49 protein-coding genes (1 of these 49 cut by a window edge) are annotated in these 56731 nt (G+C 69.3%); 35 read left to right on the forward strand and 14 right to left on the reverse strand.

The window, feature by feature from the left end; genetic code table 11:
• The first annotated feature begins 83 nt into the window (after positions 1-83).
• The 9 genes from bcsB to ACT2FV_RS23595 are packed head-to-tail and all read left to right on the forward strand — an operon-like array spanning position 84 to position 14790.
• A complete protein-coding gene (bcsB, locus tag ACT2FV_RS23555) occupies positions 84-2411 on the forward strand; it encodes a cellulose biosynthesis cyclic di-GMP-binding regulatory protein BcsB (RefSeq protein ID WP_174919705.1) in 2328 nt (775 codons plus the stop codon).
• 3 nt (positions 2412-2414) lie between these two features.
• Entirely contained in the window at positions 2415-3635 is a 1221-nt protein-coding gene (bcsZ, locus tag ACT2FV_RS23560; RefSeq protein WP_444504911.1) for a cellulose synthase complex periplasmic endoglucanase BcsZ, read from the forward strand.
• A complete protein-coding gene (locus tag ACT2FV_RS23565) occupies positions 3620-7543 on the forward strand; it encodes a cellulose synthase subunit BcsC-related outer membrane protein (RefSeq protein ID WP_444504912.1) in 3924 nt (1307 codons plus the stop codon). Before bcsZ ends, ACT2FV_RS23565 begins: the two co-directional genes overlap by 16 nt.
• Positions 7544-7552: 9 nt before the next feature.
• Complete coding sequence (gene bcsE / locus ACT2FV_RS23570) at positions 7553-9508, forward strand: cellulose biosynthesis protein BcsE (RefSeq protein ID WP_444504913.1); 1956 nt, start codon at positions 7553-7555, stop codon at positions 9506-9508.
• A complete protein-coding gene (locus ACT2FV_RS23575) occupies positions 9505-9714 on the forward strand; it encodes a hypothetical protein (protein WP_059606456.1) in 210 nt (69 codons plus the stop codon). The genes bcsE and ACT2FV_RS23575 overlap by 4 nt, the downstream gene beginning before the upstream one ends.
• Entirely contained in the window at positions 9711-10499 is a 789-nt protein-coding gene (gene bcsQ / locus ACT2FV_RS23580; RefSeq protein WP_444504914.1) for a cellulose biosynthesis protein BcsQ, read from the forward strand. Before ACT2FV_RS23575 ends, bcsQ begins: the two co-directional genes overlap by 4 nt.
• Positions 10496-13033 (forward strand): UDP-forming cellulose synthase catalytic subunit, encoded by a 2538-nt coding sequence (bcsA, locus tag ACT2FV_RS23585; protein WP_444504915.1) that lies wholly within the window; start codon positions 10496-10498, stop codon positions 13031-13033. Before bcsQ ends, bcsA begins: the two co-directional genes overlap by 4 nt.
• 27 nt (positions 13034-13060) lie before the next feature.
• Positions 13061-14614, forward strand: coding sequence for a cellulose biosynthesis protein BcsG (gene bcsG / locus ACT2FV_RS23590; protein ID WP_151052264.1), 1554 nt, complete (start codon positions 13061-13063; stop codon positions 14612-14614).
• The gene (locus tag ACT2FV_RS23595; RefSeq protein ID WP_059691215.1) at positions 14596-14790 is read left to right on the forward strand and encodes a hypothetical protein; all 195 of its coding nucleotides are present in this window, start codon (positions 14596-14598) and stop codon (positions 14788-14790) included. Before bcsG ends, ACT2FV_RS23595 begins: the two co-directional genes overlap by 19 nt.
• A gap of 60 nt (positions 14791-14850) precedes the next feature.
• Here ACT2FV_RS23595 and ACT2FV_RS23600 read toward each other — a convergent pair whose 3' ends face one another.
• The 4 genes from ACT2FV_RS23600 to ACT2FV_RS23615 are packed head-to-tail and all read right to left on the reverse strand — an operon-like array spanning position 14851 to position 18056.
• Entirely contained in the window at positions 14851-15735 is an 885-nt protein-coding gene (locus ACT2FV_RS23600; protein WP_059606463.1) for a pirin family protein, read from the reverse strand.
• Positions 15736-15759: 24 nt separating this feature from the next.
• Complete coding sequence (locus ACT2FV_RS23605) at positions 15760-16152, reverse strand: OsmC family protein (protein ID WP_124626580.1); 393 nt, start codon at positions 16150-16152, stop codon at positions 15760-15762.
• A gap of 52 nt (positions 16153-16204) precedes the next feature.
• Positions 16205-17785 (reverse strand): Na+/H+ antiporter, encoded by a 1581-nt coding sequence (locus ACT2FV_RS23610; protein ID WP_444504916.1) that lies wholly within the window; start codon positions 17783-17785, stop codon positions 16205-16207.
• Between the two features lie 10 nt (positions 17786-17795).
• Positions 17796-18056: a DUF1427 family protein gene (locus tag ACT2FV_RS23615; protein ID WP_059508791.1), complete on the reverse strand. Its 261-nt coding sequence runs from the start codon at positions 18054-18056 to the stop codon at positions 17796-17798.
• A gap of 284 nt (positions 18057-18340) precedes the next feature.
• Here ACT2FV_RS23615 and ACT2FV_RS23620 point away from each other — a divergent pair, with 284 nt between their 5' ends.
• The gene (locus ACT2FV_RS23620; protein WP_059606600.1) at positions 18341-19027 is read left to right on the forward strand and encodes a hydrolase; all 687 of its coding nucleotides are present in this window, start codon (positions 18341-18343) and stop codon (positions 19025-19027) included.
• Between the two features lie 18 nt (positions 19028-19045).
• Here ACT2FV_RS23620 and ACT2FV_RS23625 read toward each other — a convergent pair whose 3' ends face one another.
• Positions 19046-19969 (reverse strand): LysR family transcriptional regulator, encoded by a 924-nt coding sequence (locus tag ACT2FV_RS23625; protein WP_124903674.1) that lies wholly within the window; start codon positions 19967-19969, stop codon positions 19046-19048.
• Positions 19970-20082: 113 nt separating this feature from the next.
• Here ACT2FV_RS23625 and ACT2FV_RS23630 point away from each other — a divergent pair, with 113 nt between their 5' ends.
• The 4 genes from ACT2FV_RS23630 (at position 20083) to ACT2FV_RS23645 (ending at position 23702) form a co-directional block, all read left to right on the forward strand.
• Entirely contained in the window at positions 20083-20250 is a 168-nt protein-coding gene (locus ACT2FV_RS23630; protein WP_059467730.1) for a DUF1427 family protein, read from the forward strand.
• Positions 20251-20593: 343 nt separating this feature from the next.
• A complete protein-coding gene (locus ACT2FV_RS23635) occupies positions 20594-21508 on the forward strand; it encodes a glyoxalase (protein ID WP_444504917.1) in 915 nt (304 codons plus the stop codon).
• Positions 21505-22203, forward strand: coding sequence for a YoaK family protein (locus tag ACT2FV_RS23640; RefSeq protein ID WP_444504918.1), 699 nt, complete (start codon positions 21505-21507; stop codon positions 22201-22203). Before ACT2FV_RS23635 ends, ACT2FV_RS23640 begins: the two co-directional genes overlap by 4 nt.
• Complete coding sequence (locus ACT2FV_RS23645; RefSeq protein WP_444504919.1) at positions 22200-23702, forward strand: alginate export family protein; 1503 nt, start codon at positions 22200-22202, stop codon at positions 23700-23702. The genes ACT2FV_RS23640 and ACT2FV_RS23645 overlap by 4 nt, the downstream gene beginning before the upstream one ends.
• Positions 23703-23807: 105 nt before the next feature.
• Here the strand turns inward: ACT2FV_RS23645 and ACT2FV_RS23650 are convergent, their stop codons facing one another.
• A complete protein-coding gene (locus ACT2FV_RS23650) occupies positions 23808-25394 on the reverse strand; it encodes an acid phosphatase (protein WP_444504920.1) in 1587 nt (528 codons plus the stop codon).
• A 223-nt stretch (positions 25395-25617) separates the two neighbouring features.
• Here ACT2FV_RS23650 and ACT2FV_RS23655 point away from each other — a divergent pair, with 223 nt between their 5' ends.
• The 3 genes from ACT2FV_RS23655 to ACT2FV_RS23665 all read left to right on the forward strand — a co-directional run bounded on the left by ACT2FV_RS23655 (position 25618) and on the right by ACT2FV_RS23665 (position 27957).
• Positions 25618-26976 carry a cytochrome-c peroxidase gene (locus ACT2FV_RS23655; protein ID WP_444504921.1) on the forward strand — a complete coding sequence of 453 codons (1359 nt, stop codon included), beginning with the start codon at positions 25618-25620 and terminating at the stop codon, positions 26974-26976.
• Positions 26977-27088: 112 nt separating this feature from the next.
• A complete protein-coding gene (locus ACT2FV_RS23660) occupies positions 27089-27475 on the forward strand; it encodes a hypothetical protein (RefSeq protein WP_059606483.1) in 387 nt (128 codons plus the stop codon).
• Positions 27476-27486: 11 nt separating this feature from the next.
• Complete coding sequence (locus ACT2FV_RS23665) at positions 27487-27957, forward strand: NUDIX hydrolase (protein WP_444504922.1); 471 nt, start codon at positions 27487-27489, stop codon at positions 27955-27957.
• A 119-nt stretch (positions 27958-28076) separates the two neighbouring features.
• Here ACT2FV_RS23665 and ACT2FV_RS23670 read toward each other — a convergent pair whose 3' ends face one another.
• Positions 28077-29786, reverse strand: coding sequence for a glutamine--tRNA ligase/YqeY domain fusion protein (locus ACT2FV_RS23670; protein WP_059606487.1), 1710 nt, complete (start codon positions 29784-29786; stop codon positions 28077-28079).
• A gap of 253 nt (positions 29787-30039) precedes the next feature.
• Between ACT2FV_RS23670 and ACT2FV_RS23675 the strand changes: the two genes are divergently transcribed.
• Positions 30040-30249 carry an ornithine acetyltransferase gene (locus tag ACT2FV_RS23675; RefSeq protein ID WP_006497729.1) on the forward strand — a complete coding sequence of 70 codons (210 nt, stop codon included), beginning with the start codon at positions 30040-30042 and terminating at the stop codon, positions 30247-30249.
• Positions 30250-30416: 167 nt separating this feature from the next.
• On the forward strand, positions 30417-30965 hold the full coding sequence (locus ACT2FV_RS23680; RefSeq protein ID WP_059606490.1) for an RBBP9/YdeN family alpha/beta hydrolase: 549 nt from the start codon (positions 30417-30419) through the stop codon (positions 30963-30965).
• A gap of 107 nt (positions 30966-31072) precedes the next feature.
• Here the strand turns inward: ACT2FV_RS23680 and ACT2FV_RS23685 are convergent, their stop codons facing one another.
• Entirely contained in the window at positions 31073-32293 is a 1221-nt protein-coding gene (locus tag ACT2FV_RS23685) for a CaiB/BaiF CoA transferase family protein (protein WP_059606492.1), read from the reverse strand.
• Positions 32294-32532: 239 nt separating this feature from the next.
• On the opposite strand from ACT2FV_RS23685, the gene alaS reads away from it, so the two are divergent.
• Entirely contained in the window at positions 32533-35157 is a 2625-nt protein-coding gene (alaS, locus tag ACT2FV_RS23690; RefSeq protein WP_124903748.1) for an alanine--tRNA ligase, read from the forward strand.
• A 141-nt stretch (positions 35158-35298) separates the two neighbouring features.
• Here the strand turns inward: alaS and ACT2FV_RS23695 are convergent, their stop codons facing one another.
• A complete protein-coding gene (locus ACT2FV_RS23695) occupies positions 35299-36216 on the reverse strand; it encodes a LysR family transcriptional regulator (RefSeq protein ID WP_444504923.1) in 918 nt (305 codons plus the stop codon).
• 124 nt (positions 36217-36340) lie between these two features.
• Here ACT2FV_RS23695 and ACT2FV_RS23700 point away from each other — a divergent pair, with 124 nt between their 5' ends.
• From ACT2FV_RS23700 to ACT2FV_RS23735, 8 genes are all read left to right on the forward strand, one after another.
• A complete protein-coding gene (locus tag ACT2FV_RS23700; RefSeq protein WP_444504924.1) occupies positions 36341-37597 on the forward strand; it encodes a YbfB/YjiJ family MFS transporter in 1257 nt (418 codons plus the stop codon).
• Positions 37598-37718: 121 nt separating this feature from the next.
• Positions 37719-38255, forward strand: coding sequence for an NUDIX domain-containing protein (locus tag ACT2FV_RS23705; protein WP_059606500.1), 537 nt, complete (start codon positions 37719-37721; stop codon positions 38253-38255).
• A gap of 139 nt (positions 38256-38394) precedes the next feature.
• A complete protein-coding gene (locus ACT2FV_RS23710) occupies positions 38395-38832 on the forward strand; it encodes an acyl-CoA thioesterase (protein WP_059606502.1) in 438 nt (145 codons plus the stop codon).
• 12 nt (positions 38833-38844) lie between these two features.
• Positions 38845-39780, forward strand: a complete 936-nt coding sequence (locus tag ACT2FV_RS23715; protein WP_444504925.1) for a branched-chain amino acid ABC transporter permease — start codon at positions 38845-38847, stop codon at positions 39778-39780.
• Positions 39773-40999 (forward strand): branched-chain amino acid ABC transporter permease, encoded by a 1227-nt coding sequence (locus tag ACT2FV_RS23720; protein ID WP_151050283.1) that lies wholly within the window; start codon positions 39773-39775, stop codon positions 40997-40999. The genes ACT2FV_RS23715 and ACT2FV_RS23720 overlap by 8 nt, the downstream gene beginning before the upstream one ends.
• Positions 40996-41745 (forward strand): ABC transporter ATP-binding protein, encoded by a 750-nt coding sequence (locus tag ACT2FV_RS23725; protein ID WP_444504926.1) that lies wholly within the window; start codon positions 40996-40998, stop codon positions 41743-41745. Before ACT2FV_RS23720 ends, ACT2FV_RS23725 begins: the two co-directional genes overlap by 4 nt.
• Positions 41742-42446: an ABC transporter ATP-binding protein gene (locus ACT2FV_RS23730; protein ID WP_444504927.1), complete on the forward strand. Its 705-nt coding sequence runs from the start codon at positions 41742-41744 to the stop codon at positions 42444-42446. The genes ACT2FV_RS23725 and ACT2FV_RS23730 overlap by 4 nt, the downstream gene beginning before the upstream one ends.
• A gap of 162 nt (positions 42447-42608) precedes the next feature.
• Entirely contained in the window at positions 42609-43355 is a 747-nt protein-coding gene (locus ACT2FV_RS23735; protein WP_444504928.1) for a glucose 1-dehydrogenase, read from the forward strand.
• Positions 43356-43377: 22 nt separating this feature from the next.
• Here the strand turns inward: ACT2FV_RS23735 and ACT2FV_RS23740 are convergent, their stop codons facing one another.
• From ACT2FV_RS23740 to ACT2FV_RS23760, 5 genes are all read right to left on the reverse strand, one after another.
• Positions 43378-43872: a heme-degrading domain-containing protein gene (locus ACT2FV_RS23740; protein ID WP_059606514.1), complete on the reverse strand. Its 495-nt coding sequence runs from the start codon at positions 43870-43872 to the stop codon at positions 43378-43380.
• A gap of 92 nt (positions 43873-43964) precedes the next feature.
• Positions 43965-44783: a 5-deoxy-glucuronate isomerase gene (gene iolB / locus ACT2FV_RS23745; protein ID WP_124626534.1), complete on the reverse strand. Its 819-nt coding sequence runs from the start codon at positions 44781-44783 to the stop codon at positions 43965-43967.
• A 42-nt stretch (positions 44784-44825) separates the two neighbouring features.
• Positions 44826-45755, reverse strand: coding sequence for a myo-inosose-2 dehydratase (iolE, locus tag ACT2FV_RS23750; RefSeq protein WP_444504929.1), 930 nt, complete (start codon positions 45753-45755; stop codon positions 44826-44828).
• A gap of 61 nt (positions 45756-45816) precedes the next feature.
• On the reverse strand, positions 45817-47700 hold the full coding sequence (gene iolD, locus ACT2FV_RS23755; RefSeq protein WP_444504930.1) for a 3D-(3,5/4)-trihydroxycyclohexane-1,2-dione acylhydrolase (decyclizing): 1884 nt from the start codon (positions 47698-47700) through the stop codon (positions 45817-45819).
• 46 nt (positions 47701-47746) lie between these two features.
• Positions 47747-49705 carry a bifunctional 5-dehydro-2-deoxygluconokinase/5-dehydro-2-deoxyphosphogluconate aldolase gene (locus tag ACT2FV_RS23760; protein WP_059606522.1) on the reverse strand — a complete coding sequence of 653 codons (1959 nt, stop codon included), beginning with the start codon at positions 49703-49705 and terminating at the stop codon, positions 47747-47749.
• A 308-nt stretch (positions 49706-50013) separates the two neighbouring features.
• Here ACT2FV_RS23760 and ACT2FV_RS23765 point away from each other — a divergent pair, with 308 nt between their 5' ends.
• The 7 genes from ACT2FV_RS23765 to ACT2FV_RS23795 all read left to right on the forward strand — a co-directional run.
• Positions 50014-50940 (forward strand): sugar ABC transporter substrate-binding protein, encoded by a 927-nt coding sequence (locus tag ACT2FV_RS23765; protein ID WP_059681725.1) that lies wholly within the window; start codon positions 50014-50016, stop codon positions 50938-50940.
• A 68-nt stretch (positions 50941-51008) separates the two neighbouring features.
• Positions 51009-52583, forward strand: coding sequence for a sugar ABC transporter ATP-binding protein (locus ACT2FV_RS23770; protein ID WP_444504931.1), 1575 nt, complete (start codon positions 51009-51011; stop codon positions 52581-52583).
• Between the two features lie 27 nt (positions 52584-52610).
• Positions 52611-53636 (forward strand): ABC transporter permease, encoded by a 1026-nt coding sequence (locus ACT2FV_RS23775; RefSeq protein WP_151050285.1) that lies wholly within the window; start codon positions 52611-52613, stop codon positions 53634-53636.
• A 49-nt stretch (positions 53637-53685) separates the two neighbouring features.
• The gene (locus ACT2FV_RS23780) at positions 53686-54597 is read left to right on the forward strand and encodes a sugar phosphate isomerase/epimerase family protein (protein WP_059606530.1); all 912 of its coding nucleotides are present in this window, start codon (positions 53686-53688) and stop codon (positions 54595-54597) included.
• A gap of 59 nt (positions 54598-54656) precedes the next feature.
• Positions 54657-55670, forward strand: coding sequence for a Gfo/Idh/MocA family oxidoreductase (locus tag ACT2FV_RS23785; protein ID WP_059606532.1), 1014 nt, complete (start codon positions 54657-54659; stop codon positions 55668-55670).
• 39 nt (positions 55671-55709) lie between these two features.
• Positions 55710-56636 (forward strand): TIM barrel protein, encoded by a 927-nt coding sequence (locus ACT2FV_RS23790; protein WP_124903708.1) that lies wholly within the window; start codon positions 55710-55712, stop codon positions 56634-56636.
• 32 nt (positions 56637-56668) lie between these two features.
• Positions 56669-56731 carry the beginning of a Gfo/Idh/MocA family protein gene (locus ACT2FV_RS23795; RefSeq protein ID WP_444504932.1) on the forward strand. 1110 nt of this gene lie beyond the right edge of the window, so the window shows 63 of its 1173 coding nt (coding positions 1-63); the start codon lies at positions 56669-56671; its stop codon lies beyond the right edge, outside the window.

The following is a 56731-nucleotide window of genomic DNA, read 5'->3' on the forward strand; positions in this document are numbered from 1 at the left end:
TGCACTCACGGGCATAGCTGCTTTGCGCGCGTCGGTTGCGGCGCGCTTGATGACCGGACGATCGTGACGATGCGGGGCCGCGCATGAAGCCGGCCGCGTCGCTGTTCGTCCTGTCGGTCGCCACGTTCGGCGCGTTCCATGCGGCCGCGCTGGCGGCCGCGCCCATGCCGGCTGCGGCCGCTTCGGCGTCAGCCGGCAGTCAGGCCGTGCCGGTGCCCGCCAGCGGCGCGGCCGTGCCGCCGCTCGCGGCCATGCCGAGCGCCGCCAGCGCGGCGTCCGCCGGCCTGCCCGCGACGACCGTACACCTGCCGTTCGCGTCGCTCGGCGCGTTCGATCCGGTCCACCTGCGCGGCGCCGACGACGCGCGCACGATCAATGCGGGCGTGCGGCTCGACCGCGTGGTCACCGGCGCGCGGCTGCGCCTGACCTACGCGTATTCGCCGTCGCTGGTCTTCCCAATGTCGCACCTGAAGGTGTCGATGAACGGCGAGGTGGTCGCGACCGTCCCGTTCGACGCGACGCGCGCGGGCCGCACGGTCACGCAGGACATCCCGATCGATCCGCGCTACTTCTCCGATTTCAACCAGATCGGCCTGCGCCTGATCGCGCATTACACACTCGACCACTGCGAGGATCCGTCGAGCTCGGCGCTGTGGGCCGACGTGAGCCCGACGAGCGAACTGATCCTCGACGAGTCGCCGGTGCGCTTGCCGAACGATCTCGCGCTCTTGCCCGCGCCGTTCTTCGACCGGCGTGACAACGGGCTCCTGCGGCTGCCGTTCGTGCTGCCAGCGTCGCCCGACTCGGCGACGCTGCGCAGCGCCGGCGTGCTCGCGTCGTGGTTCGGTGCGCAGGCCGACTACCGGCAGGCGCGCTTCCCGGTTGCAGCGACGCTCCCGGCCGACGACCAGGCGGTGGTGGTCGGCACGGCCGCGACGTTGCCGGCCGGCCTCGCGCTGCCGTCGGTCAACGGGCCGTTGCTCGCCGTCGCCGACAACCCGGCCGCGCCGGGCCGCAAGCTGCTGGTCGTGACGGGCCGCACGGCCGCCGAGGTCGACGACGCGGTCGCGGCGCTCGTGCTCGGCCGCGCGGCGCTGTCCGGCCCGGCAGCGACGGTCGCGCACGTGGATCTCGGCGCGCCGCGCAAGCCGTACGACGCACCGCGCTGGCTGCCGGTGAACCGGCCGATCGCGTTCCGCGAATTGGTGTCGGATCCGCGCGAACTCGAAGTGCGCGGCACGTCGCCCGACGCGATCCGGCTGAACCTGCGCGTGCCGGCCGATCTGCATTCGTGGAACGGCTCGGGCGTGCCGATCACGCTGCGCTACCGCTACACGGCGCCGACCGTGCAGGACAACTCGACGCTCGCCGTCGAGATCAACGAACAACTCGTGAAGTCGTACCGGCTCGGGCCGGCCCACGCGGAAGACGCGCGCGGGCGCATGCAACTGCCGCTGCTGTCGGTGCCGGAAGGGCGCGTGACGAGCGATGTCGACATCCCGGCGTTCCGCGTCGGCAGCGGCAACCAGCTGCAGTTCCGCTTCACGCTCGATTCGCAGAAGACGGGGCTCTGCTCGAGCACCGCGACCGAGCCGCAGCGCGCGGCGATCGATCCGGATTCGACGATCGACTTCTCGCACTTCGTCCATTACGCGCAATTGCCGAACCTGGCGTTCTTCGCGAACAGCGGTTTCCCGTTCACGCGCTTCGCCGACCTGTCGCAGACGGCGGTCGTGATGCCGGACCGGCCGTCGCCGCAGGAACTGGAAGCCTACCTGACGATGCTCGGCCACATGGGGCAGTGGACCGGCTTCCCGGCGCTGCGCGTGCAGGTCGCGCGACCCGGCGACGTCGCCGCGCTCGCGGGCCGCAAGGACCTGCTCGTGATCGACGGCTCGCCCGCGTCGCCGCTGCTGTCGCACTGGCGCGCGGCGTTGCCGCTGTCGATCGACCAGCAGGCCGGCACGGGCGCGACGCGTGTCGCGTTTTCGGTGAAGGAGCGCTGGCGCAACGGCATCGGCATGGCCGACGGCGGCGCGCATATCGAACAGACGGGCTCGCTCGCGGCGCTGGCCGGGTTCGAGCTGCCGGGCAGCCATGGCCGCAGCGTCGTGGCGCTGACGGCCACCGACCAGACGCGTCTTGCCGACCTGCTCGACGTGTTCGAGAAGCCGGGCCTCGTGTCACAGCTGCAGGGCGACCTCGCGCTGGTGCGGCCGGGGCAGGTCGACAGCCTGCGCGTCGGCGAGCCTTACGTGGTCGGCTTCGTGCCGTGGTACGCGCGCGTCTGGACGCACGCGGCGCAGCACCCGGTGGTGCTCGGCGTGGTCGGCGTCGTCGCGGGGCTGCTGCTCGCGCTCGGCGTGTTCAGCGTGCTGCAGAGAATCGCCGCGCGCCGACGGGGGATGTAACGGATGGCGTGGGCATTCGCAAGGCGACGGGCAACGCAGCCGGCGCGGCGGGTCGGCACGACGCTCGTGATGGCCGTCGCGGCAGCGTGCGCGGCGACCGGCGGCGCCGGGCGCGCGCAGGCCGCGCAAAGCGGCGCGGCCGACGTGCGGTGCGGCGCGGTGTGGCCGCGCTGGGACGCGTTCAAGCGCGATTTCGTGTCGGCCGACGGCCGGGTGATCGACGTCGGCTCGGCGGATTCGCGCACGGTATCGGAGGGGCAGGCGTATGGACTGTTCTTCGCGCTCGTCGCGAACGACCGGCACACGTTCGACACGATCCTCGCATGGACCGAGAACAACCTTGCACAGGGCGACCTGAGCGCCCGTCTGCCGGCGTGGCTGTGGGGCCGCGCGCCGGACGGCGCGTGGCGCGTGCTCGACGCGAACGCGGCGTCGGATGCCGACCTGTGGATCGCGTACACGCTCGTCGAAGCCGGACGGCTGTGGCACGAGCGCAGCTACACCGCGCGCGGCGCGCTGCTCGCGAAGCGCGTGCTCGACGACGAGACGGCCAGCGTGCCGGGCCTCGGCCTCACGCTGTTGCCCGGGCCGACCGGCTTCAGGCTGGCCGACGGTCGATGGCGCGTGAACCCGAGCTATTCGCCGCCGCAGGTGATCCGCGGGCTCGCCGCGCGCCTGCCGGACGATCGCCGCTGGTCCGCGCTCGCGGCCAGCACCGGCCGCGTGCTGCTCGACACCGCGCCGAAGGGCTTTGCGCCGGACTGGGCGTTGTATCGCGCCGGTGCCGGCTTCGCGCCCGATCCGCAGACCCACGCGGAAAGCGCCTACAACGCGATTCGCGTGTATTTGTGGGCCGGCATGCTCGATCGCGCCGATCCGCTCGCGGCACCGCTGCTCGCGCGCTTCGCGCCGTTCGCCGATCACATCGCCGCGCATGGCGCGCCGCCGGAGAAGGTCGACACGACAACCGGCGTCGCGGGGCCGAACGACGGCAATGGCGGCTTCTCGGCGGCGGCCGTGCCGTTCCTCGACGCGCGCGGCCAGCATGCGCTCGCCGATGCACAGGTGGCCCGTGTCGACGCGCTTGCGCGCCAGTCGGCGCCCGGCTACTACACGAGCGTGCTGACGCTGTTCGGCCTCGGATGGCGCGATGGCCGCTACCGGTTCGGCGCGGACGGGTCGCTCGATGCGCGCTGGGAGGGCCCGTCATGCGCAGGCCGATGAAGTCCACCGCGCGGCGTGTCGCGGGGCTTGCGTGGCTCGCGTCGTCGGTCTCTGCGGGGGTGCCGGCCGCCGTTGCCGTCGCGGCGACGAAACCCGTCGCGCCGAAAGCCGCGTCGGCGCCGGCTTCGACCGCTGCGTCCGATGCGCGGCTTCAGCTCGCGACCGCCCGCATGTGGGGCGCCAAGCATCGCGACGACCTCGCGCGGGACGCACTGCGCAAGGGGCTCCTGATCGCGCCGGACAATCCCGAACTGCTCGCGGAACAGGTGCGCGTGCTGCTGCGGCTCGGCGACGCGCAAGGTGCGCAGGCCACGCTGGCGCGCCTGCAGGCGCGCGCGCCCGCGGCGCCCGACACGCGCCGCGCGGCCGACGAATACCGCGTCGCGACGAGCGGCCGCGGCGAGATGGCGCAGATCCGCCTGCTCGCGCGCAGCGGCCGCGCCGACGAGGCGGCCCGGCGGATCGTCGCGCTGTTTCCGAACGGTGCGCCGTCTGGTGCGCTGGGCGCCGAGTACTACCAGATCGTCGCGAACGCGCCGGGCGGCCGCGAACCGGCGATCGCCGCGCTGCGCCGCGCGGTCGCGGCCGACCCACAGGATTCGAGCGCGGCGCTGGCGCTCGCGCGGCTCCTGAACCAGCGCGACGACACGCGTGCGGAGGCCAACCGCATCGCGTGGTCGCTCGCGAAGCGGGGCGACGCCGATCATACGGAAGCGATGGCCGTGTGGCGGCGCGTGCTGCAGTCCGCCGGCACCGATCCCGCCTATCTCGACGCATTGCATGCATATCTCGCGCTCGTGCCGGACGACACCGAATTCCGCGATCGCGTCGCCGCACTCGACCGGCAGCGCGACGCGCAGCGGCTGCTTGAGCGCGATCCGGGCTACATCGCGCAACAGCGTGGCTTGCAGGCGCTCGCGCGCGGCGACCTGGCCGGCGCCGATCCGCTGCTCGCGCGCGCCGCGCAGGCGCGCGCGGGCGACGCCGATGCGGTCGGCGGGCTCGGCCTGCTGCGTCTGCGCGAAGGCCGGCACGACGAAGCGCGCGCGCTGTTTACGCGTGCCGCGGCGCTGTCGACCGACCAGCGCGGCAAGTGGCAGAGCCTCGCACGCACCGCGCAGTTCTGGGGGCTGATCGCGCAGGGGCGCGCGGCGGCGTCGGCCGGACGGCCGCAGGATGCCGAGCGCGCGGCGCGCGCCGCGCTCGCGATGCAGCCCGACAGCCCGGACGCGAAGCTGCAGCTTGCCGATGCGCTGCTCGCGCAGCGCGACTGGGCGCGCGCGGAGCCGTTGCTGCGCGAGTTGCTCGCCGCACGTTCGCCGAATCTGTCGGCGGTGCGCGGCACGGCGACGCTGTACGAGAACACCGGCCGCGCCGATCGCATCGGCCCGCTGCTCGACGCGCTGCAGAGCCGCGTGACGGGCCGCGACGACCGCCGCGCGCTCGACGGCTTGCGCGCCGACCTGCTCGCGAGCGAGGCCCGCGCGCTTGCGGACAAGGGCGAACGCGGGCCAGCCGCGCAACGCTACGAAGCGGCGGTGCGCGCGGCGCCCGATGCGCCGTGGACGCGTTTCGCGCTCGCCCGGTTGTATCGCGACATGGGGCTGCCGCAGCTCGGCCGCACGGTGATGGACGACGGGCTCGCGCAAAGCGGCACGCCCGAGATGCGCTATGCGACCGCGCTGTATCGCAACTCGCTCGACGACATCGCGGGCGCCCAGGCCGCGCTTGCGGGCGTCGATGACGCGCAACGCTCGGACGGCATGCGTGCGCTCGCGCGCAAGCTCGACGCGGAAAGTTCGCTGGCCGGCGCGCGCGGCGCGCTCGGTCGTGGCGATCGTGCGGCCTTCGCCGCGTCGCTCGCACATGCGCAGGCGAGCGCGCCGGACGATCCCGACATGCTGGCCGCGATCGGCGCGCAGTGGATCGACGCGGGCGAACCCGAGCGCGGCCTCGCGCCGCTGCGCGACTGGATCGCCGCGCATCCGCACGAGGCCGATCCCGACGTGCGGCTACGCTACGGCGACCTGCTCGGCAGCGCGGGGCGCGACGACGCGCTCGCCGCGTGGCTCGACGCGCTGCGCCGCGAGCCGGCGCTGACGCCGGCACAGACCGCGCGGATCGAGGACCAGTCGCTGCGGCTCGTTCTGCGGCGGACGGACAACGCGATCGCGCAACGCGACTACGCGCGCGCCCGCACGCTGCTCGATCAGGCGAGTCCGGCGGGACGCGCGGACAAGCGCTACGCACTTGAACTGGCCGACCTCGAACGCGCGCAGGGCCATTACGACGCGGCACGCGACGCGCTTGCGCCGGTCGTCGCGCGCACGCCGGACGATGCCGATACGCAGCTCGCGCTCGCGCGCATCGACGAGGACGGCGGCCACCGCGCGGCCGCGCTCGCACGCGTGCAGGCCGTGCTCGCGCGCACGCCGGACGACGACGTCGACACGCGGCTGTCGGTCGTGCGCCGCCTGAACGCGCTGCGCCGCGCGGACGAAGCCGCGCAGGTGATCGACCCGCTGCAGGCCGCGTACCCGGCGCGTGCCGACGTGACGGTCGCGGCGGGGCGCGTGGCCGAGGCGCAGGGTCGCTACGACGATGCCGCATCGCTGTACCGGCTGTCGCTGTCGCAGGAGCGCACGAGCGGCGTGAGCCCGGGCCGCGACGGCCGCACGCCCGCGCAGGCCGCATTCGCGGATCTCGCACAGCGGCGCGATCCCGAGATCGAGATGGGCTGGCTGCCCGCGTACAAGTCGGGCGACGAGGGGATTTCCGCGTACCGCGCGCAGCAGGTGCCGATCTACATGCAGCTGCCGGTGCGCTACGACGGGCATGCGTTCCTGCAACTCGACACCGTGCATCTGGACGCCGGCACGCTCGATACGAGCGACCCGAACGCGTATTCGCTGAAGACCTTCGGGACTTACGCGGCGCTCAAGGCGCTGAACGGGCTGCCGCCGCCGTTCCATCTGACCCGGCCGGCCGATGTGTTGATCGCGAACCCGCCGGGTGCGTTGCATCAGTCGATGACGGGCGTCGCGCTCGGCGCCGGCTATCGCACGGATGCATGGCGCGTCGATCTCGGCACGTCGCCGCTCGGCTTCCCGGTGCATTACCTGGTCGGCGGCGTGCGCTATCGCTTCGACGCGGGGCCGGCGAGCTTCAGCGTGAACGCGTCGCGCCGGCCGGAAACGAGCAGCGTGCTGTCGTACGCGGGGATGCGCGACCCGTGGTCGGGCGCGGTATGGGGCGGCGTGCGTCGCGATGGCGTGAACCTGCGCGGGTCGGTCGACGTCGGCCGCGTGAACCTGTTCGCCGAACTCGGCGCGGGCGTGCTGTCCGGCCGCAACGTCGAGCGCAACGCGGAAGTGACGCTGCGCTCGGGCTTCACGGTGCCCGTATACGAGCGCGCGACGATGAAGGTGAGCACGGGGCTCGTCGGCAATGCGTGGCACTACGCGCAGAACCTGCGTTACTACACCTACGGACAGGGCGGCTATTACAGCCCGCAGCGTTACCTGTCGCTCGGCGTGCCGATCGAATGGGCAGGGCGGCGCGACGCGCTGTCGTGGGACCTGACCGTCACGGGCGGGATCTCGAACAGCTACGAAAAGGATTCGCTGTTCTACCCGACCTTCGCGAACCAGCGCGCCGCGCAGGAGGCGGCGGGGTTCGTCTACGCGGGCAGTTCGACACGCGGCGTGTCGTTCTCGTACGGCGTGAACGGCATCGTCGAATATCGCGTGAATCCGCACCTGAGCGTCGGCGCGCAACTGCACGTCGACCGGTCGCACGACTATGCGCCAAGTTCGGCGCTCGTGTACCTGCGCTATGCATTCGACGCACGCGCGGAGCGCAGCTGGCTCGTCACGCCGACGCCGGTGCGGCTTTATTCGGATTACTAGGGGAAGCGCGTGAATACGGAAATGGATGCAACCCGTCCCGCGCTCGGCGCCGCCGGCCTGCTGGGCCGCCTGCGCGCGCTGCTGCGCACCGGGCGGCCCGGCGGCCGCACCGGCCCGCTGAGCCGGCTCGCGATCGACGGGCTGCCCGATGCGTGGACGCAGCTGGAAGCGGGCGGCCTGTACACGATCTATGCCGCTGCCGGCACGCCGGCGTGCGACGCGCTGGTGTGGGAAAGCGCGCGGCAGTCGCGCACGCGCGACGTGACGGTCGTGCTGTCGCGCGACGCGGCGCGCGTTGCCGCGCAGATGGCGTCGCGCGGTTTCGCGGGCGGCGCGCAGCCGGCCGGCTGGCCGCGTAACCTGAACGTGCTGGCGATGCCGCCCGCGCATGAGCCGGCCGGCGGCGATGCCGCGCGCGAACCGGGTGCGCCGCGCCGTGCGGCGCCCGCTCCGTTCGCACGGCTCACCGGCGGCTTGCGCGCGATGAAGCGCTACGGCTTTCGTGCGCGCTCGCTGTATTTCATCGAAGGCGCGCAGCGCTGGTTCAGCTGGGACGATCCGGCGGCGCTCGCGGAAGAGGCACATGCGCTCGCCGACTGGTGCCGCACGCACCGGATCGCGCTGGTGCTGCTGGTCGATCCCGAGATCGTGCGCACCGGCGCGGACCCGGATACCGACGATCCGCCGCTCGTGCGCGATGCGAATCGCGCGCCGCGCAGCGGCTTTCACGCGGTGTGCTCGGGCGTCTCGCAACTGCAGCGCACGCATGGCGAGCTGCTGTGGGTCGTCGATTTCTGGCGTGCCGGCGACACGCTCGCGGCCGGTGAAGTGCGGCCGCTGCGTTTCGCGCCGAGCGGTCGGCTCGCGGCGATCGTCGACGGCGCCGCCGCCGAGCCGTCGCGCCGGATGAAGCTCGCGATCGACGAGGATCGCGTCGTCGTCAGCCGCGCGGCGCTCGACGAAGCGAGTCGCGTACCCGCCGGCTGGGAAATCGTCGACGACAACGCGGCGGTCGTCGCCGCCTGTGCGCATGCGCAGGCCGCGACCGCGGTTCTGGCGTTCCGCACGCACGCGCAGCTCGAGGCGCTGTGCGCGGCCGTTCACACGCTGCGCCGGCAATCCGGCGGCGCATTGAAGATCGCCGTCGTCGAACGCGGCGAGGTGCTGCGCCAGCAGTTCGAGATGCTCGTGCTGAGCGTCGGCGCGAACCGCGTCGTCGCGCGCGACCTGCCGGTGTCGCGGATGCACGCGGCCGTGAGCGCGCTGCGCGGGCAGCTCTATGCGCGGCCCGTCGCGGCCGACTATCGTGCGGCGCTCGCGGCCGCGCTCGGCGATTCGGTGCTGGGCTACCTGCCGGTCGGCGCCTTCTGCCTGCGAATTCGCGCCGTGCTCGATCGCGGCGCCGTGCTCGCGTTGCCGCATACGCTCGCGAAGATCGCGCTGCTGCCCGGCGTGTCGCACGTCGATGCGCTGCGGCACTGCCGGCCGCGCCGCGCGGGCGATGTCGTGACCGCCGATGCCGGACACCTGTACGTGTTCCTGTTCGCGTGCGAGCCGGCCGATGCCGATGACGCGCTCGCACGGATCTTCGACGTACCGGTCGATACGCTGTCCGATCGCGTCGTGTGTCTCGGGCAGGGCAGCATCGACACCGAGCTCGATGCGCTGAAGACCGAGAACCGGCGCGCGCCGATCGCCGACTACAGCGACCTGTTCGCGACGGTGAAGCCGGCCGGTGCGGCGCGCGCGCCGATCGAACGCGCGGGGGGTGTCGCGACGCCCGCTGAACCGGACGCCGAAGTCGCAGCGGCCGGGACGGTCGACGAGCATGCCGATGCGCCGCCGCACGCCGACGACGCAACGCCGGCCGCCGATGCGCGGGCACCGTCCGCCGAATTTCCCGTCGCGCGCACGCGCGGCGCCACCCGCAGTGCGATGCCGCTGCGCAAGCCGGAGGGCGCATGATCGCCGAACTCGTCATCGGATTCGTTGTCGGCATCGCGATCGCGGTGCCGGTGTGGATCATCGCGCAGCACCTGGGCCTCGGCCGCGGCTTTCATGCGCCGCGCGGGCTGCACCGGCGCGACGCGGTGCCGTGCGAACTCGTGCCGGTCGCGCTGCGCGGGCGTCTGTTGCCCGAAGCCGGCCGTACCGACGAGGCCGCGCCATGAAGACGATCGCCGTCACGTCGACGACCGGCGGCGCGGGCCGCACGACGCTCGCGGGTGCGCTCGCGGTGCTGCTCGCGCGCCGCGGCCGGCCCGTCGTCGCGGTCGAGTTCGACGCGCAGAACCTGATGGGCGCGACGCTCGGTCTCGATACGCTGGCCGAGCACGGGCTCGCGCACAGCCTGCTCGGTGACGCGGGCGACGCCGCGCCGTGGCACGCGCATACGTGGCGCAATGCCGATGGCGTGCTGTTCGTGCCGTACGGGCAGGTCGACGCGGCGGGCGCCGCCGCCTGCGATGCGCGGCTCGCGGCCGATCCGGCCTGGCTGTCGCGCGCGCTCGACGAGATCGCGCTGCCGGCCGACGGTGTCGTGCTGGTCGACACCGCGCGCTACCCGTCGCCGCAGGCCGAGCAGGCGATTCGCCGTGCCGACCTGACGCTCGTCGTCGTGCCGCCCGAACCGGCCGCGTGCGCGACGGTCGCCGCGCGCCTCGATGCGTTGCGGGCCGGCGGCGGCGACCTGCAGATCGTCGTGAACCGGCTGAACCCGGCGCGCGACATGCAGCGCGATGCACTCGCGATGCTGCGCGCGGTCGCGGGGACCGCGTCGATGCTCGAACAGCGGATTCACGTCGATGCGGCCGTGCCCGAGACGCTTGCGCGCGGCACCTGGATCTTCGACGACGCGCCGTATTCGCAGGCGTCGCACGACCTGAACGGCGTCGCGAACTGGGTCGACACGTGGCTCGTGGCAGCCGCGGCCGGCCGCACGGGAGCGCGGCGATGAAGGCCGCGTTCGTGTCGCGCTGGCGCGCCGCGACTCGGCGTGCGACCAACTGGTGCGCGCGCGGGATCGGGCTGCCGGCCCAGCGCACACTGCTCGACTGGCTCGTGCGGCTGTTCTTCCATGCGCCGCCGCCCGGCCGGGCCGATCCCGTGGGCCGCCGGGCGCGCGTCGTCTTCCTGCGGCTCGCGCAGGAGTGGGGCGTGCTGCAGCCGCTGAGCCCGCGCGAATGGCTGTGGCGCGCGATCGTGCGCGCGCCGCGCGCGGCCGACGAGCGGCCCGCGCGCGATCCGCTCGCATGGTTCGACACGTTCGTCGTGCCGGTCTACGTCGCGGCGCGCGCGCTCGGCGCCCGCCTCGACGCGCTCCTCGGGCGCCTGCCGTGGGCGCGCTGGGGCGGCTGGCTCGACGCGCGCGCGCACGGCGTCGGCCAGCACCGCTGGCTTGCGCCGCTGCTGCTGATTGCCGGTGCGCTGATGTGGGCCGCGGCCGGGATGTCGCCGCTGATGCCCGGCGCGCAGTTCGCGTTTTTCGCGATCGTCGCGGTGCTGGCGCTGGCGCTGCGCCGCCTGCCGGGCCATCTGCCGACCCTCGCGCTCGCGTCGCTCGCGCTGCTCGCCACGGTCCGCTATGTGTGGTGGCGCACGACCCAGACACTCGATTTCCGCAGCCCCGTCGAGGCGTTCGCCGGCTACCTGTTGTACGGTGCCGAAGCCTACACGTGGATGATCCTGCTGCTCGGCTTCATACAGACCGCATGGCCGCTCGATCGGCCGATCGTGCCGTTGCCCGACGATCCCGACAGCTGGCCGAGCGTCGACATCTATATCCCGACCTACAATGAGCCGCTGTCGGTCGTGAAGCCGACCGTGTTCGCGTCGCAGAGCATCGACTGGCCGACGGCCAAGCTGCGTGTCTACCTGCTCGACGACGGCCGCCGCCCCGAGTTCGAGGCGTTCGCGCGGGAAGCGGGAATCGGCTACCTGACGCGCGACGACAATCGCCACGCGAAGGCCGGCAACATCAACCGCGCGCTGCCGAAGACGCACGGCGAATACATCGCGATCTTCGACTGCGATCACGTGCCGACGCGCTCGTTCCTGCAGACCACGATGGGCGTGTTCCTGCGCGATCCGAAGTGCGCGCTGGTGCAGACGCCGCACCATTTCTTCTCGCCCGATCCGTTCGAGCGCAACCTCGGCACGTTCCGCGAGATCCCGAACGAGGGCAACCTGTTCTACGGGCTCGTGCAGTCGGGCAACGACCTGTGGAACGCGACGTTCTTCTGCGGATCGTGCGCAGTGCTCAAGCGCAGCGCGCTGGAGGAGGTGGGTGGCGTCGCCGTCGAGACCGTGACCGAGGACGCGCACACCGCGCTCAAGCTGCATCGCCGCGGCTACACGTCGGCATACTTGCCGACCGTGCAGGCGGCCGGCCTCGCGACCGAGAGCCTCGCGGGCCACGTGAAGCAGCGTACGCGCTGGGCGCGCGGGATGGCGCAGATCTTCCGCATCGACAATCCGTTCCTCGGGCGCGGGCTCGGCCTCATCCAGCGGATCTGCTACGGCAATGCGATGCTGCATTTCTTCTACGGGATCCCGCGGCTCGTGTTCCTGACGATCCCGCTCGCATACCTGTTCTTCCACCTGTACTTCATCAATGCGTCGTCGATCGCGCTCGCGAGCTACGTGATCCCGTACCTGGTGCTCGCGAACGTCGCCAACTCGCGGATGCAGGGGCGCTATCGCCACTCGTTCTGGGCCGAAGTCTACGAATCCGTGCTCGCGTGGTACATCGCGCTGCCGACCACCGTCGCGTTCTTCAGCCCGAAGCACGGCAAGTTCAACGTGACCGACAAGGGCGGCAAGATCGACGAAGGCTACGTCGACTGGTCGACGTCGAAGCCGTACCTCGTGCTGTTCGCGCTGAACGTGCTCGCGATCGTGGCCGGCGTGTGGCGGCTCGTGGCCGACCAGGGCGACGAGGCGTCGACGATCCTGATCACGCTCGGCTGGACCGTCTACAACCTCGCGATGCTCGGCGCCGCGCTGGCCGTCGCGCGCGAGACCAAGCAGGTGCGCGTCACGCACCGGATCGCGATGCGTGTGCCGGCGACGTTGCTGCTCGCCGACGGGTCGACGGCCGCCTGTTTCACCAGCGACTACTCGACCGGCGGGCTCGGCCTCGAAGCGGTGCCGGGGCTGCCGCTCGCGGTCGGCGACACGCTGACGGTGTGCGTGTCGCGTGGCGACCGGCCGTTCCCGTTCCCGGTGCGCGTGAGCCGCGTGACGCCGACGCATGTCGGCGTGAGCTTCGAGGCGCTGACGCTCGAGCAGGAGCGCCAGCTCGTGCAGTGCACGTTCGGCCGCGCGGACGCGTGGCTCGACTGGCACGCGGGCGCGCGTACGGACACGCCGCTGCGCGGGCTGAAGGAAGTGCTGCGCGTGGGCCTGGACGGTTACGTACGAATGTGGAAGGGCGCGGCGCGCGGCGTGCAGTCGATGCTGGCGCCGAAGCTCGATCGGGCGCGCGACTGACGCGGCGCCCATCACGGAGTGGTTTAGATGACGTTCTGGAATCTGTATTTCATCCTGAAGTTCGCGCTGTTCGCGACCGGCCACCTGCAGCCGCTGTGGCTCGCGAACCTCGCGTTCGCGCTGGCGCTCGCGGTGAGCGCGCCGATCCGGCGGCGCGCGTGGCGCATCGTGCGACAGCTCGTCGCGATCGCGATCGCGGTGCCGCTTCTCGCGCGCGAAATGCATGCGCCGCCGCTCGCACGCCTCGCCGAAGCCGCGCGCGAGGTCGCCACGTTCCGCCTCGACTACTGGATGGAGCTGCTGCCGCGCCTGTTGCCGCCGGTGCTGGTGCTGACGGTCGCGGGCGTGCTGATCGTCTATTTCGTCGTCAACCGCTGGGTGCGTGTCGCGACCTTCGTGCTGGCCGCGCTGATCGTGATGCCGCTCTGGCAGGCCGGCAACGGGCTGATGGCGCGCGTCGTCGCGCCGCTTCCGCAGCAGGCCGATGCGACGGGCGCGCGCGCCGGCCAGCCCGAGGATCACAACGCGGCGCTCGCGACGTTCCGCGCGCAGGAATCTCAGCGCCAGGTCGCGTTCGGTCATCTCGGCAACGACTCGGCCGCGCAGTTCGACGTGATCGTGCTGCATATCTGCTCGCTGTCGTGGGATGACCTCGACGCCGCGAAGGTGCGCAACCACCCGATGCTGAGTCACTTCGACTACCTGTTCAACAACTTCAGCACGGCCGCGAGCTACAGCGGCCCGGCCGCGATCCGCGTGCTGCGCGCAAGCTGCGGGCAGGAAGCGCATGCGGACCTCTACAAGGCCGCCCCCCAGCAGTGCTATCTGTTCTCGCAGCTCGCGTCCGCCGGCTACACGGTGCAGTCGCTGCTGAACCACGACGGCCACTTCGACAACTTCCTGCAGGTCATTCACGACAATATCGGCGTGCCCGACGCGCCGATGATCTCGAACGCCGCCGCCCCGGTCGCGATGCATGCGTTCGACGGTTCGCCTATCAAGGACGATTACGGCACGCTCGCGAACTGGTACGCGCAGCGCGCGTCGGTGCCGGGCCCGGTCGCGCTGTACTACAACACGATCAGCCTGCACGACGGCAACCGCGTGGCGGGTAGCGCGCTGACCAGCATCGATTCGTATCCGCAGCGCGCGACCAAGCTGATGAACGACTTCGACCGGCTCGCCGACCTGATCGCGCAATCGGGCCGGCGCGCGGTGATCGTGTTCGTGCCCGAGCACGGCGCCGCGCTGCGCGGCGACAAGAACCAGGTTGCGGGCCTGCGCGAGATTCCGACGCCGCGCATCGTTCACGGGCCGGTCGGCGTGCGGCTCGTCGGTTTCGCCGGCAATCACGGCACGACGACCGTGATCGATCAGCCGACGAGCTTTCTCGCGCTCGCGCAGCTGCTGTCGAACCTCGTGTCGAACAGCCCGTTCAAGCCGGGCGCGACGCTCGCGCAATACGCTGCCGACCTGCCGCGCACGCGGATGGTCGGCGAGAACGAAGGCACGGTGACGATACAGACGAGCGCCGGCTATGCGGTCAAGACCCCGGACGGCGTATGGATCGACGAACAGTAAATATCGGCGAAGGCGACGACGATCGCCTGTCGCAACCGAACGACGTGCTCGGCCTCGCGCGGCACTTGCCCGCGCTGGACCCGGCACGCTACGTCGACGAGCAGGCGCGGCGCGCGTTCGTCGAATCGCTCGACCGCTGGCCGGTGCTGGCGAAGCTGATGGGATTGAAGCGGTAAACGCGACGCGGCCGACGTGAATGCCGGCCGCGTCGCATCGATGAGCCGACTGCTGCCGGCCTACTGCGCGCGGCGCGCCGGCTGGCGCGTCCACTCGTTTTCCTCACCGGGCACCTTGCCGAAGGTCTGCTCGGCCCACGCGTTGCGGGCCGCCTCGATTTTCGCGCGCTCGCTCGACACGAAATTCCATTCGATGAACCGCTCGCCCGGCAGGTGCGCACCGCCGAGCAGCATGACGCGCGCGCCGTTCCCGCTGGCGAGCGCGACGTTCGCGCCGGGTTCGAGCACGGCCATCGTCGCGGCTGCGAGCGGCGTGCCGTCGATCGTGAGGTCGCCGTCGACGAGATACACGCCGCGCTCGTCGTGTTCGGCATCGAGCGCGAGTTGCCCGCCCGCGGCGAATTCCGCATACGCATACAGCGTCGGCGAGAACACGGCGACGGGCGACGTGAGCCCGAATGCAGTGCCCGCGATCACGCGCACGCTCGCGCCGTCGCGCGTGAACGACGGCAGCGTGTCGGCCGCGTGATGCACGAACGCGGGCGCCGTGTCCTCGTGCTCGACCGGCAGCGCGACCCAGGTCTGGATCCCGTGCACGGGCTGTTCATGCGGGCGGTCCTCGTCGGGCGAGCGCTCCGAGTGGACGATGCCGCGCCCGGCCGTCATCCAGTTCACGTCGCCGGGCACGATCTTTTGCCGGAAGCCGAGGCTGTCGTGATGCATCAGCGTGCCGTCGAACAGGTAGGTGACGGTCGCGAGGCCGATGTGCGGATGCGGCAACACGTCGATCCCGCTGCCGGCCGGCAGCACGGCCGGCCCCATTTCGTCGAAGAAGATGAACGGACCGACGAGGCGCGCGGCGCGCGCGGGCAGCACGCGCCGCACGACGAGGTTGCCGATGTCGCTCTCGCGCGGCGTGAGCAGGGTCTTGATCGATGCGGACATGGTGGGTCTCCCGGTTTCGGTGAGTCAGGCGATGGCCGTATCGATCGTGATCGGGTGCGTGAGGATCTTGTGCACCGGGCACGCGTTCGCGATCTGCAGCAGGCGCTCGCGCTGCTCGTCGGTCAGGTCGCCGTCGAGCGTGATGCGGCGCATGATCGTGCTGCCCGCGCTGCCCGCTTCGTGGGCGAGCTTCACGTGGACTTCGGCGAGCGGCCAGCCCTTGCGTTGCGCGTACATCTTCAGGGTGATCGCGGTGCAGGCGCCGAGGCTCGACAGCAGCAGCGCGACGGGTGTCGGTGCGGTGTCGCCGCCGCCGAGCGACACGGGTTCGTCGGCGCGCCACTGATGCACGCCGTCGGTGAAATGGACCAGGTAATCGACGGAGCCGATGCTCGCTTCGACGGACAGTTCGCTCATTGCAATTCCATGTGGGGAAAGGGGAGACGGGCCGGCCAGGCATGGCCGGGCGTCACGGTTCGAGCAGGCGCTGCAGTCGCAGTTCCTCGAAATCCAGCTCGGATTCTATGCGGTGCAGCACCGCGTCGTCGACCCGGCCGTCGCGATGCAGGTCGAGCAGCGCGTCGCGCGACACGCCGACCAGCTCGAGCTCGACGCGCAGCATTCGCGCGCGTACGTCCGCCGGTTGCGCGCCGTCGCGGTGCGCGTGCTCGTTGAACGCGACGCGGCTGCGGTATTCGGTCAGCAGCCGGTCGAGCGATGCACGTTCGAGGCCCGGGCCGCGCTGTTCGCGAGCATCGAGTTCGGCGAGCGCCGCCCCGAACGTATACGCGCGCGCCGCATGCTCGGACATCGTGTGCCGCGCGGCCGGGCGCAGCTTCAGCACGCGGATCAGCGGCGCGAGCGTGCCGCCTTGCACCACCAGCGTCGCGATGATCAGCAGGAACGTGCTGAACAGGATCAGGTCGCGCCCGGGGAAGTCGTTCGGCAGCGCGATCGCGGCCGCGAGGCTCACGACCCCGCGCATGCCGGACCAGCCAAGCACGACGGCTTCACGCCACGACCACGGCGCGTGGCCCGCGCGCGGCGTGCGCAGGCGGCCCGGCAGCCACATCGCGACGAACACCCACACGACGCGCGCGGCGATCGCGGCGGCCGTCGCCGGCAGCGCGACGCGCAGGCCGGCCATCAGCACCGCGCCTTCGTGGTTCACGCGCGCGAGGATCGCGTGCAGCGCGAGGCCGATCAGGATGAACACGAGCGCGTCGAGCACGAAGACGATCGCTTCCCAGGTCGCCTTCGCCTTGATCCGCATGTCGGCGTCGAACACGCGATGTTGGCGCACGCCGAGCACGAGGCCGCAGGTCACGACCGACAGCACCCCCGAGCCGTGCACGGCCTCCGCGATCCCGTAGCTGCCCCACGCCATCGCGAAGGTCACGACGATGCCGAGCATCGGCTCGCGCAGGCGCTGCAACACCCAGCACATCGCATGACCGCATGCGAGACCGACCGCGATGCCGATCAGCGTGAGCGAGAAGAACAGGCCAGTGGCGCTCGCGGTCGTGATGGTGACGGCGAGCGCGGCCGACACGGCCATCTGATACAGCAGCAGGCCCGACGCATCGTTGACGAGGCTTTCGCCTTCGAGCACCGCGACGAGCCGGGCGGGTAGCGGATGGCGCTGCAGGATCGCCTTCGCGGCGACGGCGTCGGGCGGCGACACGATCGCGCCGAGCGTGAAACACGCGGCCCACGGCAGCGCCGGATTGGCCGCATGCACGGCGAGCGCGACCGCAACCGTCGTGAACGCCACCGCACCGAGCGCGAGCGACGCGATCGATCCGAGCTCGTGCCGGAATTCCTTCCATGCCGTATAGAAGCCGCTCGACATCAGCAGCGGCGGCAACACGGCCGCAAGCAGCAGCGCCGGGTCCATGTCGGGCACGCGCTTGCCGGCGACGGCCACCACGCAGCCGCCGAGCAGCAGCACGACGGCCGGTGGAATCGAGATCCGCTCCGCGAGCCACGTTAGCGCGCCGGCGCCGCAGATCAACAGCAGCAGGTAATGAAACAGTTCGACGTTGGTCATGAGCCTTGCATCACGACGGTTTGCGGTCGTTCGCGGCGCCGCCCGGCAGCGCGCCGAACATGTGCTGGCTGCATTGCGCATCGCGCCACGCGGTATTCAGCCGGTAGCCGGACAGCATCCGGCGCGCGAGCGGCAGGATCTGCTCGCCGGCCAGCATGCCGAGCAGGCCGAGGAGCGCGATGATCGGCGGCGCCGGAGAATTCACGCCGAGCGCGCCGTAGATGACACCGGCGAGGATGCCTGCGAACAGCGACAGAAAATACGGCTTCATGATGAAAATCGCTCGTGATAGGCTGATCGGGGGGCGAAGGGCGCGCCTTCAACGTGCTGGAAGCGTATCGGGTTTACGTGTGGAACAAAAGGGCGGATAGCCCTTGATGAGCCCCTTCTTTCGGAATTCGATCGATTCCATTTCTTGGATGTTCGAGCCGCGGCTTTTCCGATTAAATGCCTGCAACCGGAAGACGCAGATCCGGGGTAACGCACAGCCGGCTCCTCTCGGTTTCCGATCGAGGCAAGCCTCCCACGATTCCTGTTCAAAGGATGATTCGCGCCATGCGCAACCCGAAGCTTGAAGTCCTCACCCCCCAGAACAGCCAGTTGATCTTCATCGACCAGCAGCCGCAGATGGCATTCGGCGTGCAGTCGATCGATCGCCAGACGTTGAAGAACAACGTCGTCGGGCTCGCCAAGGCCGCGAAGGCATTCAACATCCCGACCACGATCACGACCGTCGAAAGCGACAGCTTCTCGGGTTACACCTATCCCGAACTGCTCGACGTGTTCCCGAACCAGAAGACGCTCGAACGCACGTCGATGAACTCGTGGGACGATCAGAAGGTGCGCGATGCGCTGGCCGCGAATGGTCGCAAGAAGGTGGTCGTCTCGGGCCTGTGGACGGAAGTCTGCAATACGACGTTCGCGCTCTGCGCGATGCTCGAAGGCGACTACGAGATCTACATGGTGGCCGATGCATCGGGCGGCACGTCGAAGGACGCGCACGACTTCGCGATGCAGCGGATGATCCAGGCCGGCGTCGTGCCCGTCACCTGGCAGCAGGTCGCGCTCGAGTGGCAGCGCGACTGGGCACGCCGCGAGACGTATGACGCCGTGATGGCGATCGCGAAGGAGCATTCGGGTGCGTACGGCATGGGCGTCGACTACGCGTACACGATGGTCCACAAGGCCGCGCAGCGCACCGCGACGCCGCACGAGTCGATCCCTGCCGTGCCGGCGAAGTAACGGGTGCGGGCCGCCCGTTCAGACGGGCGGCAGAGCCCACGGCGCGTGCGACAGATGTTCGACGAGGAAGTCGAGCAATGCCGTCACGCGCGCGGCACGCAGCATGCCGGGTGGCGTGACGAGATTGACGTTGATGTCGGCGATTTTCCAGTCGTGCATGACTTCCTCGAGCTCGCCGCTTTGCAGCGCATCCCACACCAGGAACGTCGGCTGCAGCGCGAGACCGTGGCCTGCAAGCAGCGCGGGGCCAATGACGTCGGCGTTGTTGGTGCGGATGCGGCCGCGCACGGGTATGCCGATTTCGTCGTTCGACGCGGCGTGGCGAAAGCGCCAGTAGTCGGGCGTCGGGATGTTCGTGTAGGTCAGGCACACGTGCTGGTCGAGTTCGCTCGGATGGGTCGGCCGGCCATGCCGGTCGAGATACGCAGGCGATGCGACGAGCGGCCGGCGCACCGCGCAGAGACGACGCGCCCGCAGCGAGGAATCGTTCAGCTCGGCGATCCGGATCGCGACGTCGAAACCGCCCGACACGATGTCGACGAAGTGGTCGGTCAGCACGAGGTCGATGTCGACGCGCGGGTAGCGTTCGAGAAACGCGGGCAGTACCGGCGCCAGGTGGCGCAGCCCGAACGACATCGGCGCGTTCACGCGCACGAGGCCGTGCGGTTCGAGCGCGTGCGCGGATGCCTCGCCCTCGATCAGCTCGGCGTCGGCGAGCAGCCGGATCGCGCGATCGCGCAGCAGCTCGCCGGTCGGCGTGAGCGACAGCTTGCGCGACGTGCGGTACAGCAGCATCGCGCCGAGGCGCTTTTCGAGGCGTGCGATCGCTTTCGACACGGTCGGTTGCGAGATGCCGAGCAGGTCGGCGGCCTTGGCGAACGAACCGGTCTCGGCGACGCGCGCGAAGATGGCCCAGGCTTCGAGATCGGGAAGATGTTGCATGGGTGGAGAGCGTGGCGGCGAAGTGAAGCGGACGGGGCGGCAACGGTTCGTGCAGCCGGCGCACCGCGCCCGGGCGGCAATGCGGCACATTCTAATTCAGTCGGGAAGCGCGTATGGAATCGTATCTGGCTTCATTGGGCGCGGGCGTGCTGGTCGGCGTCGTGTACAGCGTGATCAAGGTGCGCTCGCCCGCACCACCGTTGATCGCGCTGGTCGGGCTGGCCGGCATGCTGATCGGCGTGGCGGCCGTCGCACCGGTCCGTCACTGGCTCGGTTTCTGATTGCATCGAGGACATATTGACGAGCGCAACCGAGTCCCAACGGGATCTGATCCTTCACGACGGAAGGTTCACGACGCTCGACCGCGCAAACCCGTCTGCGACCGCAGTGGCGATCACCGCGGGCCGCTTCGTCGCGATGTTCGTGGCGAACGATTTCTGGAACCGCTCGGGCGCCGAACATTTCATGGCGCTCAACAGCTTTTTCGAGCATCTTGGGCTGATCGCGGCACTCGTGCTCGCGACCGTGCATCGCCGATGCTCGGCAACCGGCCGGCGACGGCCTCGGGTGACCGGGATCGCCCGAGCCGCTGCACCATTTGATGAAACAACAAGGACACCCGTCATGAAAATCCTTCGTTCCGCGTTGCTGGCGCTTGCGCTTGCCGGCGGCCTCGTCGCCGCGCCTGCCGCGTTCGCGAAACCGCCCGTGCCGCCCGCCGTCGCGCCCACGGTTGCCGTCGGTCCGCAGTACGATACGACGCACGTGTGCGTGGCACCGGAAGACTTCGACCGCTTCACCGACAGCTTGGTCGCGACGTTCGGCGGCAAGAAGTCGAAGCAGGGCGTGTTCCATGTCACGCCGACGCCAAGCCAGACGATGTCGCAGCTCGTGTTGACGCCCGTCGGCACGATCTCGGTGTTCGGCTTCAAGACGCCAATCCCGTATCCGTTCTGCGCGGAGCGCGCCGGCTATCTCGTCACGGACATGGATGTCGCGGTGAAGTCGGCGCGCGAGCATGGCGCCGACGTGATCGTCGACACGTTCCCGGATCCCATCGGCCGCGATGCGGTCATTGCGTGGGCGGGCGGCGTGAAGATGCAGCTCTACTGGCATACGCAGGCGCCGAACTACGACGCGTTGCAGACGATCCCCGAGAACCGCGTCTACGTGTCGCCGCAAAGCGTACGCAAGTTCGTGCACGACTTCGTCAGGTTCTCGAAGGGCAAGGTGGTGTCGGACAACCTGCAGGCGCCGGGCATCGAGATCGGCCGGCCGAACGACACGTACCGCCGCATCCGCATCGAGTCGGGCTTCGGCAAGATGACCGTGCTCGTGACCGACGGCCATCTGCCTTACCCGTTCGGGCGCGAGATGACCGGCTACGACGTGCCCGATCTCGCCGCGACGCTGAAGAAGGCCGAAGCCGCGGGCGCGACCGTGCTCGTGCCGCCGTTCACGGCGGATGGGCGCGACGCTGCACTCGTGCAGTTCCCGGGCGGCTATGTCGCCGAGATCCATGCGAGCGCCGCGCGATGAAGCACGAAGACACGCTCCTTGCCGCGGTGGCCGGCTTCGTCGATACGCTGAGCTTCGTCGCGCTATTCGGGCTGTTCACCGCACACGTGACCGGCAACTTCGTGCTGATCGGCGCGGGCATCGCGGGCTTCGGCCAGGGCGTCGTGCTGAAGCTCAGCGTGTTTCCCGCGTTCGTGTGCGGCGTGATCGCGAGCAGCCTGATCGCGCGGTCGATGTCCGGGCGGCCCGCCTGGCAGGGTGTGCGCGCGCTGCACGCGGTGCAGGCCGTGCTGCTGCTCGGCTTCTGCGCGGCCGGCGTGTGGGCGACGCCCGTCACGCAGCCCGACGCGTTGCCGGCACTCGTGGCCGGCATTGTCGGTACGTTCGCGATGGGGGTGCAGAACGCGCATCCGCGCGTGATTCCGCGTGCGGGCGGCGTGCCGAATACGGTGATGACGGGCAACGTGACGCAGGCGATCCTCGATGTCGTCGACCTGCTGTCGGCCGGCACCGCAGACACCGCGCGCGCGGCGGCGCGGGCGCGCTTCGGCAAGATGCTGCCGGCGATCGTTGCGTTCGCGCTCGGCGCGGCGGCCGGTGCGCTCGGGTTCCGCCATGTCGGATTCCTGGCGCTGCTCGTACCCGTCGGCGTGCTTGCGATGCTCGCACTGTATGCGGCGCAAGCGGCCGGACCGGCCACGCAGGAGCGCGCATGATCGCGCGGGAGCGGGGGAGTCAAGGGAGGCGCCACGGCCGCCGCTTCGAGCAGGCCGCGCGCTTGTCCATCGTCGCGGGCCTGCTGTTCGCGGCCGCCGACGCGGCGTTCGCGGAAACGGCGGCGACATCCACGTCGACTTCCACGTCGACATCGACACCCGGTGACGCAACCGCTTCGACATGCACGGCGAAGCGGCCGACGGTGCTGTTCAACCGCTGGCAGGAAGACTGGTCGGTGCTGGCGAATCCGTGCGTGCCGCGCGCGCCGCTCGACGGGCTCAAATACATTCCGCTCGGCAATGATCCGGCCTCCTATCTGTCGCTCGGCGTGAACCTGCGCGAGCGGCTGGAGACCAACGACGCGCCGCTGTTCGGGATCGGCTCCGCGCAATCGGATACGTACCTGATCCAGCGCGTCGAAGTGCATGCCGATGCGCATCTGGGCCAGCACTGGCAGTTCTTCGTGCAGTTGCAGGACGACCGCGCATTCGGCAAGAACACGATCTCGCCGGTCGACAGGAACCCGCTCGATCTCGAACAGGCATTCGCGACCTACACGGGCGCGCTCGGCGGTGGCACGTTCAAGTTCCGCGTCGGCCGGCAGGAAATGGCGTTCGACCTGCAGCGCTTCATTGCCACGCGCGACGGCCCGAACGTGAGGCAGGCGTTCGATGCAGTGTGGGCCGACTACGAATATCAGAAGTGGCGCTTCATCGGGTATGCGACGCAGCCCGTGCAGAACCGCACGGTGTCCGCGTTCGATGACGTGTCGAACCGCGACCTCACGTTCAGCGGCGTGCGCTTCGAGCGGCAGTCGGTCGGGCCGGGGGATCTGTCCGGCTACTGGTCGCGCTACAACCGCAGCAACGCACGTTTCCTCGATGCGAGCGGCCCCGAGCATCGTGACGTATGGGACTTGCGCTACACCGGCACGCAGGGCCGCTTCGACTGGGATCTCGAGACGATGCTGCAGACGGGGACGGTCGGTAACAACACGATCGGTGCGTGGGCCGTCGGCTCGATCGCCGGCTACAAGCTCGATGCGCCGTGGTCGCCGCGCATCGCGCTGCAGGTCGATGCGGCATCGGGTGACCGGCATCCGCACGATGGCCGCGTCGGCACCTTCAACCCGCTCTTTCCGAACGGTTATTACTTCACGCTGGCCGGCTACACGGGCTACTCGAACCTGATCCACGTGAAGCCGTCGGTGACGCTGAAGCCGTCGCCGAACCTGTCGCTGCTCGGTGCGCTCGGCTTCCAGTGGCGCGAGACCACCGGCGACGCCGTCTATCAGCAGCCGAACGTCGCGGTGCCCGGCACGGCAGGCAAGGGCGGCCTGTGGACGGGGATGTACGTGCAGCTGCGTGCGGACTGGACGATCGCCGCGAACCTGATCGGCGCGGTCGAGGCCGTGCACTTCCAGGTCGGCGACGCGATCCGGCAGGCGGGCGGGCACAACGCGGACTACGCTGGGATCGAGCTGAAGTACGGCTGGTGACGCGGCCGCGCGGCACCGCGCGCGCATGAAAAAAGGGCGGCCCCGCGGGGCCGCCCTTCGTGCGTCCGGGCCGGCACCGCGGCCGGCCCGTTCGCCGCGATGCCGTTACAGGTTCGGCGACAGCGCGAGCGCGTTCGTCAGGTCGCCCATCGGCTGCGCGCCGTTCGCCTTCAGCGCGTCGTCGCGCTGCTGCAGGCCCGCGAGGCGCGGCAGCGAGAAGCGACGCGTGATGAAGCGCAGGATCGAACCCGTGTCGTACTGCGTATGGTCCACGAAACCCTTCTTCGCGAACGGCGACACGATCAGCGCCGGAATGCGGGTGCCGGGGCCCCAGCGATCGCCGCTCGGCGGCGCGGCGTGATCCCAGAAGCCACCGTTTTCGTCGTACGTGACGACCACGACCATGTTCTTCCACTGCGGGCTGGCCTGCAGGTGCGCGATCACGTCCGCGATGTGCTGATCGCCTGAGGTGACGTCCGTGTACCCCGGGTGCTCGTTCAGGTTGCCCTGCGGCTTGTAGAACGTGACTTGCGGCAGCGTGCCCGCGTCGATCGCCTTGATGAAGTCCGCGCCGTTCGCGCCGCCGTCGAGCAGGTGCTGCGTGCGGCTCGCGGTGCCCGGTGCCTGGTTCGCGTAGTAGTTGAACGGCTGATGGTGCGGCTGGAAGTTCGGCGTCGAGAGGTCGGCGCCGTAGATCACGTTCGACGTGCCGTTCTGGCTCGCCTGCAGCGCCTGGCCCCATGCGCCGCTATACCATGCCCACGACACGTTTGCGTTGGTCATCAGGTCGCCGATGTTGGTCGCCGTCTGCGGCGGCATCGTCGAAGGATTGGCCGGGTCGGCGAGCAGCGGGTCGCCGCCCGTGGCGGCCTTGTTACCGCTCGGCTGGTACGCCGGCTGCATCGTGTTGACACCGTAGAAGTCCGGCGTCAGTGCGCCGTCGTTGACGAACTTCGGCGGGCCGCTCAGCGCCGAGGCCGGCGAGTTCGAGGCGACTGCGAGCGACTTGCCGTCGGCGTTCAGGACTGCGATCTTGCCGGCCGCCGGACTCTTGTCGGCGTTCGCATAGAACGGCGCGCACGCGCAGATCAGGTACTGGTGGTTCAGGAACGAGCCGCCGAACGCGCCCATGAAGAAGTTGTCGGCCAGCACGTATTGCTGCGCGATCTTCCACAGCGGCAGCTTCGACGGATCCGGCGTGTAGTGGCCCATCGTCAGGCCGCCCGCATCGGTCCATGCGGCATACATGTCGTTCTTGCCGCCGTCGATCTGCATCTGGTCCTGGTAGAAGCGGTGCACGATGTCGCGCGTCGCGATGCTCATCGACTGGTTGAAGCCGTTGGGATCGTCGATCGCGAACGGTGCGTTCGGCAGGTTCGCCGTCATCGCTTCGGTGACCGCGGGCGTGATGCCGGTTGCGGTCAGGCCACCCCAGACCTTCGGCAGCGTCGCCATCGTCGAGCCGTCGCGATCCTTCTGAACAGAGTTCGCAGTCGTTGCGTTCTGCAGACCGTTCGCGCCCGGGAAGTTGCCGTAGAGGTTGTCGAAGCTGCGGTTTTCCGCGTAGATCACGACGACGTTCTTGACGGCCGACAGGCCTTGCTGCGTGACATCGTCGCCGCCGCAGGCGGTCAGGCTGAGCGCGGCCGCGAGGGCGATCGGCGTGTAGCGAATCCAGGCGTGCTTCTTCATGCGATGTTCTCTCTCTTTCGTCGTTTGTCGCGTGTGGGAACCGGGTTGGCGTCGGGCCGGCGCAGGAACCACGGGGCACCAACCGGCTGCGCGCATTATCTGAAACCCGTTTGACAGCCGGGTGTAGGGGCGCTTTCAATTGACTGTCGGTCGAACGTCATGCACCGGTCACGGAACTGACATAAGCTCCGGCCGATTGCCCACCGCTACAAGAAGAACGACGATGCACAGCCTTCTGAAATCCTTCGCGTTCGCGCGATCGTTGATCCCCGCCGCGGCGACGCTCGCGCTGATGGGCGGGCTCGCGCCGCTCGCCGGCTGCGATGCGCGGCCCGGTGCGAACGCGCAGGCGGTCTCCGTCGTGTCGGCGGCACAAGCCGCCCCGGCCGCCCCGGCCACCCCGGCGGTCGCGCCGGCCAGCCAGCCGCAGACACGCGCGCAGGTATTCGAGGGCGTGAAGCAGATGACGGCGCTCGGCAAGCAGTTGTTCTTCGATCCCTCGCTGTCCGGCTCCGGCAAGCTCGCATGCGCGTCGTGTCATAGCGCCGAGCATGCGTTCGGCCCGCCGAACGCGCTGTCGGTGCAGCTCGGCGGCGACGACATGCATCGCATGGGCTTTCGCGCGGTGCCGTCGCTGAAGTACGTGCGCGGCATTCCGCCATTCACCGAGCACTTCCACGATTCGCCCGACGAAGGCGACGAAAGCATCGATGCAGGCCCGACCGGTGGATTGACCTGGGACGGTCGCGTCGACACGCGCGATGCGCAGGCGCGTATTCCCCTCACGTCGCCATTCGAGATGAGCAGCTCGCCGGCGCGGGTCGCGAAGGCGGTGCGTGCCGCGCCCTATGCCGAGGCGTTCCGCAAGGCATTCGGCGATCGTGTCCTCGGCGACGACCAGGCGACGTTCGGAGCGGTGCTGCGTGCGCTCGACGCATTCCAGCAGCAACCGGCATTGTTCGATCCGTACACGAGCAAGTACGACGCGTATCTGGCCGGCCACGCGCAACTCACGCCCGCCGAGTTGCACGGGCTGCAGCTGTTCAACGACGAGAAGAAGGGCAACTGCGCGAGCTGTCACGTGAGCCAGCGCACGCTCGAAGGGGGGCCGCCGCAGTTCAGCGATTTCGGCCTGATCGCGATCGCGGTGCCGCGCAACCGCGCGCTGCCGGTCAATCGCGATCCGCGCTTCCACGATCTCGGCGCGTGCGGCCCCGAGCGCACTGACCTGAAGGGCCGCGACGAATTCTGCGGGCTGTTCCGCACACCGTCGCTGCGCAACGTCGCGTTGCGCAAGACGTTCTTCCACAACGGCGTGTACCACTCGCTCGAGGACGTGATGCGCTTCTATGTCGAGCGCGACATCCATCCCGAGAAGTTCTATCCGGTCGTGCACGGCAAGGTGCAGGTGTATGACGACCTGCCGAAGCGCTACTGGCCGAACATCAACCGCGAGCCGCCGTTCGACCGCAAGCGCGGCGACGCCCCCGCGCTGAACGCGGCCGAGATCAAGGACGTGATCGCGTTCCTGAACACGCTGACCGACGGATATCAACCGGCGGCCACGTCGGCCGCGCGCTAGAACACGGGCCTTGCGGCACGCATGCTATGCTCGCTGGCTGACGGGCGTGGCGCGTGCCGGGTCGCCGGCCGTGCGCCACGCCGTTCGATCGAACATCCAAGGAGAACAACACATGTCGATGCGTGCATCCCTTTCCGTCGTCACGCGCGTGCTGGCCGGCGCCGCGTGCGCAGCCGCGATGCTGCCCGCCCACGCGCAAAGCAACCTGGGCTTCCTGAACGACACGCCGCTGACCTACTTCAGCAAGACCGACCGCGCGTCGCTGGCCAAGGCCGTCGTGCAGGTGCGCGACGAAGGCAAGGACGGCGAGACCACGACGTGGCAGAGCAGCGGCCGCGGCACGCAGATCGACGCGAAGCTCACGCCGTCGACGTCCGAGAACGACGGCAAGACCTGCCGCGAAATCGCCACCGACATTACCGCGAAGGGCCAGACGATGACGCTCAAGCCCGTCTACTGCAAGACCGCCGCGGGCAAGTGGCAGCTGCAGAAGCGCTGAGCGCGCGAGCAATGAAGCGCAGCGGTGCGCGGCGCACGGTATCGTGCGGCGTCGTGATTCTCGACGGGGCCGGCCGCGTGTTCCTCGCGCACGCGACGGATACCACGCACTGGGACATCCCGAAGGGGCAGGGCGAGCCCGGCGAGTCACCGGCCGACGCGGCGCTGCGGGAGTTGCGCGAGGAAACCGGCATCGAACTCGCGGCGGCGCGGCTGCTCGATCTCGGCCGCTTCGCATATCGTCACGACAAGGACCTGCACCTGTTCGCGGTGCGGGTCACGGACGACGAGATCGATCCCGCGCACTGCACGTGCACGTCGATGTTCCCGAGCCGTCGCGACGGCTCGCCGATTCCCGAGATGGACGCGTATCGCTGGACCGCGCCCGGCGACGTCGACGCATATGCGAGCCGCAGCCTCGCGCGGTTGTTTCGCACGACGCTGTCGCTCGCGGATCTGCACCGGCGACTGGCGGGCGCGTGAGCGCTGCCGCGTCGATTCCGACGATCCCGCGCGCGCAATAAAAAACCGGCCCGAAGGCCGGTTTTTTTATCGCTACGCGACGCCGGCCCGGAGCCGCGCGCCGTGCATGGAGCAGGCCGTCAGGCCGGCTTGCCCCAGCTGTCACGCAGCCCGACGATCCGGTTGAACACGGGCTTGCCCGGTTTCGAATCGACGCGGTCGGCGACGAAATAGCCGTGACGCTCGAACTGGAGGCGCGTTTCCGGCGCAACGTCGCCGGCGCCTGGTTCGACGTAGGCCTGCGTGACCTTCTTCGAATCCGGATTCAGCGCCTCGAGGAAGTTCGCACCGCCCGCGTCCGGATGCGGCTCCTTGAACAGCCGGTCGTAGATCCGGACTTCGGCCGCCTGCGCATGCTTCACGCTGACCCAGTGGATGTTGCCCTTGACCTTGTAGGTGTTCGCGCCTTCGGTGCCCGACTTGCTGTCCGGGAAATAGTTGCAGTGCACGGCCGTCACGTTGCCGTCGGCGTCCTTGTCGAAGCCCGTGCACTCGATCACGTAGCCGTAGCGCAGGCGCACCTTGTTGCCCGGGAACAGGCGGAAATAACCCTTCGGCGGGTTCTCGACGAAGTCCTCGCGTTCGATCCACAGCTCGCGCGAGATCGGGAACGTGCGCACGCCGCGCTCCGGGTGATGCGGATGCACGGGCGCCGTGCACGCTTCTTCCTGGCCTTCCGGATAGTTGTCGATCACGAGCTTCAGCGGATCGAGCACCGCGACCGTACGCGCCGCCTTGTCGTCGAGGTCGTCGCGCAGCGCGCCTTCGAAGATGCTCATGTCGATCCACGAATCGATCTTCGTCACGCCGATCCGCTCGCAGAACAAGTGGATGCTCTCCGGCGTGAAGCCGCGGCGTCGCACGCCGACGATCGTCGGCATGCGCGGGTCGTCCCAGCCGTCGACGTGGCCTTCGGTGACGAGCTGCAGCAGCTTGCGCTTGCTGGTGATCGCGTACGTGAGGTTCAGCCGCGAGAATTCGATTTGCTGCGGCAGCGGGCGCGTGAACACGCCGGCTTCCGCGAGTTCGTTCAGCACCCAGTCGTACAGCGGGCGGTGATCCTCGAACTCGAGTGTGCACAGCGAATGCGTGATGCCTTCGAGCGCATCCGAGATGCAGTGCGTGTAGTCGTACATCGGATACACGCACCACGCGTCGCCGGTGCGGTAGTGGTGCGCGTAGCGGATCCGGTAGATCACCGGGTCGCGCATGTTCATGTTCGGCGAAGCCATGTCGATCTTCGCGCGCAGCACGTGCTCGCCTTCCTTGAACTCGCCGGCCTTCATGCGGCGGAACAGGTCGAGGTTTTCCTCGGGCGAACGGTCGCGGAACGGCGACGGCTTGCCGCCTTCGGTCAGCGAGCCGCGGTTCGCGCGCATTTCCTCGGCGCTCTGGCTGTCGACGTATGCCTTGCCGCGCTGGATCAGCAACTCGGCGAATTCGTACAGCTTGTCGTAGTAGTCGCTCGCGAAATACTGGTGATCGACCGCATCCTTGCGCCAGTCGAAGCCGAGCCAGCGGACCGCGTCGACGATCGAGTCGACGTACTCGACGCTTTCCTTTTCCGGGTTCGTGTCGTCGAAGCGCAGGTGGCACACGCCGCCGTAGTCGCGCGCGACGCTGAAGTTCAGGCAGATGCTCTTGGCATGGCCGATGTGCAGATAGCCGTTCGGCTCGGGCGGAAAGCGCGTCTCGACGCGGCCGCCCCATTTGCCGGTGCGGTTGTCGTCGTCGATGATGTTGCGGATGAAGTTGGAAGCCGCGGGGGCGTCGTTGCGTTCGGTGCTCATGCGGTTGGCGTCAGGTTGTGTCGGCGCGTCGCGCCGGGGTAATCCCGCAATTCTACCTGACCGGGGTCCGTCCCGCGCGGGTTGCGCCACCGGGCGGGCGGTTCGCGGCGCGGAACCGCAATATCTCGATTGTGTGTCGGCTGTAACACGACGTAAATCGGATTGCCCGGCGCATTCGGCTTTTCCTATGATGGCTTTTACCGATTCAATGCCGCCATTCGTATTTTTTGCTGGCGGGAGGACACCAACAATCATGATGAAGAAGACCACTTTTCTCGTTCGTACCGCGGTAATCGTCGCGGCCCTGTCGCAGCTCGGCGCATGCGCGATGACGCATACGCAGCGTAATGCCGGTATCGGCGCGGCCGCGGGCGGCGCGCTGGGCTACCTGATCACGGGCGGCCCGGTCGGCACGGTTGCCGGCGCCGCGGCGGGTGGCCTGGTCGGCGCCGGCGTGCGCTGAGCCGGCGCGCGTGAGCGCCGGCTGGGCGTGACGGTGTTGCCGCAGCGTCACGGCCCGTTTCTGCTTCGCACATCCATTCCGCGATTCGACAGGCAGCATCAGGGAGGAGCGGGTGTGCGACACTTCGTCGACGTTACATAACGACTTCATTCGTCGACGAACCATCCATGAGCGATTCTCTCGTTTTCGTGCTGCCGGGCTACGGCAACTCCGGTCCGCTCCACTGGCAAAGCCGTTGGGAGCGCGCCGACGCGCGTTTCGTGCGCGTCGCGATGCCCGACTGGAACAGTGCGTTCCGCAACGGCTGGTGTCTCGCGCTCGACCGCGCGGTCGAGGCCGCACCGGGCCCCGTGACGATCGCGGCGCACAGCCTCGGCACGTTGACCACCGCGTGGTGGGCGACCCGCTACGCGCGGCCGGCCGCGCTCGCGAAGGTGCGCGGTGCGTTGCTCGTCGCGTTGCCCGATCCGGCCGGGCCGGCGTTTCCGGCCGATGCGCACGGTTTCGGGCCGGTGCCGCATGAGCGGCTGTCGTTTCCGACCTGCGTGGTTGCAAGCAGCGACGATCCGTACGGCTCGATCGCGTTCGCGCGCGGCTGTGCGGATGCGTGGGGCAGCGCCTTCCATGACCTCGGCCCGCGCGGCCACATCAACGCGGACAGCGGACTCGGCGACTGGCCCGACGCGCGAGGCTGGCTCGATGCGCTCGCGCGCTAGTGGCTAGCCGCTAAGCGCCGGTCCATCGATCCGTCAGCGTCCGCTGGCGCCCGGGCACGCCGCCGCGTATCTCCGGAGGCGCAGCGGCGCACTCGTCCCGGGTCGGTTCAGATCGCCTGTTTCGCCTTCAGCGCCGCAATGCGCGCCGCGTCGTAGCCGAGCATGTCGCGCAGTACGTCTTCCGTCTGCGCGCCGAGCAGCGGCGGGGCGGTGCGCGCATCGGGCGGCGTCGCGCTCATCCGGATCGGATTGCGCACGAGCTTCACGTCCGCGCCGCACGGGTGCGGCAGCGACACCTGCATCCCGCGCGCGACCACCTGCTCGTTGTCGAACACCTCGTCGAGTTCGTTGATCGGCCCGCATGGCACGCCGGCCGCTTCGAGCGCGCCGATCCAGTCGGCCTTGCCGCGCGTCTTCACCATCTCGGCGAGGATCGGCACCAGCGTATCGCGATGGCGCACGCGCGACGGGTTGGTCGCGAACCGTTCGTCGTCGGCCAGCTCGGGCCGGCCGCCGGCCTCGACGAACTTGCGGAACTGCCCGTCGTTGCCGACCGCGACGATGATCCAGCCGTCGCTCGTCTGGAACGTCTGGTACGGCACGATGTTCGGGTGCGCGTTGCCCCAGCGCACCGGCGGCTTGCCGCTCGCGAGGAAGTTGGTGTTCATGTTCGCGAGCAGCGCGACCTGCACGTCGAGCAGCGCCATGTCGATGTACTGGCCTTCGCCCGTCCGGTCGCGGTGCGCGAGCGCGGCGAGTACCGCGATCGTCGAGTAGAGGCCCGTCGCGAGATCGGCGATCGCGACGCCGGCCTTCTGCGGGCCGCCGCCCGGCTCGCTGTCGCGCTCGCCGGTGATGCTCATGAATCCGCCGATTCCCTGGACGATGAAGTCGTAGCCCGCGCGGTGCGCGTACGGGCCCGTCTGGCCAAAGCCCGTGACCGAGCAGTAGACGAGATCGGGTTTCACCGCGCGCAGCGATTCGTAATCGAGCCCGTACTTCTTCAACTGCCCGACCTTGTAGTTCTCGAGCACGACGTCGCTCTGCGCGGCGAGCTCGCGCACGATCTGCTGGCCTTCCGGCGTCGCGATGTCGACCGTCACCGAGCGCTTGTTGCGGTTCGCCGCGAGATAGTACGCGGCCTCCGCCGTATCGTCGCCGTTCGCGTCCTTCAGGTACGGCGGCCCCCAGTGGCGCGTGTCGTCGCCGGCGCCGGGGCGCTCGACCTTGATTACGTCCGCGCCGAAGTCGGCGAGCGTCTGCGCGCACCACGGGCCCGCGAGCACGCGGGTCAGGTCAAGCACGCGGATATGGCTCAAGGCACCCATCGTCGAATCGTCTCCTTTCATGGCTCGCCTGGCCGGGGCAAGGCGGATTGGCATGCCGAGCATCTTAAGGCGAATCGGCCGCACGGGTGGCCCAGGCCGGTCGTCCGCCGCGCCGGGCCGCTGCCGTCTGGGGCGCCGGTCTGTATCGTATAATCGATCGTTTACGATATTTGCCCGCCGTGCGTCCGCGAGGACGGCCGGCGTTTGAAGCCGTCTCAGCCAGACATTCCCCGCACGCCATGAAAGCTGCCGAAATCCGCGAGAAATTCCTCAAATTCTTCGAATCGAAGGGCCACACGATCGTCCGCTCGTCGAGCCTCGTGCCCGGTAACGACCCCACGCTGATGTTCACGAACTCGGGCATGGTCCAGTTCAAGGACGTGTTCCTCGGCACGGACCCGCGTCCGTACTCGCGCGCCACCACGGCGCAGCGCAGCGTGCGCGCGGGCGGCAAGCACAACGACCTCGAGAACGTCGGCTACACGGCGCGCCACCACACGTTCTTCGAGATGCTCGGCAATTTCTCGTTCGGCGACTACTTCAAGCATGACGCGATCAAGTTCGCGTGGGAACTGCTGACCACGGTCTACCAGCTGCCGAAGGAAAAGCTGTGGGTCACCGTCTACCAGGAAGACGACGAAGCCTACGACATCTGGGCGAAGGAAGTCGGCGTGCCGACCGAGCGGATCATCCGCATCGGCGACAACAAGGGCGCGCGCTACGCGTCGGACAACTTCTGGACGATGGGCGACACGGGCCCGTGCGGCCCGTGCACGGAAATCTTCTACGACCACGGCCCGGACGTCTGGGGTGGTCCGCCGGGATCGCCCGAAGAAGACGGCGACCGCTACATCGAGATCTGGAACCTCGTGTTCATGCAGTTCAACCGCGACGCGCAGGGCAACATGACGCGCCTGCCGAAGCAGTCGGTCGACACCGGCATGGGCCTCGAGCGTCTCGCCGCGGTGCTGCAGCACGTGCATAGCAACTACGAGATCGACCTGTTCCAGAACCTGATCAAGGCCGCCGCGCGCGTGACCGAGATCAGCGACCTGAACAACAACTCGCTGAAGGTGATCGCCGATCACATCCGCGCGTGCTCGTTCCTGATCGTCGACGGCGTGATTCCCGGCAACGAAGGCCGCGGCTACGTGCTGCGCCGCATCGTGCGCCGCGCGATCCGCCACGGCTACAAGCTCGGCCGCAAGGGCTCGTTCTTCCACAAGCTGGTGGCCGACCTCGTCGCCGAGATGGGCGCCGCGTATCCGGAACTGAAGGAAGCCGAACAGCGCGTGACGGACGTGCTGCGTCAGGAAGAAGAGCGCTTCTTCGAGACGATCGAACACGGGATGTCGATCCTCGAGGCCGCGCTGGCGGACGTCGAGGCGAAGGGCGGCAAGGTGCTCGACGGCGAACTCGCGTTCAAGCTGCACGACACCTACGGCTTCCCGCTCGACCTCACGGCCGACGTGTGCCGCGAGCGCGGGATGACGGTCGACGAGCCGGCGTTCGACGACGCGATGGCGCGCCAGCGCGAGCAGGCGCGCGCGGCCGGCAAGTTCAAGGCCACGCAGGGCCTCGAATACTCGGGCGCGAAGACCACCTTCCACGGCTATGAGGAAATCGCGTTCGACGACGCGAAGGTCGTCGCGCTGTACGTCGACGGTTCTGCCGTCAACGAAGTGAAGCACGGCCAGGATGCGGTCGTCGTGCTCGACCACACGCCGTTCTACGCGGAATCGGGCGGCCAGGTCGGCGACCAGGGCGTGCTCGCGAACGCCGCGACGCGCTTCGCGGTGGCCGACACGCTGAAGGTGCAGGCCGACGTGATCGGCCACCACGGCACGCTCGAACAGGGCACGCTGAAGATCGGCGACGTGCTGCGCGCGGAAATCGACGCGCACCGCCGCGCGCGCACCCAGCGCAACCACTCGGCCACCCACCTGATGCACAAGGCGCTGCGTGAAGTGCTCGGCGCGCACGTGCAGCAGAAGGGTTCGCTCGTCGACGCGGAGAAAACCCGCTTCGACTTCGCGCACAACGCGCCGATGACCGACGACGAAATCCGTCGCGTCGAGCAGATCGTCAACAACGAAATCCTCGCGAACGCGCCGGGCATCGTGCGCGTGATGCCGTATGACGAAGCGGTGAAGGGCGGCGCGATGGCGCTGTTCGGCGAGAAGTACGGCGACGAAGTGCGCGTGCTCGACCTCGGCTTCTCGCGCGAACTGTGCGGCGGCACGCACGTGCACCGCACCGGCGATATCGGCTTCTTCAAGATCGTCGTCGAAGGCGGCGTCGCGGCCGGCATTCGCCGCGTCGAGGCGATCACCGGCGACAACGCGGTGCGCTATGTGCAGGAGCTCGACGCCCGCGTGAACCAAGCGGCGGCCGCGCTGAAGGCACAGCCGTCGGAGCTCACGCAGCGCATCGCGCAGGTGCAGGACCAGGTGAAGTCGCTCGAGAAGGAACTGGGCGCGCTGAAGTCGAAGCTCGCATCGAGCCAGGGTGATGAACTCGCGCAGCAGGCCGTCGAAATTGGCGGTGTGTACGTGCTCGCGGCGACGCTCGACGGTGCCGACGCGAAGACGCTGCGCGAAACGGTCGACAAGCTGAAGGACAAGCTGAAGAGCGCGGCGATCGTGCTCGCGGCCGTCGAAGGCGGCAAGGTCAGCCTGATCGCGGGCGTCACGCCGGACGCGAGCAAGAAGGTCAAGGCCGGTGAGCTCGTGAACTTCGTCGCGCAGCAGGTGGGCGGCAAGGGCGGTGGCCGTCCGGACATGGCGCAGGCAGGCGGCACGGAACCGGCGAACCTGCCGGGCGCGCTGGCAGGCGTCAAGGGCTGGGTTGAAGAGCGTCTTTGATCGGCATGGCTGATGCGATGCGGTCTTGCTGACCCCGTCGCAGCGCACGAGAAAACGACCCGATCGGCGGTGGCCGGTCGGGTCGTTTTGTTTTGGCCGGTGCGCAGGATGAGCGCATGGCGGCGCGTCGGCGCGGCGGAATCAGGCCGGTAGTGCCGTTGCCGGCAACGTGGGCGAATCTCCCGACTGCCTTGCGGCATCGCCGAGCGCATCGCGCAACGCGGCGAGCGCCGCCGACGCGTAACCGTGCCGCCACGCGAGCAGCGTGTCGATCGCTTCGAGTTCCGCGATCCTGTGGGCGGCGACGTTGCCGGTCTCGGGCTGAAGCTCGAGCACCGAGCGCGGCGCGACCGCGACGCCCGCACCGGCCGCGACGCACGCGACGATCGCGTGATACGAACCCAGTTCGAGCACGCGCGCGGGTTTCATCCCGTGCGCCGCATACCATCGCTCGACATACTTCCGGTACGTGCAGCCGCGCTCGAACGCGATCAGCGTCGGCAGGATCACGTCGCGCGGCGTGCGCACCGGCGGATGGCCGCGCGGCGTCAGCAGCACCAGGTCCTCGCGGAAGATGGGCACCGTCTCGAACGTGTCGGGCAGCGTGTCCGGCTCGGGCGGCCGCGCGAACAGCGCCGCGTCGACCTCGTAGTCGCGCACCTTGTCGATCAGCCAGCCGGTCGTGCCGGTCACGAGTTCCAGCGACACGTCGGGCCACGCATGGTGATAGCGCGCGAGCACGGTCGGCAGCCGGCTCGCGGCCGTGCTTTCCATCGTGCCGAGCCGCAGCCGCCCGCGCGGCGTGTCCTCGCGCACGGCGTCGCGCGCCTCGTCGGCAAGCTCGAGCAGCCGCTCCGCGTACGGCAGCAGCGTATGCCCCGCCGGCGTCAGCACGAGTCGGCGGCCGTCGCGCACGAACAGCGCCGCGCCGAGTTCCTCCTCGAGCTGCTTGATGCGCGTCGTGACGTTCGACTGCACGCGATTGAGCTTCGCCGCCGCGCGCGTGATGCCGTTCTCGCGCACGACGGCCCGGAAAATCGCCAGCGCCGCCAGGTCCATGATTCTCTCCGTGAGATTGCTGGATTCTCAATTATTCGCTTTTAGAGAACGTTCGGTCAAGCTACGATACAAGCAATCCGATTCTCGTTCCGGCCGTTGCGCAACCCGCGCGGCCCATGCCGCCATGTCCCGTTCCGATGCCCCGAGCGCCGCCGGCGTACCCCTTTCCGATGACGCCGACCGTCGCGCCCGCGCGGTCGCGCTTGCCTGCATGATCGGGCTTGCCGTCGCGCTCGGCATCGGCCGCTTCGCGTTCACGCCGCTGCTGCCGCTGATGCTCGCCGACGGTTCGATCGGCCTGAAAGCCGGCAGCTGGCTCGCGTCGGCGAACTACGCGGGCTATTTCGTCGGCGCGGTCAGTTGCGCGGCGATGCGCGTCGCGCCCGCGCGAATGGTGCGCTTCGGGCTTGCCGCCACCGTGCTGCTGACCGCCGCGATGGGCATCGGCCATGTGCTGCCGGTGTGGCTCGTGGTGCGCTTCGTCGCGGGCGTCGTCAGCGCATGGACGTTCGTGTTCGTGTCGCAATGGGGGCTGCGGCGGCTCGCCGAACTGCACGCGCCCGAGTGGAGCGGGGTGATCTACGCGGGGCCCGGCGTCGGTATCGTGCTGACGGGCCTGATCGGCAGCGCACTGGCCGGCCATCGCGCGGCGCCCGGCTGGCTCGGCTTCGCGGCGTTGTCGGCGGTGTTGTCGATCGCGATCTGGCGCACGTTCGGCAGCGCGCCGGTGCCGGCGGCGGCAGGCGCCACGTCGGCCGCGCCCGTCCTGCATGCGGCGACGGACGCGGCACCGCACGACGCGCGGCGCCATCGGGCCGACGCCGCATGGCTCGTCGTCCTGTACGGGATGCCGGGTTTCGGCTACATCATCACCGCGACGTTCCTGCCAGTGATCGCGCGCGCCGCGCTGCCAGCCGGCTCGCCGTGGCCGGACCTGTTCTGGCCGATGTTCGGCGCGGCGCTGATCGTTGGCGCGATCGCGGCCGCGCGGCTGCCCGGCCGCTGGGACAACCGGCTGCTGCTCGCCGCCGGTTGCGCGACGCAGGCGCTCGGGATCGCGGCGGGGATCGTGTGGCCGAATGCGGTGGGCTTCTCGATCGGGAGCGCGCTGCTCGGCCTGCCGTTCACCGCCATCACGCTGTTCGCGATGCGCGAGGCCCGGCGGCTGCACGGCGAACGCGCGGCCGGGCTGATGGGCTATGCGACCGCGTCGTACGGGGTCGGGCAGATTCTCGGCCCGCTCGTCGCGGCGCCGCTGACCGCGCGTTTCGGGTCGTTCTCGCCGGCGCTGTGGGTCGCGGCGGGTGCCTTGCTCGTCGGTGCCGCCGGCTTCGCGGCGACGGCCGCACGCGGGCGTGCGCAACCGAGCATGCAACCCTGACATCATCGGGGCCGGATCGTCAGCGACGCGGGCAAACTCGCTAGAATGAAGCCTTTCCTGCGCCGAGCGGGCGTGCGAGGCGGCTTGCCGGCCGCCGTCGGCGCCTGCCAGATCCCCATCGATGACCATTGCCGACTACCGTTTTTGCCCGCGCTGCGCGCGTCCGCTGACCGAGCGCGCCGATCCCGAACACGAGGGCGGGCGCGTCCGCCAGGCCTGCCCGGATGACGAGTGTGGCTACGTGCACTGGAACAACCCGCTGCCGGTGGTGGCCGCGATCGTCGAGCTCGACGGCAAGATCCTGCTCGCGCGCAATGCGGCCTGGCCGGAGGGGATGTTCGCGCTGATCACCGGTTTCCTCGAGAACGGCGAGACGCCCGAGGACGGCATCGCGCGCGAGGTGTTCGAGGAAACCGCGCTGAAGGCCGAGCAGGTCACGCTGGTCGGCGTCTATGAATTCATGCGCAAGAACGAGCTGATCATCGCGTACCACGTGCGCGCGTCGGGCACCGTCGCGCTGTCGCCGGAGCTGCTCGAATACCGGCTCGTCGAGCCGCCGTTGCTGCGCCCGTGGCGCGCCGGCACCGGCTACGCGCTGGCCGACTGGATGCGCGCGCGCGGCCTCGATTTCGAATTCGTCGATCGAGCGGGGCAGTGACGGGCCGCGCCGCTCCCGGAATGTCATCCGCCGCGCCGCGCGCGATCGCGACGCGGCATCCCGCCGTTGGCCGGCGCGCCGTCGCGAACGGCCACCGCGCGCCGTCCGCTGCGCCTTCTTCATCCTGACCGCCATCGCCATGTCCGACAAGCCGCAGCCGCGTTCCCGCGACGCCTATCGCCACTTCCTGCCGATCACGACCCGCTGGATGGACAACGACGTCTACGGGCACGTGAACAACGTCGTCTACTACAGCTACTTCGACACCGTCGTGAACGAATACCTGATCCGCGCGGGTGTGCTCGACGTCGAGCACGGGCAGACGATCGGGCTCGTGGTCGAGACGCAGTGCAACTACTTCGCGCCGCTCGTGTTTCCGCAGTCGGTCGATGCGGGGCTGCGCGTCGCGAAGCTCGGCACGTCGAGTGTGCGCTACGAGATCGGACTGTTCGCGGCTGGGGAGGCCGCGCCGGCCGCGCAAGGGCATTTCGTGCACGTGTACGTCGATCGCGGCACGCGCCGCCCGGTGCCGCTGCCCGACGCGCTGCGCGCGGCGCTCGAACCGCTCGCCGGCTGACGGGCGCGCGGCGTGCACGCGTTCGCGCTCCAGGCGTTCAATGGCCTCAGCTACGGGTTGCTGCTGTTCATGCTGTCGGCTGGCCTCACGCTGATCTTCAGCGTGCAGGGCCTGCTCAACTTCGCGCACGCGAGCTTCTACATGCTCGGCGCATACATTGGATACAGCATCGCCGCCCGCGCGGGTTTCTGGGCCGCGCTCGCGCTCGCGCCGCTCGCGGTCGGGTTGCTCGGTGCCGGCTGCGAGCGCTGGCTGCTGCGCCGCGTACAGCCGCATGGACACACGAGCGAACTGCTGCTGACCGTCGGGCTCGCGTACCTGATCGGCGAGGGCGCGAAACTCCTGTGGGGCCTCGCGCCGCTGCCGGCGCCGGTGCCGCCGCTGTTCGACGGTGCGCCCGTGGCCGTGTTCGGCGTCGCGCTGCCGCGCTACCGGCTCTTCATGATGGCGATTGCCACGGCGATGCTGGTCGCGCTCGGCGCGCTGCTGCGCGCGTCGCGCATCGGGCTCGTCGTGCGTGCCGCGCTCACGCACCGCGCAGCCGTCGAGGCGCTCGGCTACGACGTGCCGGGCGTGATGACGGGCCTGTTCGGCGCCGGCACCGCGCTCGCGGCGCTGGCCGGCGTGATCGGCGCGCCGCTTGCGGTGATCGAACCGGCGCTGGCCGAGACCGTCGGGTCGGTGGTGTTCGCGGTCGTCGTGATCGGCGGGCTCGGCTCGCTCGGCGGCGCGTTCGTCGCGTCGCTTGCGGTCGGCTTCGCGCAGACCTTCGCGGCGGCCAGCGACACGTCGCTGCGCGACCTCGCGCAATGGTCGGGTGTCGCGCTGCCCGACAGCGTCGCTGCCGTGTCGATCGCGCAGCTCGCACCGCTGGTCCCGTACCTGCTGCTCGTCGCGGTGCTGGTCGCCCGCCCGCGCGGACTGTTCGGCGAGCGTGTCGATGGCTAGCCGCGCACGGGCCGGCGCACTGCGCTGGGTGCTGTTCGCCGCGTGCGTCGCGCTGCCCGCGTGGCTGTGGCCGCACGGCGCGGTGCTTGGCTATCTCGCACAGACGGCCGCGCTCGTCGTGCTCGCGCTGTCGTACAACCTGCAGCTCGGTACGACCGGGCTGCTGTCGTTCGGTCATGCAGCCTTCGCGGGCCTTGGCGCATTCGCCGCCGCGCATTGGTTCAATCATGTCGGCGGCCCGCTGCCGCTGTTGCCGCTCGTCGGCGGCGTGGCCGGCGCGGGCTTCGGGTTCATCGCCGGACTGCTCGCGACACGCCGCGCGGGCACCGTGTTCGCGATGATCACGCTCGGCCTCGGCGAGTGCGTCGCGGCTGCGGCGTGGAGCGTGCCGGCGTGGTTCGGCGGCCTCGGCGGCGTACCGATCGACCGCGCGAGCGGCACGCCTTTGGGCGGCTGGCATTTCGGCGCGCAAATGCAGGCCTACGCCGTGATTGCCGCATGGTGCATCGTCTCCGCGGTGGCGATGCACGCGCTGACGCGCACGCCGCTCGCGCGGCTCGCGAACGCGGTGCGCGACAACCCCGCGCGCGTTGCCGCGCTCGGCACCGAGCCGCGTCGCGTGCGGCTTGCGATGGTGACCTCCGCGTCGTTCTTCGCGGGCATTGCCGGCACGTTGACGCTGATCGACGTCGAGATCGCGACACCCGACAGCGTGTCGATGGCGCGTTCGGCGACCGTGCTGATTGCAGCAGTGATCGGCGGCACGGGCACATTCTTCGGGCCGGCGGCCGGCGCGGTGGTGCTGACCGCGCTGAGCGTCGTCGTCGCGGGCGTGTCGCGCGCATGGGCGCTGTATCTCGGCCTCCTGTTCGTCGCGGTCGTCGTCGCGGCGCCGCGCGGGATCGCGGGCATCGCGCAGACGCTGGCGCATGCGTTGCGCGGCGACGCACCTCCCGCCGAGCGCTGGCGCGTGCTGTGTGGCGTCGGCGCATGTGCGTTCTGGGCCGTCGCGATCGTCTGCGCGGCCGAGCTCGGCTATGCATGGCGCTTCGCGCAGGACGACGGCACGGGCATCGCGTTCGGCGCGTGGGGCATCGACGCCGATGCGCCGGCGGGCTGGGCCGTCGCATGCTCGGCGGCCGGCATCGGCACGTTGCTGTGGGGCTGGCGTGCACGGTTCCAGAGCCACGGGCAAGGCAAGCGGGGGGACGGGCGATGAGCGGCAGCGCGATCGAGTTGCACGGGATCGTACAGCGCTTCGGTGTGCAGACCGTGCTCGACGGCGTCGAGCTGAACGTCCCGGCCGGCGAGCGTCACGCGCTGATCGGGCCGAACGGCGCGGGCAAGTCGACGCTGTTCGGCGTGATCGCCGGCGCAACGCGGCCGACGCGCGGGCGCGTCCTGCTGCACGGCGTCGAGCTGCGCGGGCGCGGGCCGATCGTGGCGAGCCGGCTCGGCGTCGGCCGCAGTTTTCAGCAGACGAGCGTGTTCGCACGATTGAGCGTGTTCGACAACCTGCGCTGCGCGGCGCTGCATGCGCCGGCCGAGCGGCCGCGCTGGTGGAACCGGCTGCGCGAATCCGCGTCGGTCGATCGCGTGGCCGCGCGCGTGCTGGGCGACATCGGTCTCGATGGGCGGCGCGACACGCCGGCCGGCGAACTCGGCTATGCGGAACAGCGCGCGCTCGATCTCGGCATCGCGCTCGCGAGCGGCGCGCGCACGCTGCTGCTCGACGAACCGACGGCCGGCATGAACCGCGACCAGGCGGCGCGGATGATCGCGCTGATCCGTGCGACGACGCAGGGCCGCACGGTGTTGATGATCGAGCACGACATGGATGCGGTGTTCGGCTTCGCCGAGCGCATCACGGTGCTCGTGCGCGGCGCGGTGGTCGCAACCGGCGCGCCCGACGCGATCCGCGCGGACCGGGCCGTGCGCGCCGCCTATCTTGGCGAGGGCGCATGAGCGTGCTGCTCGACATTCGCGGCCTGCGCGCGTGGTACGGGATGCAACCCGTGCTCGACGGTGTCGATCTCGCGCTCGCGCCTGGCGAGACGCTCGCGCTGCTCGGCCGCAACGGCTCGGGCCGCTCGACGCTCGCGAAGGCCGTGATGGGACTCGTGCGCACGGCGGGTTCGGTGCGCGTCGCCGGCGCCGAATGCGCGGGCGCGCGCACCTTCGAGATCGCGCGGCGCGGTGTCGCTTACGTTGCCGAAAGCCGCGACGTGTTTCCGCTACTGAGCGTGCGCGACAACCTGCGGCTCGGGCTGCGCGGCGTGCACGGCACGGCCGAACGCGCGGCGCTCGACCGGTTGCTCGCGCGCTTTCCGCTGCTGGCCGCGCGGGCGGACGTGAAGGCCGGACGGCTGTCGGGCGGCGAACAGCAGGTGCTCGCGCTGGTGCGCGCGCTCGCGGGCCGCCCGAGCGTGCTGATCGTCGACGAACCGGCCGAAGGGCTCGCGCCGCTCGCGGTCGACGAGGTGGGCGCCTGTCTCGCCGCGCTGCAGGCCGACGGCGTCGCGATCCTGCTGATCGAGCAGCGGCTGCAACTCGCGCCGCGGCTCGCGCGGCGCGTCGCGGTGATGGGGCGGGGACGGATCGTCTACGACGGCGCGCTCGACGGGCTCGGCGCCGACGTCGTCAGTACGTGGCTGAGTGCCGGTTGAGCGCAAGCGCGCCGATTGTTCGGCAAACCCCGCCAGTCAATTCGTGTCGAGCCGCTTTATCGCCGTCGCGCGAACCGCGAATATTGCCAGCAAGGCCGGCGCGCCGCGCACGCGGCAACCGGCCCTCATCCATCGAATGTCTTCCGACTGAGGAATGAAATCATGAGCAAGCTGACAGGCAAGGTAGCGATTGTCACGGGCGGGTCCAAGGGAATCGGCGCCGCGATCGCGAAGGCGCTGGCCGCCGAAGGCGCGTCGGTCGTCGTGAACTACGCGAGCAGCAAGGCCGGTGCCGACGCCATCGTGAGCGCGATCGTCGAAACGGGCGGCCGTGCGGTCGCGGTGGGCGGCGACGTGTCGAAGGCAACGGACGCGCAGCGCATCGTCGATGCCGCTATCGAAAACTATGGCCGTCTCGACGTGCTGGTCAACAACTCCGGCGTCTACGAGTTCGCGCCGATCGAGGCGATCACCGAAGAGCACTACCGCCGGCAGTTCGACACGAACGTGTTCGGCGTGCTGCTGACGACGCAGGCCGCCGTCAAGCATCTCGGCGAAGGCGCGAGCATCATTAACATCAGCTCGGTCGTGACGAGCATCACGCCGCCCGCGAGCGCCGTGTACAGCGGCACCAAGGGCGCCGTCGACGCCATCACCGGCGTGCTCGCGCTCGAGCTCGGCCCGCGCAAGATCCGCGTGAACGCGATCAACCCGGGCATGATCGTGACCGAAGGCACGCACAGCGCGGGCATCATCGGCTCGGATCTCGACAAGCAGGTGCGCAGCCAGACGCCGCTCGGCCGCCTCGGCGAGCCGGACGACATCGCGTCGGTCGCCGTGTTCCTCGCATCGGACGACTCCCGCTGGCTGACCGGCGAGCGCCTCGTCGCGAGCGGCGGGCTGCACTGATCGCGCGAGTCGGCGCGCGCGGCTACGCGATCATCGCGAGCGCGTTCGCGCCGACATGCCAGCGCAGGCTCTCGATGACGAGTGCGTGATCGCGTGCGTCGTCGAGCCCTGCGATGGTCATCGCGCCGACGATGCCGCCGCCGGCAAGCCGCAACGGCACGCCGCCGCCATCGAGCGCATAGTCGGCGTCCGACAATCCCTGCGACTGCAACGACCAGCCGGCGCGGCGAAAGCGCGCGCCGACCTCGAAGGAACTGACGCCGAAACGGAACACCGTGTTCTGTCGTCGGCGGATCGCGTCGCTGTCGTTGGCGCGGCTGCCGTCCAGCGCGCAATAGAACAGCGGCGCGGCTTCACCGACGATGCCGACCGCGATCGGCAGCCCGCGGCGCGCCGCGAGATTGACGGCGATGTCGCCGAGCCGGCGCGCGACGTCGGCATCGAAGTGCGACAGCATCGGCGTCGACGCGATGTCGCAGATGGGCGCGGGTGCGAAACGGGGGAAGGTGGTCGCCATGGCAACTCCGTGTCGTCGCAAATGCGGCTCACGCACGCGTTTTCATCCCGCGTCTCGCGCGCCGGCCGTCGATCGTTCAGCGCATCGCTGCGTCAGCGCCCGGGTGCCGCGTCGAGCATCCATTCGTGCGCGGGGTCGTTCTTGAATGCCCACGCGCGGCTCGGCCCGGCCATCACGTTCAGGTAGTACAGGTTGTAGCCATGCGGCGCGACCACCGGGTGATAGCCGCGCGGCACCAGCACCACGTCGTGGTTCTCGACCGCGCACGCCTCGTCGAGACTGCGGTCGTCCGTGTAGACCCGCTGAAACGCGAAACCCTGCGGCGGATCGATCCGGTGGTAATAGGTTTCCTCGAGCGACGTCTCGTCCGGCGCCGCGTCGCGATCGTGCTTGTGCGGCGGATAGCTGCTCGAGTGGCTCGCGGGCGTGATCACTTCGACGACGAGCAGCCGGTCGGCGGCCGGATTGTCGCCCATCAGGATGTCGCACACGTAGCGCGTGTTGGTGCCGTGCCCGCGCACCGCGCGTCGCATCCGTTCGCCGTCGAGGCGCTGCACGCGCTTGTCGCCGCTCGCGTAAGGCGCGGTGCACAGCGCGACTTCCGCATCGCGCGTCGCGACCAGCGTGACGGTCTTGCCGCCCGGCACGTACAGCGCGTCCGGCGACACTTCCTCGAACACGCTGTCGCGCTTGCCGAGCGCATCGTACGTCTCGCCGTCGACTTGCGCGCGCAGCGTACCGGTGAGCACGACGACGCACAGTTCGCGCGCGCCGGTATCGAGCGTTTCGGTGTCGCCGGCCTTCAGGCGCAGCGCGCGAAAGCCGACATGTTTCCAGCCGGCCGACTCGGGCGTCACGTTGCAGATTTCGCGGTCGGCGGATGCTTTGACCAGCAGGGGAGAAATCGTCATGGAACGGGGCTCCGCAATGGGGTGACAGCGGGGTGACAGGGCTTACGCGCTCAACCGGTCGACGATCGCGCGCAGCGATTCGTAGCCCTTCTTCGCATACTGATAGCTCGGCGCGACGGCCGGGTCCTGCTCGGCCTCGACCACGAGCCAGCCTTCGTAGCCGGCGTCCTTCAGCGTGCGCAGCGTCGCTTCGTAATCGAGCGCGCCGTCGCTCGGCACCGTGAAGGTGCCGTTGATCACGCCGTTCAGGAAGCTCCAGCCGCCGTTGCGCGCCTGCGTGACGACCTGCGGCCGCACGTCCTTGCAGTGCACGTGCACGACGCGCGACACGTGTTTCTTCAGCAGTGCGACGGGATCGGCCGCGCCGCCGAAATACGCGTGACCGGTGTCGAACAGCAGGAATACCTTCGCCGGATCGGTCAGCGCCATCAGCCGGTCGACGTCGGCGGGCGATTCGACGTAAGCGCCCATGTGGTGATGGTAGGCGAGCTTGATCCCGTAGGTCTCGAGCAGGTGCGCGCCGAATGCGTCGAGGCGTGCCGCATAGCGTCGCCAGGCTTCATCGTCGACGAAACGCGGACGCTTCGCGACCGGCGTGTCGATACGGCCCTGGATCGTGCCCGCACATTCGCCGTACACCGCGACCTTCACGTCGTTGAACTGCAGCTTCGTCATGTGCGCGCGGCAGCGCTCGATTTCGGCGGCGACCGCATCGACGTCGCTCATGCCCGGTTCGACTTCCGCGAGGAAGCCCGAATACCAGCCCGACACGCATACGAGCCCGAATTCGGCGAGCTTCGCCTTCAGCTCGGGGCCCGTCTTCGGAAACTTGTTGCCGAGCTCGAAGCCCGCATAGCCGATTTCGGCGCCTTCCTTCAGCGCCGTCTCGAGCGGCGTCTCGCCGCCGAGCGACGGCAGGTCGTCGTTCATCCACGACAGGGGATTGATACCGATGCGAACGTTCCAGCTCATGACTTGCTTCCTTGGTTCGAATGTTGTTGTCGCGGAGCGGCGGATTGAAACGGAAAGCGTGTCAGCGCCGCTGCCGGGTCTTCGCGTCGAGATACGCGCGATGCGCATCGTCGACGCCGGCGCGCGCGGACACTTGCGGCACCGCGACTTCCCACCACGCGCCGCCGTCCGCGGTCGTGCGCTCGTGCGTCGTGTCGATCACGATGACCTGGCTCGTCTTCGCCGCGCGCGCACGCTTCATTTCGCCGCGCAGCTCGCCGACGTCGCGCACGTGCACGGCTTCGGCGCCCATCGCGCGCGCATGCATCGCGAAGTCGATCGTCGAGCGTTCGCCGCCCTCGGGCACGCAGTCGTCGAGCATGTTGTTGAAGCTCGCGCCGCCGCAGTTCAGTTGCAGCCGCTCGATGCAGCCGTAGCCGCGGTTGTCGAGGATCACGACGATGATCTTGCGGCCGAGCATCACGGACGTCGCGAGCTCCGCGTTGAGCATCATGTACGAGCCGTCGCCGACGATCACGATCACTTCGCGCTCGGGCCGCGCGAGCTTCGCGCCGAGGCCGCCCGCGACCTCGTAGCCCATGCACGAGTACGCGTAGTCCATGTGATAGTTGCCCGGCACGCCGCTGCGCCACAGCTTGTGCAGCTCGGCTGGCAGCGTGCCGGCCGCGCACACGACGAGATCGTCGCGCGCGCTGTCGTGCCCCGCGTCGGCCGCGGAGTCGCGCACCGCGCCGATCACTTCCGCGTCGTACGGCAGCGTGTCCTTCGGCACGCGCGTGGTCAGCTCGGTCACGCGCGCGTTCCACGCGGCGGCCTGGTCGCGGTTCGCGGCGGTCCACGCCGCATCCGCCTGCCAGCCCGCGAGCGCGGCCGACAGCTGGCCGAGGCCGGTGCGCGCGTCGGCGATCAATTGCCGGCCGCGTTTCTTGCCCGCGTCGAACGGCTGCACGTTCAGGCTCAGCAGCGTCGCGTTGCCGAATAGCGCGTGCGAGCCGGTCGTGAAGTCCTGCAGGCGCGTGCCGATCGCGAACACCACGTCGGCCTGTGCGGCCGCGCGGTTCGCGGCAGGCGAGCCCGTCACGCCGATCGAGCCGAGGTTCAGCGGGTGGTCCCACGCGAGGCTGCCCTTGCCGGCCTGCGATTCGGCGACCGGCACGCCATGCGTGTCGGCGAACGTGCGCAGCGCGTCCCATGCCTGGCTGTACAGCACGCCGCCGCCGGCGACGATCAGCGGCTTCTTCGCGGCCTTCAGCACGTCCAGCGCATCCGCGAGTTCGAGCGAGTCCGCGGGCGGCCGGCGCATCCGGATCACCGGCGGCGCGAAGAAATCCTCCGGCCAGTCGTACGCGAAGGTCTGCACGTCCTGCGGCAGCGCGAGACACACGGGTCCGCACTGTGCGGGATCGGTCATCACCTGGATCGCGCGCGGCAGCGCCACGAGCAACTGTTCCGGCGACGTGATCCGGTCGAAGTAGCGCGTCACCGGCCGGAAGCAGTCGTTCGCGCTGACGTCGCCCTGTTCGAAATCCTCGACCTGCTGCAGCACCGGGTCGGGCAAGCGCGACACGAACACGTCGCCGGGCAGCAGCAACAGCGGCAGCCGGCCGACGTGCGCGAGCGCGGCGGAGGTCAGCATGTTGGTCGCGCCGGGGCCGATGCTCGACGTCGCCGCCATCATCCGCTGGCGGAAATTCGCTTTCGCGAACGCGACGGCCGCATTCGCCATGCCTTGCTCGTTGTGCGCGCGGAACGTCGGCAGCCGGTCCTTTTCGGCGTGCAGCGCTTCGCCGAGCCCGGCCACGTTGCCGTGCCCGAAGATCGCGAAGACGCCGCCGCAGTACGGCAGGATCTCGGTGCGGCCGTCCGGCTGGACGACTTCGGCGCGCAGGGCGGCCAGGTAGCGCACGAGCGCCTGGCTGACGGTCAGTCTCACGGTGGTGGTCATCGTCTGTCGATCAAGAGGAGTCGGGTGGTCGTCACGGACATCTGCATCAGGCTGCTGCCGCGGTGCGCGCGGCGGCACGGCGGCCGAGCCAGGCGTCGACCAGCTGCGCGAAATTGCCGGCCACTTCGTCGATCAGCGCCTGGTCGTCGATCCGGCCGGCGAGCCAGTGCAGCGACGCGTCGGCCCACAGCGTACGGCCGACCATGAAGCCCTTGACGATCGGATTGGTCGCCGAGCGGAAGCTGTCGACGAGATACTGCAGCGGCTGGTTCAGCCCGAGGATCACCGCGCCGCGGCAGTACGGGTCGCGCTCGGCAACCAGCGTCTCGAGCCGCGCCCAGCCGTCGGCGCTCATCGGCGCGAGCTTCCACCACTCGGGCATCACGCCGAGGTTGTAGAAGCGCGCGACCGTGCGCAGCACCGCGTCGTCCTCGGTGCCGGCCGGCGTGACCGCGCGCGGCGGAATGATTTCCAGCAGCAACTCGTTGCCGCTCGCGCGCGTGGCTTCCCACAGCTCCAGCACGCGCTGCTCCTGCGCGACGCGCAGGTCGACGTCGTCATCGGGGTGGTAGTGGACGAGGCACTTCACGACCTGCTCGGTCGGCCAGTGCGTGAGCGACGAGCCGACCGAGCGCGTGTCGTCGAAACACAGCGGCCGCGAGCCGGGCAGTTCGACCGGGCGGCCGACCCACCAGCCGCGGCCGGTGGCCGACGCGAGCGCGTCGCTGCCGTACGCGCCGCCGTCGATCAGCACGCCGACATGGCCTTCGATATGGCGATCGCGCTCGACCTGTTCGGCCGCGCGCACGAGCAGGCGCTTCAGCGTCTTGATGCGCGCCTCGTCCGCGCCGGCCTGCACCGCGAGTTCGTAGAACTGGCTGCGATGGTCGAACGCCATCACGCACAGGTCGTCCCATTCGCGGCGCGGCACCGTCACGCGATGCAGGTGCGCGAGCGTGCGATCGGCGTCCACCCGCGGATTGCGGCTGCCGCCGAACCAGTGTGCGAGCTCGGCAGGCGTCGGCATCGCGGCCGAACACGCGTGGCGCGACACGACGATCGCGCCGCACGCATTCGCGATGCGCGTCGATTCGGCCCAGTCGCGCCCGCGCAGCAGCCCGGACAGCAGGCCCGACAGGAACGCGTCGCCCGCGCCGAGGACGTTCAGCACTTCGACGCGTTCGCCATGGAAGGTCGGCGCATCCTCGATGCGTGCGGGGATGTCGCCCTCGATCACGCAGCAGCCGAGCGCACCGCGCTTGACCACCAGCGCCGCGCCGCTCGCGCGGCGCACGGCCTGCAGCGACGCGATCAGGTCGTGCGGCACGCCGCCCGCGATCAGGAATTCTTCCTCGGTGCCGACCAGCAGATCGAATTCGCCGAGCACCTGCTGCAACTGCCGTGTGACCTGCGCGTCCGGCACGTAACGGTTTTCGCCCGCGCCGCGCGCGGTCAGCCCCCACAGCACCGGCCGGTAATCGATGTCGAGGATCCGCACGACGCCGTGGCGGCGCGCGTAGCCGAGCGCGGTCAGCGATGCCTCGCGGGTGCCCGGCGTCGACAGATGGGTGCCCGTGATCGCGAGCGCGCGGCAACCGGCGATGAAGTCCTCGCGGATCTCGTCGGCGCGCACGGCCATGTCCGCGCAATTCTCGCGTACGAACAGCAGCGGGAACGTGTCGCGATCCTTCAGACCGAGCAGCACCAGCGCGGTCAGCCGTTCCGGATCCGTCTGCAGCTGGCTCGTGTCGCAGCCTTCGCGCTCGAGCGTCTCGCGCACGAAGCGGCCCATCTGCTCGTCGCCGACGCGCGAGATCATCGCGGTCTTCAGCCCGAGCCGGGCGACGCCGAACGCGACGTTGCCCGACGAGCCGCCGAGATACATCTGGAAGCTGCGCGCGTCTTCCAGGCGGCTGCCGTACTGTTGCGCGTAAAGGTCCACGGCGACGCGGCCGAGGCAGGCGAGATCGACGGGGCGGTCAGTCGGAAAGTTCAACGGGCTCATATCACGTATCACGCTCGCGGCCGGCGTTCGACCATGCCGGCGGATTGGGGACCGATCCAGCGACGGATCTTCGTCGCATGTCACGACGCGACGCGAATGCGCCTGCCGCAACGACTCGGGCTACGGAACGGAGTCTAGACTTTTTGGAAATCCAGTTCCCTAGGTGAAATCACGTAGAAATAAATTTCCAAATGTTCGAGGAAGTGATCTACAGTTTCATCCGGATGCTTCAGTCCGTTATCGGACTCGGCCCGGCGGCGCGCAACGCGCCGTTTTCCGCCCCCCGGAGATGAGGAGACAGAGTGATCATGAAGACCAAGCTGATGGCCGCCGCGGCCGCCGCGATCCTGGCCATGCCGCTCGCGCATGCCGAGAAGATCGGCGTGACGATGGCATCGTTCGACGACACGTTCCTGACGATCCTGCGCAACAGCATCGCCGATTCGGCGAAGAAGGACGGCGCGACCGTACAGATCGAGGACGGCGGCAACGACGTCGGCAAGCAGTTGAGCCAGGTCCAGAACATGATCGCGCAGAAGGTCGACGCGATCATCGTGAATGCGGTCGACACCGACGCGACGCCGAAGATCACGAAGATGGTGACCGCCGCGAAGATTCCGCTCGTCTACGTGAACCGCAAGCCGGTCGATTTCGACAAGTTGCCGGCCGGCGTCGCGGTGGTCGCGTCCGACGAGAAACAGTCCGGCACGCTGCAGGCGCGCCAGGTGTGCAAGCTGCTCGGCGGCAAGGGCGACATCCTCGTGCTGATGGGCGAGCTGTCCAACGAGTCGGCCCGCGCCCGCACCAAGGACATCGAGGACGTGATCGCGACCAAGGACTGTTCCGGCATGAAGATCGTCGACAAGCGCGAAGGCAAGTGGAGCCGCACGCAGGGCCAGGACATCACGATGAACTGGCTGAGCTCCGGGACGAAGTTCGACGCGATCGTGTCGAACAACGACGAAATGGCGATCGGCGCGATCAACGCGCTGAAGGCCGCGCGCAAGCTGACGCCGAAAACGGTCGTCGCGGGCATCGACGCGACGCCGGACGGGCTCGCGGCGATGAAGAGCGGCGACCTGAAGGTGTCCGTGTACCAGAACGCGGCCGGGCAGGGTGCGCAGGCTGTCGCGACCGCGCTGAAGCTCGCGAAGAAGCAGCCGGTCGACCGCTACGTGAACGTGCCGTTCGAGCTCGTCACGCCCGAGAACATGAACCAGTACGCGAAGCACTGACCGGTTTTTCCGCTGAACTGCGCGGGCCCGGCGCGTCCGGGTTCGCGTGTGAATTTCGAGGAACGTCCATGTTTACAGCCAGGATGGCGCGCTCGATGGCCAGCGAAAGCGCGCCGGCCGCCTCGTTCGCCGCATCGGGTTCGTCCGCTGCGCCCGTCGACGATTGCCTGCTGGAGGCGCGCGGCGTCGGCAAGTCGTTTCCCGGCGTCGTCGCGCTCGACGGCGTGCAGTTCCGCGTGCGCCGCGGCACCGTGCATGCGCTGATGGGCGAGAACGGCGCCGGCAAGTCGACGCTGATGAAGATCATCGCCGGCGTCTACACGCCCGACCAGGGCGAGATCCTGATCAACGGCGAGCCGGTCGTGCTGAGCGGCCCGCTCGACGCGCTCGATCGCGGGATCGCGATGATCCACCAGGAACTCAACCTGATGCCGTACATGACGGTCGCGGAGAACATCTGGATCCGCCGCGAACCGAAGAACCGCTTCGGCCTGATCGATCACGCCGAGCTGCGCCGCCGCACCGCCGCGCTGTTCGAGCGGCTGTCGATCGACATCGACCCTGAAGCCGACGTGCGCACGCTGACGGTCGCGAGCCGCCAGATGGTCGAGATCGCGAAGGCCGTGTCATTCGACTCGGACGTGCTGATCATGGACGAGCCGACTTCCGCGCTGACCGACAAGGAGGTCACACACCTGTTCCGGATCATTCGCCAGCTGCGCGAGCAGGGCAAGGGCATCGTCTACATCACGCACAAGATGAACGAGCTGTTCGAGATCGCCGACGAATTCTCGGTGTTCCGCGACGGCAAGTACATCGGCACGCATGCGTCGACCGACGTCACGCGCGACGACATCATCCGGATGATGGTCGGCCGCGAGATCACGCAGATGTTCCCGAAGGAGGAGGTGCCGATCGGCGACGTCGTGCTGGCCGTGAAGAACCTCGGCGTCGACGGCGTGTTCCGCGACGTCAGCTTCGAGCTGCGCGCGGGCGAGATCCTCGGTGTGGCGGGCCTCGTCGGCTCGGGGCGCTCGAACGTCGCGGAGGCGCTGTTCGGCGTCGTGCCGGCGACCACGGGCGAGATCCGGATCGACGGCAAGCCGGTGCGAGTTTCCACGCCCGCGCAGGCGATGAAGCACGGGATGGCGTTCCTCACCGAGGACCGCAAGGACACCGGCTGCTTCCTGAATCTCGACCTGCTCGCGAACATGGAAGCGGCGGTGCTCAGCCATCGCTACGTGAAGTTCAATTTCGTGCGGCAGGCGCAGTTGAAGCGCGACTGCGAGGAAATGAGCCGGATGTTGCGCGTGAAGACGCCGGGGCTGCACGAGGAAATCCAGAACCTGTCGGGCGGCAACCAGCAGAAGGTGCTGATCGGCCGGTGGTTGCTGACGCAACCGCGCATCCTGATCCTCGACGAGCCGACGCGCGGGATCGACGTCGGCGCGAAGGCCGAGATCCACCGGCTCGTCAGCGCGCTCGCCGGCAAGGGCGTCGCGGTTCTGATGATCTCGTCGGAAATGCCGGAAGTGCTCGGCATGAGCGACCGCGTGATGGTGATGCACGAAGGCCGGATGACCGGCATCGTCGAGCGCAAGGACGCCGACCAGGTCCGCATCATGGACCTGGCCTCGCGCTGAGCCGCAACAAGCATGGAGACAACTGAAATGGGCAACCTGAATCCGGTCGCGGACGCGCAGTCCATGACGATCAAGACGCGGCACGCGAAGTGGCCGCCCGAGCTGAGCATCTTCCTGGTGCTGGTGGGCATCAGCCTGTTCTTCGAGGTGATCGGCTGGCTCGTCGTCGGCCAGAGCTTCCTGTTCAACGCCGAGCGGCTCGAGATCATCGTGTTGCAGATGGCCGTGATCGGCATCATCGCGGTCGGCGTGAACCTCGTGATCATCACCAGCGGGATCGACCTGTCGTCGGGGTCGGTCGTCGCCGCGGCGGCCGTCGTGTCGGCCAGTCTCGCACAGGTATCCGATTTTCCGCGCGCGGTGTTCCCGCACCTGACCGACCTGCCGATCATCTGGCCGGTGCTGGCCGGCGTGTGCGTCGGCCTGCTGGTCGGCCTCCTGAACGGCTCGCTGATCGCGCTGACGGGAATCCCGCCGTTCATCGCGACGCTCGGCACGATGGTTGCCGCGCGCGGCTTCGCGAAGTGGTTCACCAACGGGATGCCGGTGTCGATGCTGACCGACCAGTTCGCGGCGATCGGCGCGGGGGCGAACCCGGTCATCATCTTCGTCGTGGTGGCCGCGATCTTCCACGTCGTGCTGCGCTACACGCGCTTCGGCAAGTACACGTACGCGATCGGCGCGAACCGTCACGCGGCCGTCGTGTCGGGCATCAACGTCACGCGTCACCTGGTGTTCGTCTATGCGATCGCGGGCCTCTTGAGCGGCATTGCCGGCACCGTGACGGCCGCGCGTGCGATCTCCGGCCAGTCGGGCATGGGCGTGATGTACGAGCTCGACGCGATCGCGGCCGTCGTGATCGGCGGCACGTCGCTGTCGGGCGGTCTCGGGCGCGTGACGGGCACCGTGATCGGCGTGCTGATCCTCGGCGTGATGACGTCGGGCTTCACGTTCATCCGGATCGACGCGTATTACCAGGAGATGGTCAAGGGCGCGATCATCGTCGCGGCCGTGATCGCCGACCAGTATCGCAACAAGAAGAAGCGCCGCTGAGCGCACGCCTGCGCTCGCGTCAGCCACCCCCATTCGCGAAGGAAGCCCGATGAAGATTGCGCTGGATCCCTACATGATTCGCCACCTGCCGCTCGACCGGCTGCCGCACGCGGTGGCCGAGCTCGGCTACGACCAGATCGAGTTGTCGCCGCGCAGCGACTTTCTCGACTGGTGGGTGATGCCGCGTGCGACCCGCGAGCGCATGGCCGCGTTCCGCCAGGCGATGCGCGCAAGCGGCGTCGGCCTCGCGTCGCTGCAGCCGATGTACCGCTGGGCGAGCCCGTTCGACGACGAGCGGCAATGGGCCGTGCGGTGCTGGAAGAAGGCGATCGAGGTGGCGGTCGAGATGGAGTGCGCGCTGATGGTGTCGGAGTTCGGGCGCGGCGCGTCGCCCGAGCGCTCGGTCGGCGAGCGGCCGGGGGCGAACCCGAAGGAGCTGTGCGAGGCCGCATGGTTCCGGTCGATGGACGAACTGCTGCCGATTCTGGAGCGCGAACGCATCGTGCTGTCTGTCGAGCCGCATCCGGAGGACTGGATCGAGCAGCTGCAGCCGGCAATCGACATCGTCACGAACCTCGGCTCGCCGTCGCTGAAGCTGTCGTACATCGCGCCGCACACGTTCTACTACGGCGACGACATGGCCGCGATGATCGCGCAGGCCGCGCCGATCCTCGCGCACGCGCGCGTGGCCGATACGTTCGACCACCGCAAGAGCAGCCAGCTGCGCTACATCGTGAACCCGCCCGGTTCGAACCAGATCCGTGTGCACCAGCATCTCGACATCGGGCAGGGCGAGATCGACTGGGACGTGTTTTTCCGCGCGCTCGGCACCGCCGGCTTCGACGGCGTGATGTCGTCGTGCGTGTTCGCGTGGGAGGACCGCGCGGAAGCATCGTCGCGCTACATGCGCGACACCATCCAGCGCTACGTCGATCGCCATTTCGACCGCACCGCGCGCTGACCGATTGTTGACCGGCGCGGCACGGGCCGCGCCGCTGATGAACGACTGGAGACTCGTAGATGACCTTGCAAATCGGCGTGATCGGCTGCGGCGCGATCGGCCAGGACCATATCCGCAGACTGACCCGCACGCTGTCCGGCGCGCGCGTCGTGGCCGTCAACGACATCGATCCGCAGCAGGCGCGCGACGCGGTGACGAAGTACGGGCTCGATGCGGAGATCTACGGCGACGGCCACGAGGTCGTCGCGGCCGCCGACGTGCAGGCCGTGCTCGTCACGTCGTGGGGGCCGACGCACGAAGCGTTCGTGCTCGACGCAATCGCGCACGGCAAGCCGGTGTTCTGCGAGAAGCCGCTGGCCGTCACGGCCGACGGCTGCATGCGGATCGTCGAAGCCGAAGTCGCGCACGGCAAGCGGCTCGTGCAGGTCGGCTTCATGCGGCCGTACGACGAAGGCTATCGCGCGCTGAAGCGCGTGATCGACAGCGGCGAAATCGGCGCACCGTTGATGCTGCATTGCGCGCACCGCAACCAGTCGGTCGGCGAGCGCTACACGACCGACATGGCGATCACCGACACGCTGATCCACGAACTCGACGTGTTGCGCTGGCTGCTCGGCGAGGATTACACGAGCGCGCAGGTCGTCTATCCGAAGAAGACGCGCCATGCGTTAGCGCATCTCGCCGATCCGCAGATCGTGCTGCTCGAAACCGCGAGCGGCGTGCGCATCGACGTCGAGGTCTTCGTGAACTGCCAGTACGGCTACGACATCCAGTGCGAGGTGGTCGGCGAGCAGGGCATCGCAAAGCTGCCCGATCCGCCGGCCGTCGGGCTCAAGCATGCGGCACGGCAGTCGGTCGAGATCATGACCGACTGGAAGGAGCGCTTCATCGCGTCGTACGACGTCGAGCTGCAGGCGTTCATCGACGGCGTGCGGCAGGGCGCGCTGACCGGGCCGTCCGCGTGGGACGGCTACGCAGCGGCGGTCGCGGCCGATGCGTGCGTGCGCGCACAGAAGAGCGGCGCGGTCGAACCGATCGCGATGGCCGACCGTCCCGCGTTCTATCGCGGCTGATCCGCGGCCACCCGCCGCTTGTCTAACGGACCGACCGACATGACGATGAAGATTGGCTGCGCACCGTGCTGCTGGGGTGTCGACGACGTGAAGAACCCGCACCTGCCGCCGTGGCGGCAGGTGCTCGCCGAGGCCGCGCAGGCCGGTTACTCGGGCATCGAGCTGGGGCCCTACGGCTACATTCCGCTCGAACTGGACGTGGTGAGCGCCGAGCTCGAGCAGCAACGCCTGAGCATCACCGCCGGCACGATCTTCGACGATCTCGTGTCGCCGGAGAACCTGCCGAACCTGCTGCGCCAGACCCGCGACATCTGCGCGCTGATCACGCGGCTGCCCAGGCTGCCGACGCAGGACGGCCAGCGCCATGCGGCGCCGTACCTGGTCGTGATGGACTGGGGCCACGAGGAACGCGACTACGCGGCCGGCCACGGCGATCGTGCGCCGCGGCTGTCGGACGAGCGCTGGTCGACGATGGTCGACCATATCCGGCAGATCGCGACGATCGCGCGCGACGAGTTCGGCGTGCGCGCGGTGATTCATCCGCACGCGGGCGGCTACATCGAGTTCGCGGACGAGATCGACCGGATCGTCGCGGACATTCCGGCCGACACGGCCGGCCTCTGTCTCGACACGGGCCACCTGTACTACTCGGGCATGGAGCCGGAAGCCTGGCTGCGCCGTCACGCGGCGCGCGTCGACTACGTGCATTTCAAGGATATCGACGCGGCGGTGTACGACGCGGTGATGGGCGAGCACATCGCGTTCTTCGCCGCGTGCGCGCGCGGCGTGATGTGCCCGATCGGCACCGGCGTGCTCGACTACCGCGCGATCCGCCAGGCGCTCGACGAGATCGGCTACGCCGGTTACATCACGATCGAGCAGGAGCGCGACCCGCGCAACGCCGGCACGAGCCTGCGCGACGTCGCCGCGAGCCGCGCGTTTCTCGCGTCGGCCGGTTTTGCATGATCTTATGAACACGTACCAGGAACACCACCATCATGATTGACGGACAGATTCTGCTTGGACATTCGATTCGCTGGGGCATGGTCGGCGGCGGCCTC

This window comes from Burkholderia sp. PR2 (genome assembly GCF_052372875.1).
Taxonomy (GTDB): Bacteria; Pseudomonadota; Gammaproteobacteria; order Burkholderiales; family Burkholderiaceae; genus Burkholderia; species Burkholderia diffusa.

What these genes read in the sequence shown, in the direction of transcription:
- ACT2FV_RS23705 (WP_059606500.1), top strand. Translation starts at nt 37,719, where the DNA reads ATGACCATTGCCGACTACCGTTTTTGCCCGCGCTGCGCGCGTCCGCTG.
- ACT2FV_RS23680 (WP_059606490.1), top strand. Translation starts at nt 30,417, where the DNA reads ATGAGCGATTCTCTCGTTTTCGTGCTGCCGGGCTACGGCAACTCCGGT.
- bcsQ (WP_444504914.1), top strand. Translation starts at nt 9,711, where the DNA reads ATGAAGACGATCGCCGTCACGTCGACGACCGGCGGCGCGGGCCGCACG.
- ACT2FV_RS23765 (WP_059681725.1), top strand. Translation starts at nt 50,014, where the DNA reads ATGAAGACCAAGCTGATGGCCGCCGCGGCCGCCGCGATCCTGGCCATG.
- ACT2FV_RS23730 (WP_444504927.1), top strand. Translation starts at nt 41,742, where the DNA reads ATGAGCGTGCTGCTCGACATTCGCGGCCTGCGCGCGTGGTACGGGATG.
- ACT2FV_RS23760 (WP_059606522.1), bottom strand. Translation starts at nt 49,705, where the DNA reads ATGAGCCCGTTGAACTTTCCGACTGACCGCCCCGTCGATCTCGCCTGC.
- ACT2FV_RS23635 (WP_444504917.1), top strand. Translation starts at nt 20,594, where the DNA reads ATGAAAATCCTTCGTTCCGCGTTGCTGGCGCTTGCGCTTGCCGGCGGC.
- ACT2FV_RS23625 (WP_124903674.1), bottom strand. Translation starts at nt 19,969, where the DNA reads ATGCAACATCTTCCCGATCTCGAAGCCTGGGCCATCTTCGCGCGCGTC.
- ACT2FV_RS23605 (WP_124626580.1), bottom strand. Translation starts at nt 16,152, where the DNA reads ATGAGCGAACTGTCCGTCGAAGCGAGCATCGGCTCCGTCGATTACCTG.
- ACT2FV_RS23620 (WP_059606600.1), top strand. Translation starts at nt 18,341, where the DNA reads ATGCGCAACCCGAAGCTTGAAGTCCTCACCCCCCAGAACAGCCAGTTG.
- ACT2FV_RS23655 (WP_444504921.1), top strand. Translation starts at nt 25,618, where the DNA reads ATGCACAGCCTTCTGAAATCCTTCGCGTTCGCGCGATCGTTGATCCCC.
- ACT2FV_RS23720 (WP_151050283.1), top strand. Translation starts at nt 39,773, where the DNA reads ATGGCTAGCCGCGCACGGGCCGGCGCACTGCGCTGGGTGCTGTTCGCC.
- ACT2FV_RS23565 (WP_444504912.1), top strand. Translation starts at nt 3,620, where the DNA reads ATGCGCAGGCCGATGAAGTCCACCGCGCGGCGTGTCGCGGGGCTTGCG.
- ACT2FV_RS23675 (WP_006497729.1), top strand. Translation starts at nt 30,040, where the DNA reads ATGATGAAGAAGACCACTTTTCTCGTTCGTACCGCGGTAATCGTCGCG.
- bcsA (WP_444504915.1), top strand. Translation starts at nt 10,496, where the DNA reads ATGAAGGCCGCGTTCGTGTCGCGCTGGCGCGCCGCGACTCGGCGTGCG.
- ACT2FV_RS23775 (WP_151050285.1), top strand. Translation starts at nt 52,611, where the DNA reads ATGGGCAACCTGAATCCGGTCGCGGACGCGCAGTCCATGACGATCAAG.
- ACT2FV_RS23685 (WP_059606492.1), bottom strand. Translation starts at nt 32,293, where the DNA reads ATGGGTGCCTTGAGCCATATCCGCGTGCTTGACCTGACCCGCGTGCTC.
- ACT2FV_RS23785 (WP_059606532.1), top strand. Translation starts at nt 54,657, where the DNA reads ATGACCTTGCAAATCGGCGTGATCGGCTGCGGCGCGATCGGCCAGGAC.
- ACT2FV_RS23650 (WP_444504920.1), bottom strand. Translation starts at nt 25,394, where the DNA reads ATGAAGAAGCACGCCTGGATTCGCTACACGCCGATCGCCCTCGCGGCC.
- ACT2FV_RS23790 (WP_124903708.1), top strand. Translation starts at nt 55,710, where the DNA reads ATGACGATGAAGATTGGCTGCGCACCGTGCTGCTGGGGTGTCGACGAC.
- bcsZ (WP_444504911.1), top strand. Translation starts at nt 2,415, where the DNA reads ATGGCGTGGGCATTCGCAAGGCGACGGGCAACGCAGCCGGCGCGGCGG.
- ACT2FV_RS23695 (WP_444504923.1), bottom strand. Translation starts at nt 36,216, where the DNA reads ATGGACCTGGCGGCGCTGGCGATTTTCCGGGCCGTCGTGCGCGAGAAC.
- ACT2FV_RS23645 (WP_444504919.1), top strand. Translation starts at nt 22,200, where the DNA reads ATGATCGCGCGGGAGCGGGGGAGTCAAGGGAGGCGCCACGGCCGCCGC.
- ACT2FV_RS23700 (WP_444504924.1), top strand. Translation starts at nt 36,341, where the DNA reads ATGTCCCGTTCCGATGCCCCGAGCGCCGCCGGCGTACCCCTTTCCGAT.
- ACT2FV_RS23665 (WP_444504922.1), top strand. Translation starts at nt 27,487, where the DNA reads ATGAAGCGCAGCGGTGCGCGGCGCACGGTATCGTGCGGCGTCGTGATT.
- bcsG (WP_151052264.1), top strand. Translation starts at nt 13,061, where the DNA reads ATGACGTTCTGGAATCTGTATTTCATCCTGAAGTTCGCGCTGTTCGCG.
- ACT2FV_RS23610 (WP_444504916.1), bottom strand. Translation starts at nt 17,785, where the DNA reads ATGACCAACGTCGAACTGTTTCATTACCTGCTGCTGTTGATCTGCGGC.
- ACT2FV_RS23600 (WP_059606463.1), bottom strand. Translation starts at nt 15,735, where the DNA reads ATGTCCGCATCGATCAAGACCCTGCTCACGCCGCGCGAGAGCGACATC.
- iolB (WP_124626534.1), bottom strand. Translation starts at nt 44,783, where the DNA reads ATGACGATTTCTCCCCTGCTGGTCAAAGCATCCGCCGACCGCGAAATC.
- ACT2FV_RS23725 (WP_444504926.1), top strand. Translation starts at nt 40,996, where the DNA reads ATGAGCGGCAGCGCGATCGAGTTGCACGGGATCGTACAGCGCTTCGGT.
- ACT2FV_RS23770 (WP_444504931.1), top strand. Translation starts at nt 51,009, where the DNA reads ATGTTTACAGCCAGGATGGCGCGCTCGATGGCCAGCGAAAGCGCGCCG.
- ACT2FV_RS23740 (WP_059606514.1), bottom strand. Translation starts at nt 43,872, where the DNA reads ATGGCGACCACCTTCCCCCGTTTCGCACCCGCGCCCATCTGCGACATC.
- ACT2FV_RS23595 (WP_059691215.1), top strand. Translation starts at nt 14,596, where the DNA reads ATGGATCGACGAACAGTAAATATCGGCGAAGGCGACGACGATCGCCTG.
- ACT2FV_RS23630 (WP_059467730.1), top strand. Translation starts at nt 20,083, where the DNA reads ATGGAATCGTATCTGGCTTCATTGGGCGCGGGCGTGCTGGTCGGCGTC.
- bcsB (WP_174919705.1), top strand. Translation starts at nt 84, where the DNA reads ATGAAGCCGGCCGCGTCGCTGTTCGTCCTGTCGGTCGCCACGTTCGGC.
- ACT2FV_RS23670 (WP_059606487.1), bottom strand. Translation starts at nt 29,786, where the DNA reads ATGAGCACCGAACGCAACGACGCCCCCGCGGCTTCCAACTTCATCCGC.
- ACT2FV_RS23640 (WP_444504918.1), top strand. Translation starts at nt 21,505, where the DNA reads ATGAAGCACGAAGACACGCTCCTTGCCGCGGTGGCCGGCTTCGTCGAT.
- alaS (WP_124903748.1), top strand. Translation starts at nt 32,533, where the DNA reads ATGAAAGCTGCCGAAATCCGCGAGAAATTCCTCAAATTCTTCGAATCG.
- ACT2FV_RS23660 (WP_059606483.1), top strand. Translation starts at nt 27,089, where the DNA reads ATGTCGATGCGTGCATCCCTTTCCGTCGTCACGCGCGTGCTGGCCGGC.
- iolD (WP_444504930.1), bottom strand. Translation starts at nt 47,700, where the DNA reads ATGACCACCACCGTGAGACTGACCGTCAGCCAGGCGCTCGTGCGCTAC.
- ACT2FV_RS23575 (WP_059606456.1), top strand. Translation starts at nt 9,505, where the DNA reads ATGATCGCCGAACTCGTCATCGGATTCGTTGTCGGCATCGCGATCGCG.
- ACT2FV_RS23710 (WP_059606502.1), top strand. Translation starts at nt 38,395, where the DNA reads ATGTCCGACAAGCCGCAGCCGCGTTCCCGCGACGCCTATCGCCACTTC.
- ACT2FV_RS23735 (WP_444504928.1), top strand. Translation starts at nt 42,609, where the DNA reads ATGAGCAAGCTGACAGGCAAGGTAGCGATTGTCACGGGCGGGTCCAAG.
- ACT2FV_RS23780 (WP_059606530.1), top strand. Translation starts at nt 53,686, where the DNA reads ATGAAGATTGCGCTGGATCCCTACATGATTCGCCACCTGCCGCTCGAC.
- iolE (WP_444504929.1), bottom strand. Translation starts at nt 45,755, where the DNA reads ATGAGCTGGAACGTTCGCATCGGTATCAATCCCCTGTCGTGGATGAAC.
- ACT2FV_RS23615 (WP_059508791.1), bottom strand. Translation starts at nt 18,056, where the DNA reads ATGAAGCCGTATTTTCTGTCGCTGTTCGCAGGCATCCTCGCCGGTGTC.